At 69.9% G+C, this 55,684-nt stretch carries 55 protein-coding genes (1 of these 55 cut by a window edge); 35 read left to right on the top strand and 20 right to left on the bottom strand.

The window, feature by feature from the left end:
• The 4 genes from ACFVKT_RS36255 to ACFVKT_RS36240 form a co-directional block, all read left to right on the top strand.
• Nucleotides 1-298 carry the 3' portion of an HAD family hydrolase gene (locus tag ACFVKT_RS36255; protein WP_385739830.1) on the top strand. Its footprint begins 239 nt before the window's first position, so only the last 298 of its 537 coding nucleotides appear in the window; its start codon lies beyond the left edge, outside the window; its stop codon occupies nucleotides 296-298.
• A 114-nt stretch (nucleotides 299-412) separates the two neighbouring features.
• A complete protein-coding gene (locus tag ACFVKT_RS36250; protein WP_385739827.1) occupies nucleotides 413-799 on the top strand; it encodes a VOC family protein in 387 nt (128 codons plus the stop codon).
• Between the two features lie 86 nt (nucleotides 800-885).
• Nucleotides 886-1,395, top strand: coding sequence for a DinB family protein (locus ACFVKT_RS36245; protein WP_385739824.1), 510 nt, complete (start codon nucleotides 886-888; stop codon nucleotides 1,393-1,395).
• 3 nt (nucleotides 1,396-1,398) lie between these two features.
• Nucleotides 1,399-1,791, top strand: a complete 393-nt coding sequence (locus ACFVKT_RS36240; protein WP_385739821.1) for a VOC family protein — start codon at nucleotides 1,399-1,401, stop codon at nucleotides 1,789-1,791.
• A 145-nt stretch (nucleotides 1,792-1,936) separates the two neighbouring features.
• Here ACFVKT_RS36240 and ACFVKT_RS36235 read toward each other — a convergent pair whose 3' ends face one another.
• The 5 genes from ACFVKT_RS36235 to ACFVKT_RS36215 form a co-directional block, all read right to left on the bottom strand.
• A complete protein-coding gene (locus ACFVKT_RS36235) occupies nucleotides 1,937-2,983 on the bottom strand; it encodes an ABC transporter ATP-binding protein (protein ID WP_385739819.1) in 1,047 nt (348 codons plus the stop codon).
• Nucleotides 2,984-3,009: 26 nt separating this feature from the next.
• Nucleotides 3,010-4,047: an ABC transporter ATP-binding protein gene (locus ACFVKT_RS36230; protein WP_385739817.1), complete on the bottom strand. Its 1,038-nt coding sequence runs from the start codon at nucleotides 4,045-4,047 to the stop codon at nucleotides 3,010-3,012.
• A gap of 58 nt (nucleotides 4,048-4,105) precedes the next feature.
• Nucleotides 4,106-5,086 carry an ABC transporter permease gene (locus ACFVKT_RS36225; RefSeq protein ID WP_385739814.1) on the bottom strand — a complete coding sequence of 327 codons (981 nt, stop codon included), beginning with the start codon at nucleotides 5,084-5,086 and terminating at the stop codon, nucleotides 4,106-4,108.
• A gap of 101 nt (nucleotides 5,087-5,187) precedes the next feature.
• On the bottom strand, nucleotides 5,188-6,942 hold the full coding sequence (locus ACFVKT_RS36220) for an ABC transporter substrate-binding protein (protein ID WP_385739811.1): 1,755 nt from the start codon (nucleotides 6,940-6,942) through the stop codon (nucleotides 5,188-5,190).
• 75 nt (nucleotides 6,943-7,017) lie between these two features.
• Nucleotides 7,018-8,046, bottom strand: coding sequence for an ABC transporter permease (locus ACFVKT_RS36215; RefSeq protein WP_385739809.1), 1,029 nt, complete (start codon nucleotides 8,044-8,046; stop codon nucleotides 7,018-7,020).
• Between the two features lie 525 nt (nucleotides 8,047-8,571).
• Here ACFVKT_RS36215 and ACFVKT_RS36210 point away from each other — a divergent pair.
• From ACFVKT_RS36210 to ACFVKT_RS36190, 5 genes are read left to right on the top strand one after another with little or no spacing between them, the layout of a single operon-like run.
• Complete coding sequence (locus ACFVKT_RS36210) at nucleotides 8,572-10,203, top strand: ABC transporter substrate-binding protein (protein WP_385739806.1); 1,632 nt, start codon at nucleotides 8,572-8,574, stop codon at nucleotides 10,201-10,203.
• Between the two features lie 55 nt (nucleotides 10,204-10,258).
• Nucleotides 10,259-11,182, top strand: coding sequence for an ABC transporter permease (locus tag ACFVKT_RS36205; RefSeq protein ID WP_385739803.1), 924 nt, complete (start codon nucleotides 10,259-10,261; stop codon nucleotides 11,180-11,182).
• On the top strand, nucleotides 11,175-12,188 hold the full coding sequence (locus ACFVKT_RS36200) for an ABC transporter permease (protein ID WP_385739801.1): 1,014 nt from the start codon (nucleotides 11,175-11,177) through the stop codon (nucleotides 12,186-12,188). Before ACFVKT_RS36205 ends, ACFVKT_RS36200 begins: the two co-directional genes overlap by 8 nt.
• A gap of 5 nt (nucleotides 12,189-12,193) precedes the next feature.
• On the top strand, nucleotides 12,194-13,180 hold the full coding sequence (locus ACFVKT_RS36195) for an ABC transporter ATP-binding protein (protein ID WP_385739798.1): 987 nt from the start codon (nucleotides 12,194-12,196) through the stop codon (nucleotides 13,178-13,180).
• On the top strand, nucleotides 13,161-14,246 hold the full coding sequence (locus ACFVKT_RS36190; protein WP_385739796.1) for an ABC transporter ATP-binding protein: 1,086 nt from the start codon (nucleotides 13,161-13,163) through the stop codon (nucleotides 14,244-14,246). The genes ACFVKT_RS36195 and ACFVKT_RS36190 overlap by 20 nt, the downstream gene beginning before the upstream one ends.
• A gap of 150 nt (nucleotides 14,247-14,396) precedes the next feature.
• On the opposite strand, the gene ACFVKT_RS36185 is transcribed toward ACFVKT_RS36190, so the two are convergent.
• Nucleotides 14,397-16,529, bottom strand: coding sequence for a prolyl oligopeptidase family serine peptidase (locus ACFVKT_RS36185; RefSeq protein WP_385739793.1), 2,133 nt, complete (start codon nucleotides 16,527-16,529; stop codon nucleotides 14,397-14,399).
• Nucleotides 16,530-16,716: 187 nt separating this feature from the next.
• Between ACFVKT_RS36185 and ACFVKT_RS36180 the strand changes: the two genes are divergently transcribed.
• The 8 genes from ACFVKT_RS36180 (at nucleotide 16,717) to ACFVKT_RS36145 (ending at nucleotide 24,537) form a co-directional block, all read left to right on the top strand.
• Nucleotides 16,717-16,911 carry a hypothetical protein gene (locus ACFVKT_RS36180; protein WP_384388679.1) on the top strand — a complete coding sequence of 65 codons (195 nt, stop codon included), beginning with the start codon at nucleotides 16,717-16,719 and terminating at the stop codon, nucleotides 16,909-16,911.
• Nucleotides 16,912-17,040: 129 nt separating this feature from the next.
• Nucleotides 17,041-17,946 carry an N-acetyl-1-D-myo-inositol-2-amino-2-deoxy-alpha-D-glucopyranoside deacetylase gene (mshB, locus tag ACFVKT_RS36175; protein WP_385739775.1) on the top strand — a complete coding sequence of 302 codons (906 nt, stop codon included), beginning with the start codon at nucleotides 17,041-17,043 and terminating at the stop codon, nucleotides 17,944-17,946.
• Entirely contained in the window at nucleotides 17,946-18,365 is a 420-nt protein-coding gene (locus ACFVKT_RS36170; RefSeq protein WP_385739772.1) for a DUF6113 family protein, read from the top strand. Before mshB ends, ACFVKT_RS36170 begins: the two co-directional genes overlap by 1 nt.
• A 160-nt stretch (nucleotides 18,366-18,525) precedes the next feature.
• Nucleotides 18,526-20,874, top strand: coding sequence for a hypothetical protein (locus ACFVKT_RS36165; protein WP_385739769.1), 2,349 nt, complete (start codon nucleotides 18,526-18,528; stop codon nucleotides 20,872-20,874).
• Nucleotides 20,875-21,048: 174 nt separating this feature from the next.
• Entirely contained in the window at nucleotides 21,049-21,975 is a 927-nt protein-coding gene (locus ACFVKT_RS36160) for an ABC transporter ATP-binding protein (protein WP_385739766.1), read from the top strand.
• Entirely contained in the window at nucleotides 21,969-22,727 is a 759-nt protein-coding gene (locus ACFVKT_RS36155; protein ID WP_385739763.1) for an ABC transporter permease, read from the top strand. Before ACFVKT_RS36160 ends, ACFVKT_RS36155 begins: the two co-directional genes overlap by 7 nt.
• On the top strand, nucleotides 22,724-23,926 hold the full coding sequence (locus ACFVKT_RS36150) for a sensor histidine kinase (RefSeq protein WP_385739760.1): 1,203 nt from the start codon (nucleotides 22,724-22,726) through the stop codon (nucleotides 23,924-23,926). The genes ACFVKT_RS36155 and ACFVKT_RS36150 overlap by 4 nt, the downstream gene beginning before the upstream one ends.
• Nucleotides 23,923-24,537: a response regulator transcription factor gene (locus ACFVKT_RS36145; protein WP_385739757.1), complete on the top strand. Its 615-nt coding sequence runs from the start codon at nucleotides 23,923-23,925 to the stop codon at nucleotides 24,535-24,537. Before ACFVKT_RS36150 ends, ACFVKT_RS36145 begins: the two co-directional genes overlap by 4 nt.
• Nucleotides 24,538-24,644: 107 nt before the next feature.
• Here ACFVKT_RS36145 and ACFVKT_RS36140 read toward each other — a convergent pair whose 3' ends face one another.
• Both ACFVKT_RS36140 and ACFVKT_RS36135 read right to left on the bottom strand, forming a co-directional pair.
• Nucleotides 24,645-25,496: a tetratricopeptide repeat protein gene (locus tag ACFVKT_RS36140; protein WP_385739754.1), complete on the bottom strand. Its 852-nt coding sequence runs from the start codon at nucleotides 25,494-25,496 to the stop codon at nucleotides 24,645-24,647.
• A 17-nt stretch (nucleotides 25,497-25,513) separates the two neighbouring features.
• Complete coding sequence (locus tag ACFVKT_RS36135) at nucleotides 25,514-26,671, bottom strand: GNAT family N-acetyltransferase (RefSeq protein ID WP_385739751.1); 1,158 nt, start codon at nucleotides 26,669-26,671, stop codon at nucleotides 25,514-25,516.
• Nucleotides 26,672-26,811: 140 nt separating this feature from the next.
• Between ACFVKT_RS36135 and fdxA the strand changes: the two genes are divergently transcribed.
• Together fdxA and ACFVKT_RS36125 are read left to right on the top strand one after the other, a co-directional pair.
• Nucleotides 26,812-27,132: a ferredoxin gene (gene fdxA / locus ACFVKT_RS36130; protein ID WP_019058397.1), complete on the top strand. Its 321-nt coding sequence runs from the start codon at nucleotides 26,812-26,814 to the stop codon at nucleotides 27,130-27,132.
• A 175-nt stretch (nucleotides 27,133-27,307) separates the two neighbouring features.
• The gene (locus ACFVKT_RS36125; protein WP_385739746.1) at nucleotides 27,308-28,405 is read left to right on the top strand and encodes a bifunctional succinyldiaminopimelate transaminase/glutamate-prephenate aminotransferase; all 1,098 of its coding nucleotides are present in this window, start codon (nucleotides 27,308-27,310) and stop codon (nucleotides 28,403-28,405) included.
• A 125-nt stretch (nucleotides 28,406-28,530) separates the two neighbouring features.
• Here the strand turns inward: ACFVKT_RS36125 and ACFVKT_RS36120 are convergent, their stop codons facing one another.
• Together ACFVKT_RS36120 and ACFVKT_RS36115 are read right to left on the bottom strand one after the other, a co-directional pair.
• Nucleotides 28,531-29,001 (bottom strand): ATP-binding protein, encoded by a 471-nt coding sequence (locus tag ACFVKT_RS36120; RefSeq protein ID WP_385739743.1) that lies wholly within the window; start codon nucleotides 28,999-29,001, stop codon nucleotides 28,531-28,533.
• Between the two features lie 352 nt (nucleotides 29,002-29,353).
• Nucleotides 29,354-30,349, bottom strand: a complete 996-nt coding sequence (locus tag ACFVKT_RS36115) for a heavy metal transporter (protein WP_385739740.1) — start codon at nucleotides 30,347-30,349, stop codon at nucleotides 29,354-29,356.
• Between the two features lie 94 nt (nucleotides 30,350-30,443).
• Between ACFVKT_RS36115 and dapE the strand changes: the two genes are divergently transcribed.
• Together dapE and ACFVKT_RS36105 are read left to right on the top strand one after the other, a co-directional pair.
• Complete coding sequence (gene dapE / locus ACFVKT_RS36110) at nucleotides 30,444-31,523, top strand: succinyl-diaminopimelate desuccinylase (protein WP_385739737.1); 1,080 nt, start codon at nucleotides 30,444-30,446, stop codon at nucleotides 31,521-31,523.
• A gap of 119 nt (nucleotides 31,524-31,642) precedes the next feature.
• Nucleotides 31,643-32,401, top strand: coding sequence for a TIGR00730 family Rossman fold protein (locus ACFVKT_RS36105; RefSeq protein WP_385739734.1), 759 nt, complete (start codon nucleotides 31,643-31,645; stop codon nucleotides 32,399-32,401).
• Nucleotides 32,402-32,517: 116 nt separating this feature from the next.
• On the opposite strand, the gene folP is transcribed toward ACFVKT_RS36105, so the two are convergent.
• Entirely contained in the window at nucleotides 32,518-33,378 is an 861-nt protein-coding gene (gene folP / locus ACFVKT_RS36100) for a dihydropteroate synthase (RefSeq protein ID WP_385739731.1), read from the bottom strand.
• A gap of 183 nt (nucleotides 33,379-33,561) precedes the next feature.
• Between folP and ACFVKT_RS36095 the strand changes: the two genes are divergently transcribed.
• Both ACFVKT_RS36095 and ACFVKT_RS36090 read left to right on the top strand, forming a co-directional pair.
• A complete protein-coding gene (locus tag ACFVKT_RS36095) occupies nucleotides 33,562-33,918 on the top strand; it encodes a DivIVA domain-containing protein (protein ID WP_385739728.1) in 357 nt (118 codons plus the stop codon).
• Complete coding sequence (locus tag ACFVKT_RS36090; protein ID WP_385739725.1) at nucleotides 33,915-34,493, top strand: DNA-3-methyladenine glycosylase I; 579 nt, start codon at nucleotides 33,915-33,917, stop codon at nucleotides 34,491-34,493. The genes ACFVKT_RS36095 and ACFVKT_RS36090 overlap by 4 nt, the downstream gene beginning before the upstream one ends.
• Nucleotides 34,494-34,548: 55 nt before the next feature.
• Here the strand turns inward: ACFVKT_RS36090 and ACFVKT_RS36085 are convergent, their stop codons facing one another.
• Nucleotides 34,549-35,355, bottom strand: a complete 807-nt coding sequence (locus ACFVKT_RS36085) for an enoyl-CoA hydratase/isomerase family protein (RefSeq protein WP_385739722.1) — start codon at nucleotides 35,353-35,355, stop codon at nucleotides 34,549-34,551.
• A 373-nt stretch (nucleotides 35,356-35,728) separates the two neighbouring features.
• On the opposite strand from ACFVKT_RS36085, the gene ACFVKT_RS36080 reads away from it, so the two are divergent.
• Nucleotides 35,729-35,896, top strand: a complete 168-nt coding sequence (locus ACFVKT_RS36080; RefSeq protein ID WP_003966491.1) for a DUF3117 domain-containing protein — start codon at nucleotides 35,729-35,731, stop codon at nucleotides 35,894-35,896.
• Between the two features lie 120 nt (nucleotides 35,897-36,016).
• On the opposite strand, the gene ACFVKT_RS36075 is transcribed toward ACFVKT_RS36080, so the two are convergent.
• Complete coding sequence (locus tag ACFVKT_RS36075; RefSeq protein ID WP_385740180.1) at nucleotides 36,017-36,718, bottom strand: O-methyltransferase; 702 nt, start codon at nucleotides 36,716-36,718, stop codon at nucleotides 36,017-36,019.
• Between the two features lie 214 nt (nucleotides 36,719-36,932).
• Between ACFVKT_RS36075 and sigE the strand changes: the two genes are divergently transcribed.
• The 5 genes from sigE to ACFVKT_RS36050 all read left to right on the top strand — a co-directional run bounded on the left by sigE (nucleotide 36,933) and on the right by ACFVKT_RS36050 (nucleotide 42,187).
• Nucleotides 36,933-37,634: an RNA polymerase sigma factor SigE gene (sigE, locus tag ACFVKT_RS36070; RefSeq protein ID WP_385739720.1), complete on the top strand. Its 702-nt coding sequence runs from the start codon at nucleotides 36,933-36,935 to the stop codon at nucleotides 37,632-37,634.
• The gene (locus tag ACFVKT_RS36065) at nucleotides 37,631-38,608 is read left to right on the top strand and encodes a zf-HC2 domain-containing protein (protein ID WP_385739718.1); all 978 of its coding nucleotides are present in this window, start codon (nucleotides 37,631-37,633) and stop codon (nucleotides 38,606-38,608) included. Before sigE ends, ACFVKT_RS36065 begins: the two co-directional genes overlap by 4 nt.
• Nucleotides 38,609-38,746: 138 nt before the next feature.
• Nucleotides 38,747-40,651, top strand: coding sequence for a trypsin-like peptidase domain-containing protein (locus tag ACFVKT_RS36060; protein ID WP_385739716.1), 1,905 nt, complete (start codon nucleotides 38,747-38,749; stop codon nucleotides 40,649-40,651).
• A gap of 192 nt (nucleotides 40,652-40,843) precedes the next feature.
• Complete coding sequence (locus tag ACFVKT_RS36055; RefSeq protein ID WP_385739714.1) at nucleotides 40,844-41,287, top strand: sec-independent translocase; 444 nt, start codon at nucleotides 40,844-40,846, stop codon at nucleotides 41,285-41,287.
• A 243-nt stretch (nucleotides 41,288-41,530) separates the two neighbouring features.
• Nucleotides 41,531-42,187, top strand: a complete 657-nt coding sequence (locus tag ACFVKT_RS36050; RefSeq protein WP_385739711.1) for a hypothetical protein — start codon at nucleotides 41,531-41,533, stop codon at nucleotides 42,185-42,187.
• A gap of 140 nt (nucleotides 42,188-42,327) precedes the next feature.
• Here the strand turns inward: ACFVKT_RS36050 and ACFVKT_RS36045 are convergent, their stop codons facing one another.
• The 3 genes from ACFVKT_RS36045 to ACFVKT_RS36035 are packed head-to-tail and all read right to left on the bottom strand — an operon-like array spanning nucleotide 42,328 to nucleotide 45,378.
• Nucleotides 42,328-43,461, bottom strand: a complete 1,134-nt coding sequence (locus tag ACFVKT_RS36045; RefSeq protein WP_385740177.1) for an Mrp/NBP35 family ATP-binding protein — start codon at nucleotides 43,459-43,461, stop codon at nucleotides 42,328-42,330.
• Between the two features lie 47 nt (nucleotides 43,462-43,508).
• The gene (locus tag ACFVKT_RS36040) at nucleotides 43,509-44,093 is read right to left on the bottom strand and encodes a DUF1003 domain-containing protein (protein WP_385739709.1); all 585 of its coding nucleotides are present in this window, start codon (nucleotides 44,091-44,093) and stop codon (nucleotides 43,509-43,511) included.
• Nucleotides 44,083-45,378 carry a magnesium transporter MgtE N-terminal domain-containing protein gene (locus ACFVKT_RS36035; protein WP_385739706.1) on the bottom strand — a complete coding sequence of 432 codons (1,296 nt, stop codon included), beginning with the start codon at nucleotides 45,376-45,378 and terminating at the stop codon, nucleotides 44,083-44,085. The genes ACFVKT_RS36040 and ACFVKT_RS36035 overlap by 11 nt, the downstream gene beginning before the upstream one ends.
• 173 nt (nucleotides 45,379-45,551) lie before the next feature.
• Between ACFVKT_RS36035 and ACFVKT_RS36030 the strand changes: the two genes are divergently transcribed.
• Nucleotides 45,552-46,310 carry a hypothetical protein gene (locus ACFVKT_RS36030; protein WP_385739703.1) on the top strand — a complete coding sequence of 253 codons (759 nt, stop codon included), beginning with the start codon at nucleotides 45,552-45,554 and terminating at the stop codon, nucleotides 46,308-46,310.
• 2 nt (nucleotides 46,311-46,312) lie between these two features.
• Here the strand turns inward: ACFVKT_RS36030 and ACFVKT_RS36025 are convergent, their stop codons facing one another.
• Nucleotides 46,313-46,855, bottom strand: a complete 543-nt coding sequence (locus ACFVKT_RS36025) for a hypothetical protein (RefSeq protein WP_385739700.1) — start codon at nucleotides 46,853-46,855, stop codon at nucleotides 46,313-46,315.
• A gap of 25 nt (nucleotides 46,856-46,880) precedes the next feature.
• Nucleotides 46,881-47,993, bottom strand: a complete 1,113-nt coding sequence (locus tag ACFVKT_RS36020; RefSeq protein WP_385739697.1) for a magnesium and cobalt transport protein CorA — start codon at nucleotides 47,991-47,993, stop codon at nucleotides 46,881-46,883.
• Between the two features lie 582 nt (nucleotides 47,994-48,575).
• Between ACFVKT_RS36020 and ACFVKT_RS36015 the strand changes: the two genes are divergently transcribed.
• Complete coding sequence (locus ACFVKT_RS36015; RefSeq protein WP_385739694.1) at nucleotides 48,576-49,160, top strand: suppressor of fused domain protein; 585 nt, start codon at nucleotides 48,576-48,578, stop codon at nucleotides 49,158-49,160.
• A gap of 51 nt (nucleotides 49,161-49,211) precedes the next feature.
• On the opposite strand, the gene ACFVKT_RS36010 is transcribed toward ACFVKT_RS36015, so the two are convergent.
• On the bottom strand, nucleotides 49,212-50,465 hold the full coding sequence (locus tag ACFVKT_RS36010) for an MFS transporter (protein WP_385739691.1): 1,254 nt from the start codon (nucleotides 50,463-50,465) through the stop codon (nucleotides 49,212-49,214).
• Between the two features lie 172 nt (nucleotides 50,466-50,637).
• Here ACFVKT_RS36010 and ACFVKT_RS36005 point away from each other — a divergent pair, with 172 nt between their 5' ends.
• From ACFVKT_RS36005 to ACFVKT_RS35990, 4 genes are all read left to right on the top strand, one after another.
• Complete coding sequence (locus ACFVKT_RS36005; RefSeq protein ID WP_266832247.1) at nucleotides 50,638-51,279, top strand: DUF6758 family protein; 642 nt, start codon at nucleotides 50,638-50,640, stop codon at nucleotides 51,277-51,279.
• A 173-nt stretch (nucleotides 51,280-51,452) separates the two neighbouring features.
• Complete coding sequence (locus ACFVKT_RS36000; RefSeq protein ID WP_385739688.1) at nucleotides 51,453-52,319, top strand: PHP domain-containing protein; 867 nt, start codon at nucleotides 51,453-51,455, stop codon at nucleotides 52,317-52,319.
• A gap of 249 nt (nucleotides 52,320-52,568) precedes the next feature.
• Nucleotides 52,569-53,174, top strand: coding sequence for a MarC family protein (locus tag ACFVKT_RS35995; RefSeq protein WP_385739685.1), 606 nt, complete (start codon nucleotides 52,569-52,571; stop codon nucleotides 53,172-53,174).
• Nucleotides 53,175-53,617: 443 nt separating this feature from the next.
• Entirely contained in the window at nucleotides 53,618-54,514 is an 897-nt protein-coding gene (locus ACFVKT_RS35990) for an NYN domain-containing protein (protein ID WP_385739682.1), read from the top strand.
• Nucleotides 54,515-54,601: 87 nt separating this feature from the next.
• On the opposite strand, the gene ACFVKT_RS35985 is transcribed toward ACFVKT_RS35990, so the two are convergent.
• Nucleotides 54,602-55,489: an alpha/beta fold hydrolase gene (locus ACFVKT_RS35985; protein ID WP_385739679.1), complete on the bottom strand. Its 888-nt coding sequence runs from the start codon at nucleotides 55,487-55,489 to the stop codon at nucleotides 54,602-54,604.
• Nucleotides 55,490-55,684: the final 195 nt, after the last annotated feature.

Here is a 55,684-nt window from a genome sequence, read left to right as displayed (position 1 = left end):
CGGCTTCCGGGCCTTCGACGGTGCCGCGGCGCTGTTACGGTCCCTGCCGCCGCACCGCTGGGCGGTCGTCACCTCCAGCCGCGCGCAGCCCACCGCGGCGCGCCTCGCCCGAACCGGGCTGCCCGTGCCCGACGTACGGATCTGCGCCGAGGACGTCCGTGCGGGCAAGCCATCGCCGGAGGGCTACCTGACCGCCGCCGCCGTCTTGCCGTCGCCCCGGCCCGCTGCGTGGTCGTTGAGGACTCACCCGCGGGCGTCGAGGCGGGCCTCGCCGCCGGCTGCACGGTGTACGCGGTGACGACCACCCACCGGCCGGCGGAACTCGCCCGCGCGGACGCCTGCTTCCCCTCGCCGCGCGCCGCCTCCCGCGAACTGATCCCCGCGCACCAGCCGGAAGGGTGAGGAGCCCGACATGCTGCATCACGTCGAACTGTGGGTGCCGGACCTCCGACGAGCCGTGCGGCCGTGGGGATGGCTGCTGGAACGACTCGGATACGCCGCCTACCAGGACTGGACGGACGGTCGGAGCTGGTGCTTTGGCGAGACCTACCTGGTGGTCGAGCAGTCACCCGCGCTGACCGCCGACCACCATGACCGCCTCCGCCCCGGCCTCAATCACCTCGCCTTCCACGTCTCGAACCGTGCCGCCCTCGACGCGCTGGTCGCCGAGGCACCGGAGTACGGCTGGTCGCTGCTGTTCCCGGACCGGCACCCCTATGCGGGCGGGGTGGATCACTGTGCCGCCTATCTGGAGAACGTGGACGGGTTCGAAGTGGAGCTCGTGGCACGGGAGGTGTGAGGCGGTCAGGGGACGACACGAACCTCGGCGAAGGACGCTTGTTAATCGCTCGACAGCGAGCGGGCGGACGGGGATGCTTCACCCCGATGACGACGACGCGAACAGACACGCCTCCCGCCTGGGACGAGCGCACGCAGCTGGACACCTTCCTGGACTACGTCCGCGCGACGGCCCGCGCCAAGTGCGAGGACGTCTCCCCGGAGAACGCCCGCAGGGCGCCGCTGCCGGGATCCCCGCTGATGACGCTGTGCGGGCTGATCAGCCACCTGCACTGGGTCGAGTACTACTGGTTCCAGGTGGTGTTCCTCGGCGAGGAGGACGAAGGTCCCTGGACGGAGGAGGACCCCGACCGTGAGATGCGCATCGCCGTCGACGTTCCGCTGACGGAGCTGCTGGCCGGCTACGAGGAACAGTGCGCGCGCTACCGCCTGTTGGTGGCCGAGCACGACCTCGACGCCACTGCCAAGCGCCCCATCCGCGACGGTCTCCAGGTCAACCTCCGCTGGATCATCCTCCACCTGGTCGAGGAGACGGCCCGCCACAACGGCCACATCGACATCCTGCGCGAACTGGCCGACGGCCGGACCGGTGACTAGACCATGGGAGCGACAGCCTTGCTGAACCCCACCATCCGTACGCTCACCTTCGACTGCACCGGCGACCCGTACGACCTCGGCCTCTTCTGGAGCGAGTTGCTCGGCCGCCCGCTGGCCGACGACGACAAGCCCGGCGACCCCGAGGCACTGATCCGCGACCCGTCCGGCGGCCCGGCCCTCCTCTTCGTCCACGTCCCGGAGGACAAGGCGGCCAAGAACCGCGTCCACCTCGACCTGCAGCCACAGGGCCGCACACGCGCCGAGGAGGTCGAGAGGGCCCTCTCCCTCGGCGCCCACCGGATCGCGGACCACACCCGCCCTGACGGCGGCGGGTGGGTGGTCCTGGCGGACCCCGAGGGGAACGAATTCTGCGTGGAGCGAGGGGAGTTGGGCTGAGGACTCCCTGCCCGGCCAGGACGAAGGCCCGCACCCGGGGCGGGGTGCGGGCCTTCATTCCCCCGGAACCGGAAGTTCGTCCGCTCGGGTCAATGGGCCGGCGAACCTCGGTCCCGCGGGTCGCGGGCTGACGGAATGGGGTGTGTCAGGCCGCGACCTCGGGGTCCTTGGAGAGGCGGGGAGCCGGGACGGACTCCTTCACCTCGGGGTAGTGGCACGCCGTCAGGTGGCCGTCACTGCTGCCGCCGATCTGGACCAGCGGCGGAGCTTCCGACGCGCACTTGTCCGTGGCCTTCCAGCAGCGGGTGCGGAAGCGGCAGCCGGACGGCGGGTTGAGCGGCGAGGGCACGTCACCGGTGAGGAGGATGCGCTCGCGGGACGGCACGTCGTCCGCCGTGGCCTCGGGAACGGCGGACAGCAGCGCGCGTGTGTACGGGTGGCGCGGATTGTCGTACAGGTCCTCGCGGTTGGCGATCTCGACAATCTTGCCCAGGTACATCACCGCGACGCGCTGGGAGAAGTGCCGGACGACGGCGAGGTCGTGGGCGATGAAGAGGAACGCGATACCCAGGTCCTTCTGAAGATCCTGAAGGAGGTTCACGACCTGCGCCTGGATCGACACGTCGAGGGCCGAGACCGGTTCGTCCGCCACGATCAGCTTGGGCGAGAGTGCCAACGCCCTTGCCACGCCGATACGTTGCCGCTGTCCGCCGGAGAACTCGTGCGGGAAGCGGTTGTAGTGCTCGGGGTTGAGGCCGACGGTCTCGAGGAGCTCGCGGACGCGGTTCTCGCGTCCGCCCGCCGGGTTGATGTCGTTGATCTCCATCGGACCCGAGATGATCTTTCCGACCGTCTGCCGCGGGTTCAGCGAGGCGTACGGATCCTGGAAGATCATCTGGATCTCGGAGCGGACCGGGGCGAGCTGCCGACGGTTCGCGTGCGTGATGTCCTGGCCGCGGTAGTTGATCTTTCCGCCGGTGGGCTCCAGGAGCCGGGTGATCAGCCGGCCCGTCGTCGACTTGCCGCAGCCGGACTCACCGACGAGGCCCAGGCTCTCGCCCTCGGCGATCTGGAAGTCGAGGCCGTCCACGGCCTGGACCGCGCCGACCTTCCGTTTGATGGGGAAGCCTCCCATCACCGGGAAGTGCTTGGTCAGACCGGTGACGTCCAGGAGGGGGTTCGTGTTGCTCATGATCGTGAAGTCCCGTCTCAGTTACGTCAGTGCGACCGGGTCGCGGCGTAGTCGGCGAAGAAGTCGAGGCGCTGGTCCGCTGTGAGGTGGCAGGCGGCACCGCGCCCGTCCGTGATCTTCAGTGGCGGCTGCTCGGTGGAGCAGAGGCCGGCCGCGACCTTCTCCGTGAAGGTGCACCGCGGGTGGAAGCGGCAGCCTGTCGGCGGGTTGAGGAGGGAGGGCGGGGTACCGGGGATCGGCGACAGCGGTACGTCGACCGGTCCGTCGAGGCTCGGCATCGAGCCCAGCAGACCCCAGGTGTACGGGTGCTGCGGCTGCCGCAGCACCTCCTTCTTGGTACCGCGCTCCACGCACCGGCCGCCGTACATCACCAGCACGTCGTCCGCGATGTCGGCGATGACACCGAGGTCGTGGGTGATGAAGATGATCGCCGTGCCGAACTCCTGCTGGAGGTCCTTGAGGAGGTCCATGATCTGGGCCTGGACCGTCACGTCGAGTGCCGTCGTCGGCTCGTCGGCGATCAGCAGCTCCGGGTCGCAGACCAGCGCCATCGCGATCATCGCGCGCTGGCGCATACCGCCGGAGAACTGGTGCGGGTAGTCGTCGACCCGCATGTCCGGCTGCGGGATGCCGACCCGCTTGAGCATCTCGATCGACCGGGCGCGGGCCTCCTTCTTGGAGGCGCCGGTGTGCTTGCGGTACGTCTCGCCGATCTGCCTGCCGATGGTGTGGTACGGCGACAGCGAGGCCAGCGCGTCCTGGAAGATCATGGACATCTTGTTGCCGCGCAGCCGCTCCATCTCCCGCTCGGAGGCGGTCAGCAACTCCTTGTCGTCGAGCAGGATCTCGCCCTCGATGGCGGTTCGGTCGCGGTCGTGCAGGCCCAGGATCGTCAGGTTCGTGACGGACTTGCCCGAGCCCGACTCGCCCACGATGCCGAGGGTCTTGCCCTTGGCCAGGTCGAAGGAGAGACCGTCGACGGCCTTGACGGTGCCGTCTTCGGTGGAGAAGTGGACCTTCAGATCCCTGACGGACAGGAAGGGCTGCTGATCGGTGCTCGTCACGGGGACGCTCCTGAGGGGGGTGATGCCGGGGTAGCTGTCGGGGGCGGGTTGCCCGGGGTCAGGCGAGCCGGATCCGCGGGTCGATGAGGGCGTAGACGGCGTCGACGATGATGTTGAAGAACACGATCGCGCCGGCTGACAGGACGGTGACGCCGAGCAGCATGGGCAGGTCGCTCTTGTTCACGGAGTCCACCGCGAGGCGGCCGATGCCCTGCATGCTGAAGACCGACTCCGTGATGATCGCGCCGCCGATCAGGGTGCCGAGGTCGATGCCGAAGACCGTCACGATGGGACCCATCGCACCGCGCCAGGCGAACCGGAAGAAGACGTTCGCACGGGACAGGCCCTTGGCGCGGGCGGTGCGGACGTAGTCCTCGCTGAGCTGTTCGACGAGCTGGGAGCGGGTCATACGGGTGTAGTTGGCGGTGAAGATGATCGCCAGGGTCAGCCAGGGCAGCAGGAGCCCGGAGAACCAGGCGACCGGGTCCTCGGTGATGGGTGTGTACGAAGGCTGCGAGAACAGGCCCAGCTTCGAGACCAGGAAGAACATCGCGATGTAGCCGACGAAGTAGATCTGCAGCGAGGAGCCGAACAGCGAGGCCGAGCTGGCGAACTTGTCCAGGAACTTGCCCTGCTTGAGGGCGGCGACCATGCCCGCACCGACACCGAAGACCAGGAACACGACGGCCGCACCGAAGGCGAGTGAGAGGGTCGTCGGCAGCCGGTCGAGGATCGTGCCGAGGACGGGCTCGCGGTTGGCGAAGGAGTAGCCGAGGCAGGGGGCGTTGCAGTTTCCGAAGCCGGCGTAGTCACGTCCGACGAAGACGCCCTTGAGCCAGTCCCAGTACTGCACCGGGATCGGGTGGTCGATGCCCAGGTTGTGCCGGATCTGCGCGAGCATGTCGGGCGTGCAGTTCTTGCCGCAGGACATCATCGCCGGGTCACGCGGGATGGCGTAGAAGAGGCCGAAGGTGATGGCACTGATGATCAGCAGGATGACCAGTGCGCCGAGGACTCGGCGGACGAGGAAGCGGGGCATGGGGGCGTGACTTTCCGGACGGGGCGCCGTCGCCGGGGGCGTGGAGGGGAGAGGGCCGGAGGGGGCGGCCGGGCGAACGGCCGCCCCCCAGGTCGTACGGCTTACTTCTTGGCGTAGAGCTTGGTGAGCGCGACGCAGGTGTTGCCGCTGTCGTACACGACGTTGCCGACCTTGGAGCCGTGCATCCAGTTGCGGATGGAGTGGTAGTCCGGGACCACCGCGGCCAGCTCCATGATCTGGCGGTCGATGTTGCCCCAGGCCTTGTTCGCCTCCGCGGTGTCCGTGATCGTGGAGGCCGCGTCGATCGCCTTGTTGACGCTCGCGTCGTTCAGCTGGGCGTAGTTGCTGCGGCCGTCGCCGATGTTCTCGCCGCTCCAGCAGGGGTAGAAGACCGAGTAACCGTTCGGCCAGTCCGGGCTCCAGCCGGCGGCGAACAGGTCGTAGTCGTTGTCGATCTTGCCGATCTGGGTGTAGAAGGTCGACTTGTCGACCTGCTTGTTGACGACCGTGAAGCCGGCTTCCTCCAGGGCGTTCTTGATCGCCACGGCCGACTTCACCGCGGTGTCCGAGGACTGGTAGGCGATGACCAGCTTCTGGCCCTCCTTGCCGGCCTCCTTCAGCAGTGCCTTGGCCTTGGCCGGGTCGCCGCCGGGCTTCGTGGTCACGCCGTACAGGTCGAACTTCGTGTAACCCGGGGTGACCGGCGAGAGGATCGTGGTGGCCAGCTCGCTGGTGGAGGCGCCGCCGCGGATCGTCTGCAGCTGCTGGTGCGGCCAGGCCCAGTTGATGGCCTGACGGACCTTGAGGTCCTTGATGCGGGTCATATTGATCGGCCAGTAGTAGGTGACCGTGTCGACCTCGGTGAGCACGCGCTTCTTGAGCGTGGCGTTGGTGAGGACCTGGGCGATCCGCTCCGGGGCGACCTCGTTGAAGATCGACATCGCGTACTGGTCGTTTCCGGAGTCCGCTATGTAGCGGTCGGTGGAGGCCAGCAGCTCGAAGCCGAACTGGAAGACGAACTTGTCCGGGTAGTTGTTGCGGATCGAGTCGGTCGCCGGGTCCCAGTGCTCGTTGCGCACGTAGGTCAGCGACTTGCCGACGCTGCGGCTGCCGATCTTGTACGGGCCGGAGGAGAACGGACGCTTGTCGTAGTCCTCCTTGGTGTCGTTCTTCTTGTTCACCAGTCCGTAGCCCGGCATGGCGAGCGTGAAGTTGAAGTCGGCGCGCGCCTCGGTCAGGCGGAAGGTGACGGTCCTGCCGTCGGTCTCCACGGAGTCGAGGGACTTGCCGTCGTAGGGCCCGGTGTACTTGTCGCCGCCGACCAGCCACTGCTGAACGTAGCGGGGGCCCTCGGTGATGAAGGTGGCGAAGAGGCGCTCGAAGGTGTGGCGGACGTCGTCCGGGGAGATGTCCGAGCCGTCCTCCCACTTGACGCCGTCCTTCAGGGTGAAGGACCAGGTCTTGCCGCCGTCCTTCATGGTGCCGGCGTCGGTGGCGAGGTCGCCGACCAGGGTCGCGCCGCCCTTTTCGTCGATCTTGTAGCCGGTGAGGCCGCGGAGGATCGGGCGGGTGATGGCGCCCTCGGTGGAGACGTAGATCTGCGCCGGGTCCAGGTGGTCCATGTCGAACTGGTCGAGCGAGTAGATCGTCCCGCCCTTGACCGCTCCCGTGACCTCCGGCGCCGGGCCGGTCGAGTCGGCCTTGGTGCCGACCGGGATCTCCTGGGTCTTCGAGCCGCTGACCGAGGGGACCTTGCTGGCCGACTTGGTGTCGCTGCCGCCGCACGCGGTCAGCACCGACGCCGAGGCCGCGACCACACCGGTGGCTATCAGGAAGTTTCTACGGGAGAAAGACATGGGTGAACCTGCCTTACGAGGACGTTCGGAACGGATGGGCCGGCCGCCTGAAACGGACCGGGTGGAACGGGGTGGCTACCGCTTGGACTTCGGGTCGAGCGCATCGCGCACCGAGTCGCCGAGCAGGTTGAAGGCGAGGACGAAGATCACCATGGACACGCCCGGGAAGAGCATGAAGGTGAGGTCCTCGGTGTAGAACTGGGCGCCGCGCTGGATCATGACGCCCCAGTCCGGGGTCGGGTCGATGATGCCGACGCCGAGGAAGGACAGCCCGGCCTCCGCGGTCACGTAGGCGGGGAGCATCAACGTGGACTGGATGATGATCGGCGTCCACAGGTTGGGCAGCAGCTCCTTGAACACGATGCGCCGTGGCGACGCACCGGTGACCTTGGCCGCCTCGATGTACTCCCGCTCGCGCAGACCCAGTACCTGGCCGCGCAGCAGTCGGGCGATGGAGGCCCAGCCGAACGAGGAGAGGACCAGGATCAGGGCGGCGGCCCGCAAAGAGGTGGGGATGTTGTCGTCGGGGGCGACGAACAGCCCGTACACCACCGGCATGAAGGCGATGAAGAACAGCGTCGACGGGAACGACAGCACGATGTCGATGATCCGGCCGACGAGATAGTCGGTCTTGCCGCCCAGGTAGCCCGCGGTGGTGCCGATGACCACGCCGACGACGGTGGTCAGCAGGGTGGCAGCAACGGCGATGCCCAGCGACGTCCGGATTCCGTAAAGCAGGTAGGTGAAGACGTCCCGGCCGAGCTGCGGCTCGATGCCGAACCAGAACTCCGAGCTCATCCCGCCGTTCGCTCCGGCCGGGTAGGAGAAGGCGTCCAGGAGCTCCGGGCGCTGGCTGGCGTACGTCGTGTACGGGTTCTTGCCGTACAGCTTCGCTATCAGCGGGGCGCAGATCGCGATCGTGAAGAAGAAGATCACGATGTAGGCCGATATGACGCCCGTGCGGTCGCGTTTGAACCGCTTCCAGGCGAGTCGTCCCGGGGAGCGACTCTCGGAGCCCTTGGGGGTGGAAGAGGGCGCCGACTTCTCGGCGCTCTCGTCGATCACCTCAAGCGGGGCGGCCGCGGAAGGAGTAGGGAGGGTCATGGTGCTCCGTGCCCGAAGGGGTCAAGGGCTCCGCAGGGCGCTCCCTACGGGCTACGCCGGACTTTTTCAACGCAATTCATGCAAGGTCAATAAAATCTGGCCCCCCTTGGGTTTGTCTTTACTGTCTTTGCCTCGACTTGACCTAAGCATAACTACGCGTGTAGCGCGCCGTGGCCGATCCGTGTCCAGAAACGGACCAACTGCCTTAATCGGGCAAGGCGTTCGATATGCGGACGCTGAAGTCTCGGAATGCGTACATCTGGAGGACGTAATCCAACGGTTCGGCATCGAACCGTGAAGATCCGTTGCGCCGCTCGCGCGGAGCGTCGGCGTCCGGTTCGCCGGCAACTGGAGTATCAGATTCCGGCGTGCCTGCATATGGCTGGCACTTCCACCCGAAAGGGTGGGCTGAATATGCGATATGCCATTTATGGGCCGATATTGAGCGCTAAAGGCACACCGCACCGGAGCCCCCAGCCAACGCCCCGGCGCCGGCGGCACAGCGCACTCTTGAGGAGGCACTCCATGCGTGGAGCCACGCACGCCAAATGGGCCGCATGTGCGGCCGCGGTAGCCCTCGCGGCGACCGCCTGCGGGGGTGGAGGGAGTGACAGCGGCGGCGACGGCACCGGAGTCGTGAGTTCCTCGTGGGGAGACCCGCAGAACCCGCTGGAACCGGCCAACACCAACGAGGTGCAGGGCGGCAAGGTCCTCGACATGGTCTTCCGCGGGCTCAAGCGGTACAACGCCAAGACCGGCGCCGCCGAGGACATGCTCGCCGACAAGATCGACACCTCGGACTCGCAGAACTTCACGGTCACGATCAAGGACGGCTGGAAGTTCAGCAACGGCGAGGCCGTCACCGCGCAGTCCTTCGTCGACGCCTGGAACTACGGCGCCAGCCTCAAGAACAACCAGAAGAACGCGTACTTCTTCGGGTACATCGACGGGTACGACAAGACCCACCCGGAGGACGGCAGCAAGCAGAGCGCCGACACCCTGTCCGGGCTGAAGGTCACCGGGACCGACACCTTCACCGTCAGGCTCAACCAGAAGTTCTCGACGTTCCCCGACACCCTCGGCTACGCCGCCTTCTCGCCGCTGCCCAAGGCGTTCTTCGACGACCACGCGAACTGGCTGAAGAAGCCCGTCGGCAACGGGCCGTACACCATCGACGCGTACACCAAGGGCTCGCAGATGTCCCTGCGGAAGTGGGACGGCTACTCCGGCCCGGACAAGGCGCAGAACGGCGGCGTCGACCTCAAGGTCTACACCGACAACAACACCGCCTACACCGACCTCATGGCCGGCAACCTCGATCTCGTCGATGACGTGCCCGCCTCCCAGCTCAAGAACGTGAAGAGCGACCTCGGTGACCGGTACATCAATACGCCCGCCGGCATCATCCAGACGCTCGCTTTCCCGTTCTATGACAAGAATTGGGGCAAAGCAGGGGTGGAGAAGGTCCGCCAGGGACTGTCCATGGCGATCGACCGTGCGCAGATCACCGACACGATCTTCCAGAAGACCCGCACTCCGGCCTCCGACTGGACCTCACCGGTGCTCGGCACGGACGGCGGCTTCAAGGAGGGGCTGTGCGGTGACGCCTGCGACTACAACCCGACCGAGGCCAAGAAGCTGATCGAGGAGGGCGGTGGCCTTCCCGGCGGGCAGATCAAGATCTCGTACAACGCGGACACCGGCTCGCACAAGGAGTGGGTCGACGCCGTCTGCAACTCCGTCAACAACGCGATGGGCAACGACAAGGCCTGCGTCGGCAACCCCGTCGGCACCTTCGCCGACTTCCGCAGCCAGATCACGTCGGACAAGATGTCGGGCCCCTTCCGGGCCGGCTGGCAGATGGACTACCCGCTGATCCAGAACTTCCTGCAGCCGCTGTACTACACCAACGCCTCGTCCAACGACGGCAAGTGGACCAACCCGGACTTCGACAAGCTGGTCAACCAGGCGAACGCCGAGACCGACCGGGCCAAGGCCGTGTCCCTCTTCCAGCAGGCCGAGGAGGTCCTGCGGGACGACATGGGAGCCATCCCGCTCTGGTACCAGAACGGCAGCGCCGGCTACTCGGACCAGATCTCCAACGTGGCGCTCAACCAGTTCAGCGTCCCCGTCTACAACGAGATCAAGGTCAACTGAGCCGCGCCGGGCGGCCCCCACGACGGGGCCGCCCTCTCCTACCCCCGGAGTCCTCATGGGACGGTACGTAATCCGGCGCCTGCTGCAGATGATCCCGGTCTTCATCGGCGCCACCCTGCTGATCTTCCTGATGGTCAACGTGATGGGCGACCCCATCGCCGGCCTGTGCGGAGACCGGGCCTGCGACCCCGCCACCGCCGCCCAGCTGCGGAAGGAGTTCGGTCTCGACAAGCCCGTGTGGCAGCAATACCTGACCTACATGGGCAACGTCTTCACCGGCGACTTCGGCACCGCCTTCAACGGGCAGCCGGTCACCGAACTGATGTCGACCGCCTTCCCCGTCACCATCCGGCTCACCATCGTCGCGATCGTCATCGAGATCGTCATCGGCATCGCGCTCGGCGTCATCACCGGCCTGCGCCGCGGGCGGCCCGTCGACACCGGCGTCCTGCTGCTCACCCTCGTCGTCATCTCGGTGCCCACCTTCGTCACCGGCCTGCTGCTCCAACTCCTGCTGGGCGTCGAGTGGGGCTGGATCAAACCGTCGGTCTCCTCGGACGCCGAATTCGGCGAACTGATCGTGCCCGGCCTGGTCCTGGCCTCCGTCTCCCTCGCCTACGTGACCCGGCTGACCCGGACCTCCATTGCGGAGAACAAGCGGTCCGACTACGTCCGTACGGCGATCGCCAAGGGCCTGCCCCGGCGCCGGGTGATCACCAAGCACCTGCTGCGGAACTCACTCATCCCGGTAGTCACCTTCATCGGCACGGACATCGGCGCGCTCATGGGCGGCGCGATCGTCACCGAGCGGATCTTCAACATCCACGGCGTCGGCTTCCAGCTCTACCAGGGGATTCTCCGCCAGAACACGCAGACCGTCGTCGGCTTCGTGACCGTCCTGGTCCTGGTGTTCCTGGTCGCCAACCTGCTCGTGGACCTGCTGTACGCCGTACTCGACCCGAGGATCCGCTATGCCTGAACCCCAGCCGCCGGAGCCGTGGATGTCGGGCGGTGGCCGCGCCCCGGAGGACGGCGCGATCGCCGCCACGGGCATGGGCGGCGCCATGGACCTCGCCATGAGCGAGGGGGAGACCCTGGAGAGGACTCCGGGCGGCCCGGAGGGCACCGGGCCGCAGGAGAAGCCCCGTTCGCTGTGGTCCGACGCCTGGCGCGACCTGCGCCGCAACCCCGTCTTCATCCTTTCCGGGCTCGTCATCCTCTTCCTGGTGGTCATCTCGCTCTGGCCCTCGCTGATCGCCTCCGGGAACCCGCTCAACTGCGACCTCGCCAAGGCCCAGGAGGGCTCGCAGCCCGGCCACCCCTTCGGGTACGACGGACAGGGCTGCGACGTCTACACGCGGACGGTGTACGGCACGCGCGTCTCGATCGCCGTCGGTGTCTGCGCCACGCTCGGGGTCGCGATCCTCGGGTCGGTGCTCGGCGGGCTCGCCGGGTTCTTCGGCGGGGTGTGGGACTCGGTGCTGTCCAGGATCACGGACATCTTCTTCGCGATCCCCGTGGTGCTCGGCGGCCTGGTCCTCCTCTCCGTGGTGACGAGCAACACGATCTGGCCCGTCATCGGGTTCATGGTGCTGCTCGGCTGGCCCCAGCTGTCCCGCATCGCGCGCGGCGCGGTCATCACCACCAAGCAGAACGACTACGTCCAGGCCGCCCGCGCCCTCGGTGCCTCCAACTCGCGGCTCCTGTTGCGGCACATCACGCCGAACGCCGTCGCGCCGGTGATCGTCGTGGCGACCATCGCGCTCGGCACGTACATCTCGCTGGAGGCGACACTCTCCTACCTCGGAGTCGGCCTGAAGCCCCCGACGGTCTCCTGGGGCATCGACATCTCCGCGGCGTCCGCGTACATCCGCAACGCCCCGCACATGCTCCTGTGGCCCGCCGGAGCCCTCGCGATCACCGTCCTGGCGTTCATCATGCTCGGCGACGCGGTGCGCGACGCCCTCGACCCGAAGCTGAGGTGACGGCCGTGCTGCTCGAAGTGCGCGATCTGCACGTGGAGTTCAGGACCAGGGACGGGGTCGCCAAGGCTGTCAACGGGGTCAGCTACAGCGTGGACGAGGGCGAGACCCTCGCCGTGCTCGGCGAGTCCGGCTCCGGCAAGTCGGTGACCGCGCAGGCCATCATGGGCATCCTCGACATGCCGCCGGGAAAGATCACCGGCGGTGAAGTCCTCTTCCAGGGCCGGGACCTGCTGAAGCTCAAGGAGGAGGACCGGCGCAAGGTCCGCGGCGCCGAGATGGCGATGATCTTCCAGGACGCGCTGTCCTCCCTCAACCCGGTGCTCTCCGTGGGCGACCAGCTCGGCGAGATGTTCACCGTGCACCGCGGGATGTCCAGGAAGGCCGCCCGCGCCAAGGCCATCGAGCTGATGGAACGGGTACGGATCCCGGCCGCCGCGGAGCGCGTGCGCGACTACCCCCACCAGTTCTCCGGCGGTATGCGCCAGCGCATCATGATCGCCATGGCGCTGGCCCTGGAACCCGCCCTGATCATCGCCGACGAACCGACCACCGCCCTCGACGTCACCGTCCAGGCCCAAGTCATGGACCTGCTCGCCGAGTTGCAGCGCGAACTGCACATGGGGCTCATCCTCATCACCCACGACCTCGGCGTGGTCGCGGACGTCGCCGACCGGATCGCCGTGATGTACGCGGGCCGCATCGTCGAGTCGGCGCCGGTCCACGACATCTACAAGGCCCCCGCACACCCGTACACCAAGGGCCTGTTGGAGTCGATCCCGCGGCTGGACCAGAAGGGCCAGGAGCTCTACGCCATCAAGGGCCTGCCGCCGAACCTGATGCACATCCCCCCGGGCTGCGCCTTCAACCCCCGCTGCCCGATGGCCCAGGACATCTGCCGGACCGACGTTCCGCCGCTCGCGGAGGTCGACGAGAACCGCAGGAGCGCCTGCTTCTTCTGGAGGGAGTGCCTCGATGACACAAGCAGCCACTGAGGCGACACCAGCAGTCACCACGGAAGCGCTTCTGGAGGTCAGCGGCCTGGTCAAGCATTACCCCCTGACCCAGGGCATCGTCTTCCGAAAGCAGGTCGGCGCCGTCAAGGCCGTCGACGGCGTCGACTTCCACCTCGACCGGGGCGAGACCCTCGGCATCGTCGGCGAGTCCGGCTGCGGCAAGTCGACGGTCGCCAAGATGCTGGTCAACCTGGAGAAGCCGACCGCCGGAGTGATCAAGTACAAGGGCGAGGACATCACCAAGATGTCCGGCAAAGCCCTCAAAGCCGTACGCCGCAACATCCAGATGGTCTTCCAGGACCCGTACACCTCGCTCAACCCGCGCATGACCGTCGGCGACATCATCGGGGAGCCCTACGAGATCCACCCCGAGGTCGCGCCCAAGGGCGACCGGCGGCAGAAGGTCCAGGACCTGCTCGACGTGGTCGGACTCAACCCCGAGTACATCAACCGCTATCCGCACCAGTTCTCCGGCGGACAGCGCCAACGCATCGGAATCGCGCGGGGGTTGGCGCTGCGCCCCGAGATCATCGTCGCGGACGAACCGGTGTCCGCGCTCGACGTCTCGGTCCAGGCGCAGGTGATCAACCTGCTCGACCGGCTCCAGGACGAGTTCAACCTCTCGTACGTCTTCATCGCGCACGACCTCTCCATCGTGCGGCATATCTCCGACCGGGTCGGCGTGATGTACCTCGGGCGGATCGTGGAGACCGGCCGGGACGCCGAGATCTACGACCACCCGACGCATCCCTACACCCAGGCCCTGCTCTCCGCCGTGCCCGTGCCCGACCCCGAGGCCCGCGAACACCGCGAGCGGATCATCCTCACCGGTGACGTGCCCTCCCCGGCGAACATCCCGTCCGGGTGCCGCTTCCGCACCCGCTGCTGGAAGGCGCAGGAGCGCTGCGCGCTGGAGGTGCCGCTGCTCGCGGTGCCCGCGGAGTTCCGGCTCACCGAGGGTCCGGCCGCGCACGACTCGGCCTGTCACTTCGCCGAGGAGAAACAGGTGGTGCCCCCGGAGGACCCCACAGATGGGGCGGCATAGCCGCACAAATGTGCACCAATCGCGTTTACACGCAGGCAACTTCACGGACGCGGACCCGATATACGGACCCGTCAGTCTGAACAACGTACGGCCGTGCGGGTGCCGTAAGCGGGCCGGAGCGCGCCATGTCGCTCTGGCCCGCTGCCGTACCTAGGCCAACCCCAGTGACCGCTTCAGGAAGTCCACCTGGAGCAGCAATAGATTCTCCGCGACCTGTTCCTGTGGAGTCATGTGGGTGACGCCCGACAGGGGGAGCACCTCGTGTGGGCGGCCGGCGGAGAGCAGGGCCGAGGACAGGCGGAGGGTGTGGGCGACGACCACGTTGTCGTCGGCGAGGCCGTGCACGATCATCATGGGGCGGGCGGGCTCCGCGGCGGCCACCAGGCCGTTGTCGTCGATCAACGAGTTCGCGGCGTACACCTCGGGCCGGGTGTTCGGGTCGCCCAGATAGCGCTCCGTGTAGTGCGTGTCGTACAGCCGCTGGTCGGTGACCGGGGCGCCGACGATGCCCGCGTGGAAGACGTCCGGGCGGCGCAGCACGGCGAGTCCCGCCAGAAACCCGCCGAACGACCAGCCCCTGATGGCGACCCGGGTCAGATCCAGCGGGAAGGTCTCGGCGAGGGCCTGGAGGGCGTCGATCTGGTCCTGGAGCACGACCGCGGCCACATCGTCCTTGATCGCCTTCTCCCAGGCGGGGGAGCGGCCCGGGGTGCCCCGCCCGTCCGCGACGACCACCGCGAAGCCCTGGTCCGCGAACCACTGCGAGGTGAGGTGCGCGTTGTGTGCGGCCAGCACCCGGGAGCCGTGCGGACCGCCGTAGGGGTCCATGAGGACGGGCAGGGGAGTGTCGCCGCGGTAGTCCGTAGGCATAAGCACGGCGCATGGGATTTTCCGTGCGCCCCCCTGTGTGAGAGTCACGCGCGGGGACAGACCCGGACTTTCGGCGTACGAGGTGATCGTCGCCGTTCGCTTTCCGTCGCGCAGCACCTGCACTCGGGCGCCCGGCTGGTCCAGTACCGCCGAGACGAGCACGGTCACGCCCCCGGCGCGCACCGCCGAGTGCACGCCGGGCTCCTGCGAGAGGCGCTCCAGGCCGAGCTCGTTGACCCGGTACACGTGGACCTCGCCGGTCTCGGGCGCGGCCGCCGACTCGCCTGCCGACGCCGAGATCAGCACCTCGTCGTCCGTCACGTCGAGCACCGCGCGCACATGCAACTGGGGTCCGGTGAGCGGGCGTTCACCGAACGCGAGGACTCGCGCACCGCCCTCGTCGGCGATGCGGACGAGCTGCCCGGCGGGGCTCCAGCACGGCACACCGGGGAAAAGATCAAGCCATTGTGGATCTTCGTCCGCGTGCACCATCCGGGTCGCCCCGGTGTCCGGATCCACCGCCAGGAACAGCCGACTGAGCTGGTCCCGCGCCTGCACCAGAATCAGCGGCGCACCAGCCTCTGACCAGTGCACATGCGCCAGATACGGGTACCGCGCCCGGTCCCACACGACCTCCGTGCGCACCCCGTCGAGATCGATGACGTAGAGCCGTACGTCCGCGTTGGAGGTTCCGGCCGCCGGATACGCGACCTGTTGCGGATCGCGCCCGGGCTGTGCGGGATCGGAGATCCACCAGCGGCTTACGGGCGCGTCGTCGACCCGCGCGACCAGCAGCCGGTCCCCCTCCGGCGACCACCAGAAGCCGCGCGAACGCTGCATCTCCTCGGCCGCGATGAACTCGGCCAATCCATAGGAAACCGTCCCTGGTTCCGCCGAGGGCTCCGGCTCGGCGAGCGCCCGGTCGCCCTCGCCCTCGGCGCCGACGACACGCAGGGCGCTCCCGGAGACGTACGCCACGAGCCGTCCGTCGGGCGATGGGCGCGGGTCGATCACCGGTCCGGGGACGCGGAGTTCGCGTGCCGTGCCGGCCCGCAGCTCGGCCGTGAAAAGCCGCCCTGACAAGGCGAAAGAGGCCAACTCCACTGCCGTGTCGGTGGCGTAGCCGACGATCCCGCCACTGCCCTCGCGGCTGCGCTCGCGGCGCGCCCGTTCCGCTGCCGACAGGTGCTCCGTGACGCCCCCGAGCAGCGCCTGTGGATCGGCCGCGACGCGCTCCGTGCCGTCCGCCACGTCGAGTACCCACAGCAGATTCGCCCGGTCCGTACCGGAGCGGGAACGCAGGAACACGACTCGGGAACCGTCCGGGGCCACGGCGAAGGCGCGTGGCGCGCCCAGCGTGAACCGCTGGGTAAGGGCGTGCTGTCGGGGGAAGGAGAGGGGCTCGGTCGTCATGCCCCGACCATATTGGCCATGCGCCCCCTTGTGCGGCCGTGCGCCGATCGATGCGCGCGTACGGATAGTTATGATCACTAGCGCTGTGTGGGTATGAACCCGCTGGCTGTTGTATGGATTTACCGACCCCTCATGTCCGACCCCCGTACCGGACCCGTGTCCCTGGGATCTTTGGAGGTGAACCGCCGTGGCACTCTCGATTTCGGCGGTGGTGCTGCTGGCGATCATCGTCTTCATCCTGGTGAAGAAGTCAGGACTGAAGGCGCCGCACGCCATCGTGTGTGTCCTGCTCGGGTTCTATCTCGCCTCCTCGACGGTCGCTCCCACGATCAGCGAGGTGACCACGAACATCGCGGGCATGATCGGCAGCATCAACTTCTGACCGGCCCCCTTCCGGGCGCCCGCGTTTTCCGGCCGGCGCCCTTCTGAGCGCCGGTTCCTTCCGACCGGCCACCGACCCCGACCCGCGCCCGCCTCAGCGGCGGGGCGGGCGCCTCGTAGGGTGGGTTCCATGACGGAACTGCCCGACCGGCGTCTGCTTCTGGTGCACGCGCACCCGGACGACGAGTCGATCAACAATGGCGCGACCATGGCCAGGTACACGGCCGAGGGCGCCCATGTGACGCTGGTGACCTGCACCCTCGGCGAAGAGGGTGAGGTCATCCCGCCGGGGCTCGCGCACCTCGCCCCGGACCGCGACGGCGGGCTCGGCCCGTACCGGACCGGTGAGCTGGCCGCCGCCATGAAGGAACTCGGCGTCACCGATCACCGCTTCCTCGGCGGCCCCGGGCGCTACCACGACTCCGGGATGATGGGCGTCGAGCAGAACCGCCGCCCCGGCGCCTTCTGGTCCGCCGACGTGGACGAAGCCGCCGGACACCTCGTCGAGGTGATCCGGGAGGTACGCCCCCAGGTGCTCGTCACCTACGACCCCCACGGGGGCTACGGGCACCCGGACCACATCCAGGCCCACCGCGTGGCCATGCGCGCCGCCGAGCTGGCCGCACAGCCCTCCTTCCGCCCCGGTCCCGGCGAGCCCTGGGAGATCGCCAAGATCTACTGGAACCGGGTCCCGCGCTCGGTGGCCGAGGCCGAGTTCGCGCGGCTTCGGGAAGCCCTGCCGGAACTGCCGTACGCGAAGTCCGCCGTCATCGACGACGTACCGGGTGTGGTCGACGACCCGGTGATCACCACCGAGATCGACGGAACGGCCCACGCCGCCGCCAAGGCCGCCGCGATGCGCGCGCACGCCACCCAGGTCGAGGTGGCCGAGCCCTGGTTCGTCCTGTCCAATGAGCTCGCCCAGCCGCTGTTCACCACGGAGTACTACGAGTTGGTGCGTGGAGAGCGGCCGAAGGCGCGTGAGACGGATCTGTTCGCGGGGACCGACCGGCACGAGCGAGAGGCGGGCGTGTGATGAGTACGACGGGACAGCGGGGGAGTGGGATCGCCCAGCCGCTGACACTGCCCTCGGGCGGACGCATCGCCGTCTACGTGGGGCTTTTCGTGCTCGGCGCCGTCGTCGGGGCCGCCGGAGCGCTGGTGCAACCCGCCTGGTTCCCTGGTGGGTTGCTGCTCGCGATCGCCGGCGCTGCCGGGCTCTTCCTGGGCGGGGCGCGCGGTGTCGGCACCAGAGCCGGGGCGGTCGCGCCCGCGGCCGGCTGGATGGTCGCCGTCGTCCTGCTCACCGCCAGCCGCCCGGAAGGCGACTTCCTCTTCGGCGCGGGATTCGGCTCCTACCTTTTCCTGCTCGGTGGGATGGCTGTGGCTGTGATGTGCGCCACGCTTGGACAGGGGCCGCAACCTGATGACTCCGCCGTCCGACTTGGCAAGTGACGTACCACTTCGCCGTATCCGGCAGGTGCGGGTCCCGTGGGGGTTTCCTTTGCGGTCGAGGTTTGCGGGCCGGACATGGCCAGTATGGTGGTGCGCGCCGCCGAGCTGCCCGAGATGAGGTCGAGGAAACGGGCGGCGGAGCCAACCGGGAGAACTTGCCTTGAGTCGTGAAACTGACAGTTCGTCCTCCGGGCCCAACGGGCGCGGTGGAGCCGCGTACCCGTCGGGGACGCCGCCGTACGGGACCCCACAGGCCACCGACAGCGGTGCTGACGCGGGCCGTTCGGCCGCCGGCACCCCGCCGGAGGAGCGCAAGACAGAGACCACGCTGACGACGCGGATCCGGATCAACATCCCCGGATCGCGGCCCATCCCGCCCGTCGTGGTGCGTACACCGGTCGCCGACGCGGACGCGTCCGCCGCGAGTGCCGACAACTCGGGCGGTGGCGCGGAGTCGCCGCGTGCTCTGAGTTCCGCCGGTGGCGCGCCCACGTACATGGACGCCCCGGGGGGCGCGGCTCCGGCTCCCCCGGCTGCCGCCGCCGAAGAGAAGGCGAGCGACTGGTTCGCGCCGCGCAAGTCAGGTGCGCCCAAGGGCGGGCAGGGGAGCGGGTCCACCAACGGGGCCGGTCTGCCCGGCGGTTCGGGTGCAGGGGGCCCTGCTGGTCCTGCCGGGCCGCAGGTTTCGGGTGGTCCGGGTGCCGGTGGCGGGCGTCACGGTGCTCCCGGCGGTGCGCGTCCTGCCGGTGCGAACGGCGCCGGTGCGCCTGGTGGCCCCGGTGGCGCCCGGCCCGGCGGCGCCAACGGACCTCGCCCCGGCGGTACGAACGGTGCCGGGCTGCCCGGTGCCACCGGTGCCGGACCTGTGGCGCCCGGCCACGGCGGCGGCACCGGTTCCTTCGACGTCTCCGGAGCGCTCGGCAACACCGCCTCCTTCCCGGCGATCGGATCCGGCGCCGGTGACCAGCGGCGCGACGACCTCCCGTACTTCTCGGACCTCCCGGACGACGGCCGGCGCGGCCCCGGTCCCTCGGGGCCGACCGGTGGTCCGGTCACCGGGGACGGTCCGCTGGCGCCGCCGATGGGGGCTGGCGTGGCGCCCGGCAGCCTGGCCGCGGGGCCCGGCGGGCAGGGGACGAGGCCCGGTGGGCCTGGAGCAGGGCAGCGCGGGCCCGGCGCGGGCCCGGGATATCCCGGTGGCCCCGGAGGCCAGGCAGGTCCCCAGACGGGCCCTGGAGGCCAGGCGGGTCCCGGGGGCCAGGCAGGTCCGGCAGCCTCGGGCTACCCCGGTGGCCAGGAATACAACTTCGCGAGCGGTCTCAGCGACGACACCGCGATCCTCACGCCGCAGAAGCCGGCCCCCGAGCCTGGCCTCGGCGGCTACGGCGGCGGCGCCGGGGACAACGTCTCCGGGCACACCCTGACCAGCGGCATCCCCGTCGTACCCGCCACCCAGAACTCACCGTTCGGGCCCGGCGCGCACCCCGACGGACCGCTGCCGCACACCCCGCCGAAGCTGCCCGAGCCGGTCCAGGAGCCCGCACCCGCGGCGAAGCGGACCAAGAAGAAGGGCCGCAGCAAACTGGTCCTCCTCGGCGCCGGCGTCTTCGTCATCGGCGGTGGTGCCTACGGCGCCGGGCTGCTCATGAACCACTCGGACGTGCCCAAGGGCACCACCGTGCTCGGCGTCGACATCGGCGGCGGCACCCGGGACGACGCCGTCAAGAAGCTCGACGACGCCTTCGGTGACCGTACGAACAAGGCGCTGCAGCTCTCGGTCGACGGCGACACGGTCTCGCTCAAGCCGGACCAGGCGGGGCTGCAGCTCGACACCCAGGCGACGGTCCGCGCGGCCGCGGGCAGCGACTACAACCCCGTCTCGGTGATCGGCTCCCTGTTCGGCCAGGAGCGGGTCGTCGAGCCCGCGATGCCCGTCGACGAGGAGAAGCTCAAGGCGGCGCTGCAGAGCACCGCGGGCGGCTCCGGTTCGGCGAGCGACGGCACGATCAAGTTCGAGTCCGGCAAGGCCGTCGCCGTGTACGGCAAGGCGGGCAAGGGCATCGACGTCGCGTCCTCCACGCAGGCCGTCGAGGACGCGTACCGCACGCAGGTGGAGACCGGCACGGCCCCGCCGGTGGAGGTCGCCACGTCCACCCAGCAGCCGACGGTCACTGACGCCGAGGTCGACCGGATGATGAAGGAGTTCGCGCAGCCGGCGATGTCGGCCATCGTGACCGTGCAGACGGACGCGGCGCACTCGATCCAGATGAGTCCGCAGAACTCGCTGTGGAAGTTCCTCGGGGTGGCGGCCGTTGACGGCAAGCTCGTCGACAAGCCGAACCTGACCGCCCTGGAGGAGCTCTACGGCCAGACGTTCGACGGGGTGCTCATCACCCGGGCCAACGGCGAGAAGACCGCCGTGACACCGCAGGACGTCTACGGCGCCCTGCGCCAGGCACTGCTGAGCACGACCGACCGGGTCGCGGTCATCGAGACCGACCCCAGCTAGCGGGATCGCCTCCGAGAGGGCGCCCGGCCATGAACTCCCATGGCCGGGCGCCCTCTTGTCGTCCGCCGAGATCCGATCCCGAACGCCTGTGCCGGGCCGCATGACATCTGTCATCCCGGATGCGCGACGGGCGGCACTGCCGGTGGTGCCCCGCGCGCCGCCACGATGGATCACATGACAATGACTGCGACGGCCACTACCTCGGTGGTCGGGTTCGAATCGGTGACCAAGAGCTACGGCGGAGTCCCGGCCGTGGACGGGCTGACGCTCGACCTGCACCCGGGCGAGACCGTCGCCCTCCTCGGCCCCAACGGCGCGGGCAAGTCGACCACCCTCGACCTGCTGCTCGGCCTCAAGCGGCCCGACAGCGGTGTGGTCCGGGTGTTCGGGGCGGGCCCCCGCGAGGCCATCGTCGGCGGCCGGGTCGGCGCCATGCTGCAGAGCGGCGGCCTGATGGACGAGGTCACCGTCGGGGAACTGGTGAAGCTCGCCTGCGATCTGCACCCGAAGCCGTTCCGGGTCACCGACGTACTGGCCCGCGCGGGCATCTCGCAGCTCGCCGACCGCAAGGTCGACAAGCTCTCCGGCGGCCAGGAACAGCGCGTGCGCTTCGCCCTCGCCACCGCCGGAGACAGCGACCTGATCGTGCTCGACGAGCCCACCACCGGCATGGACGTCTCCGCCCGCCAGGCCTTCTGGGCCACCATGCGCGAGCAGGCCGACCAGGGCCGTACGGTCCTCTTCGCCACGCACTACCTGGAGGAGGCCGACGCGATCGCCGACCGGGTGCTGGTCCTGCACCGGGGCCGCCTGCTGGCCGACGGCACCGCCGCCGAGATCAAGGCGAAGGCGGGCGCGCGGCGGATCGCCTTCGACCTGGAGGGCCCGATCGACGAGCCTGCCCTGCGCGCCCTCCCCTTCCTGACCTCGGCCGACGTATCGGGCCACACGGTCCGCATCCAGTCGACCGACGCCGACGCGACCGTCCACGCGCTGTACGGCCTCGGCCTCTACCCCCGCAACCTCGAAGTCGCCGGGCTCGGTCTCGAGCAGGCCTTCGTCGCCATCACGGCCGCCGAGGAGGCGAAGCAGAAGTGCTGAATACATTTGCTTCGAGGGGCCTCATCAAGCTGGAGATCACCCGCGCCCTGCGCAACCGCAAGTTCCTGTTCTTCTCGGTGATCTACCCCTCGGCCCTGTTCCTGCTGATCGCGGGCAGCGCCGACAGCACGACCCAGGTGGACGGCACCGGCCTCACCCTCCCGACCTTCTACATGGTCTCCATGGCCTCCTTCGGCGCCCTGACCGCCGTACTGCTGGGCAACAGCGAGCGCATCGCGAAGGAGCGGGAGAGCGGCTGGGTACGGCAGTTGCGGCTGACCACACTGCCGGGCCGCGGCTATGTGCTAGCGAAGACGGCGAGCGCGGCCGTCATCAGCCTGCCCTCCATCGTGATCGTCTTCGTCGTCGCGGCGGCCGTGAAGGACGTGCGCCTCGACGCCTGGCAGTGGGTCGTCCTCACCCTCGCGATCTGGGCCGGCAGCCTGGTCTTCGCCGCACTCGGCGTGGCCATCGGCTACCTCGCCACCGGGGACGCGGTCCGCCCGATCACGATGATCGTCTACTTCGGCCTCTCGATGCTCGGGGGTCTGTGGCTGCCGAGCACGACCTTCCCCGACTGGCTGCAGAGCATCGCGAACTGGCTGCCCACGCACGCGTACGCTGCCCTGGGGCAGTCCATCGAACTGGGCAACGCCCCGCACGCGAAGGACCTCGCCATCCTCGCCGTCTCCTTCGTCCTGTTCGCGGGCGGCGCGGCCTGGCTGTACCGGAAGGACACGCTGAAGGCGTGAGCGGCGTCGGCATCGGGCAGCGCCCGCAGAACCGCAAGCAGAAGCTGGTCAAGTCCCTGTGGACCGGCATCTGGCTGGTCTACCTCAGCGCGCCCGTCAGCGACCTGCTGCACGGTGGTCACAGCACCGGCGTCCGGATCCTCGGCTCGGTCGGCCTGGCCGCCTTCGTCTGCTGGTACATGGTCCTGGTGTTCCGCACGGGCCGCGGCGAGACCAACTCCCTGGTGCTCGGCTCCCTCGCGGTCCTCGCCGCCCAGTCCGCGGTCCTGTCCCTCACCCTGGGCCGGGAGTGGCTCGTCCTCTTCGTGTACGTCGCGATCGCGTCCGGCGCGGCGCTCCCGCTGCGGTGGGCGCGCTGGAGCATCCCGTGTTCCGCCGCCCTGCTGACGGCGATCGCCCTGGCCGTCCCGGACGGCACGGCGTATCTGGGCGCGCTCCTCATCCCGGCGGTCCTCGGCGGGTTCGCGATGACCGGCGTACGTGAACTCGTGCGGACGACCATCGCGCTGCGCGAGGCCCGCGCCACCGTCGCGCAGCTCGCCGCGAACGAGGAACGGCTGCGGCTCGCCCGTGACCTGCACGACCTGCTGGGGCACTCCCTTTCGCTGATCACGCTCAAGAGCGAGCTGGCCGGGCGCATGCTCCCTGACCACCCGGACAAGGCGGCCCAGCAGGTCGCCGACATCGAGAACGTCAGCCGCCAGGCCCTCGTCGACGTACGCGAGGCGGTCACCGGCTACCGGCGGCCCCGGCTGGCGGGTGAACTCGCGGGCACGAGCGTCGCGTTGACGGCGGCGGGCGTCATCGCGGACCTGCCGGCCGAGCCGGACCTCGCCGGGGTCCCCGAGGAGAGCGAGTCCGCGCTGGCCTGGGCGCTGCGCGAGGCGGTCACCAATGTCGTACGGCACAGCGGGGCCCGGCGCTGCGTGGTGGGGCTCGTACGCCGTCAGACGCTGGACGGGCCGGAACTCGAACTGTCCGTGGAGGACGACGGGGCGGGGCGCTCGGGCGGCTCCGTCGACGGCCCGGGCAACGGCCTCACCGGACTGGCCGAACGCCTGGAGAAGGCGGGCGGATCCCTGGAGGCCGGGCGGGCACGAAAGGGGTTCCGGCTGGTCGCGCGGGTGCCCACGGGCGATACGGGCGCCGCGGCCGGCCGGCTCGCAGGACCCGCGGGACCCGTAGGATCCGGGGCATGAGCCGCACGATCAAGGTCCTGCTCGCCGAGGACCAGTCGATGGTCCGCGAGGCACTCGCCGCCCTGCTGGGGCTCGAGCCGGACATCGAGGTCGTCGCCCAAGTGGCCCGCGGGGACCAGGTGTTGGCGGCGGCGCGAGAGCACGACGTGGACGTGGCGCTGCTCGACATCGAGATGCCGGGCATGACGGGCATCGAGGCGGCGGCCGAGCTCCACCGGGCCCTCCCCGGCCTCAAGCTGGTCATCCTCACGACCTTCGGCCGCCCCGGCTATCTGCGCAGCGCGATGGAGGCCGGCGCCGACGCGTTCCTGGTCAAGGACGCCCCGGCCGCCCAACTCGCCGAAGCGGTACGGAAGGTACTCGCCGGCGAGCGCGTCATCGACCCCACCCTGGCCGCCGCCGCCCTCGCCGAGGGCGCCAACCCGCTGACCGACCGCGAACGCGAGGTCCTCCGCGCGGCAGCGGACGGCTCCACCAACGCCGAACTCGCCCTCACCCTCCACCTCTCCCAGGGCACCGTCCGCAACTACCTCTCCACAGCCATCCAGAAACTGGCGGCGAGGAACAGAGCGGAGGCGGTACGGATCGCGAGGGAGAAGGGCTGGCTGTAGAACGCCGGTCAAGGGGAGCGCCCCATAGGGTCGCGGGGAACTGCGCGCTCAGCCACAGCGAACCGGCGGTCACGCGACGGCGAAAGCCACTACGGCGCTCGGCCGACTCAGTTGAGCATGGCCCGCGCAGCATGCGCCTGCTGCCGCACACGATCCGCCGCCGCTTCATCAACGGCACCCACCACATCCGCATAGGCGTCGAGCTCAACCGCCCCACCGAGGAAGTCCCCACGCTGGACGAGAAGTTGAGCCCGCTCGTACCGCAACCGAGCGGGATGCGACGGCAGTGCCAAGGACAACTCGACGGCCCACAGGGCCACATCGGACCGCTCGGGCCGGGCGGCAGCCCACGCCCGGATGTTGTTCAGGATCCGCAGCACGACATCGAGCGGGTCGGCGGGCGAGAGCATCGACGCGTCGAGCGGCGCCCCCGTCGCCCCCGCGACGAGCAGCTCCGCGTCGGAGCCGGTGAGCACGCGGCCGCCGTCGAAGGGGTCGGCGAGGACCTGCTGATCCGGGGGCCCGAAGCCGACGACGAAGTGCCCGGGCAGGGCGACCCCGTACACGGGCGCCCCGGCCCGCCGTGCGACCTCCATCCACACCACGGAGAGCAGGATGGGCAGCCCGCGCCGCCGCCGCAGCACCTCGTGGAGCAGCGAGGAACCGAGCCGCTGGTAGTCCCCGGGTGACCCCCGGAACTCACAGCGCCCGCCGAGGAGTTCACCGAGCGCGGCCGCCCAGGACCGAGGCCCGCCGGGCCGGAACGGCAACAGCCCCGCCAGCCGGTCGAGCTCGATCTGCGCCGCGTCGATCCCGGCTTCGTCGAGACCACCGTCCGCCGCGGCCCCCACCAGCAGACACAGCACCGCCAGATCGGGCCGCTCGGCCCGTGCCTCCGCCCCGAACCGCCGCCGCACCTCGGCGGCCCGCTCCGGCTCCGGGGGATGAGGGGGACGCATAGCAGCCTCGTGCCCGTTCACGACGATCGATACCGGTCGCTGCCGGGCGTTTGCGGCGTTTTCCGGGACGGATCACCGCCGGACGCTGGTGGCGTCTGTGGCGTCTGTGGCGTCTGTGGCGTCTGTGGTGCCTGCGGTGCCTGCGGTGTCCCTGGCGTCTGCGGCGTCTGCGGGTTCCATGGCGCCTGCGGCTCCCGGTAGTGGTGATACGCGTGGTGCGCCCCGAACCCCATGCCCCCGTACAGCGCACGCGCCCCCGCGTTGTCCGCCTCCACCTGGAGCCAGGCCGCCGAGGCGCCCTCGTCCAGGGCGCGGCGGGCCAGCGCGGCCATCACGGTCGTGGCGAGCCCCTGGCGCCGGTACGCCGGGTCGACCTCGACGGCGGCGAAACCGGCCCACCGCCCGTCCACCACGCACCGCCCGATCGCGGCCGGAGCTGCACCAACCGCCCCCGGCACCGTCGCGAACCACACCGAGGGCCCGCTCCCCAGCACCTTCAGTGCCACCTCGTTCAGCCCCTTGCGCTGGTAGCGGTCCAGCCAGGCCGCGTCCGCCTCGCGGGAGACCACGACCCCGGGAGCCTCCCGGTCCCCGACCGGCGCGAGCGCCCCGATCCACAGCTCGGCCGTCACCTCACGCACCCACCCGCGCGCCTCCAGCCCGGCGCACAGCAGCTCCTGCGTGCCCTCGGCCCCGGTGGCGGTCTGGACGTACGCGGGCAGGCCACGGGCGGCGTACCAGCCCCGTACGTACGTCAGCGCCTCGTCCAGCGGCAACCCGGGCTCGCCGAGCGGCAGCACGGAGTTGGCGCGCCGGGTGAACCCGGAGGCAGCCCGCAGCTCCCACTCACCGAGCCGCTCGCTCTCCACCGGCCGCCACGCTCGCGCGGCGACCCGGGCCAGCTCCTCGTACGACGCCGCCGGCCCCCGCCGCCGCGCCGGAGCGGCCGGCACGACCTTGCCCGCGACCAGCGAGGATTCCGAAATACGGACGCCTTCGCCGGTCCGCCGTGTGATCGTCAGCACACCGTCGTCCCATGATGTGAGAACACCCACCGTGTCAGTGAATTTCTCCCCGTCCGCGGCATCCGTGTATCGCTGCCGAACTGAGACGCGTTTGCCCACGTCAGCAGCGGTGATGCGGACCTCAAGTCGGCCAAACGCAGAGATTTCCACAGGTCAGTTCACCCCTCCTGTTCGGATCAGGACCAAGAACGGAGATACTAGGTGCGGGCATCGACGACGCCGCGCTTCCGCGCGCCAGGCGGCGGAGCCTACGGAGGCCCGCCAGCGCCCTATCGAGGAGGAACGACAGCGTGACCTACGTCATCGCGCAGCCTTGTGTCGACGTCAAGGACAAGGCGTGCATCGAGGAGTGCCCGGTCGACTGCATCTACGAGGGCTCCCGGTCCTTGTACATCCACCCGGACGAATGCGTCGACTGTGGAGCCTGTGAGCCGGTGTGCCCGGTCGAGGCGATCTTCTACGAGGACGACACTCCCGAGGAGTGGAAGGACTATTACAAGGCGAACGTCGAGTTCTTCGACGAGCTCGGCTCGCCCGGCGGCGCCAGCAAGCTCGGCCTGATCGAGCGCGACCACCCCTTCGTCGCAGCGCTCCCGCCGCAGAACCAGTAAGCGGCCCGCACCCACGCGCCGCCTCGGTCCCGTACGGCCTGATCGCCTTGATCGCCGTACGGGACCGAGGCGTTTGCCGTACCGGTGAGCACAGCGACTGCACGTGAGTGCAGCGAGTATCAGCGATGCGTACGGGCCCCAGGTCGCCGTACGTATCAGAAAGTGAGCCCATCCCGTGTCCGCAGTCACCGACCGGCTTCCCGACTTCCCCTGGGACAAGCTGGAGCCCTACAAGGCCACGGCCGCCGCTCACCCGGGCGGCATCGTCGACCTGTCCGTCGGCACCCCGGTCGACCCGGTGCCCGAGCTGATCCAGAAAGCTCTGGTCGCGGCCGCGGACTCGCCGGGCTATCCCACGGTGTGGGGCACCCCCGAGCTGCGCGACGCGCTCACAGGCTGGGTGGAACGACGGCTCGGCGCGCGCGACATCACCCACCACCACGTACTCCCGGTCGTCGGCTCCAAGGAACTGGTCGCCTGGCTTCCGACCCAGCTGGGCCTGGGCCCCGGGGACAAGGTGGCGTACCCGCGCCTTGCGTACCCGACGTACGAGGTCGGCGCCCGTCTGGCCCAGGCGGACCACGTGGCGTACGACGACCCGACGGACCTGGACCCGACGGGCCTGAACCTGCTCTGGCTGAACTCCCCGTCGAACCCGACGGGCCGCGTCCTGTCGAAGGCCGAGCTGACCGGGATCGTCGCCTGGGCCCGGGAGCACGGCATCCTCGTCTTCTCCGACGAGTGCTACATCGAACTGGGCTGGGAGGCGGACCCGGTCTCGGTCCTCCACCCCGACGTGTGCGGCGGCTCGTACGAGGGGATCGTCTCGGTCCACTCGCTCTCGAAGCGGTCGAACCTGGCCGGCTACCGCGCGGCGTTCCTCGCGGGCGACCCCGCCGTCCTCGGTGACCTCCTCCAGATCCGTAAGCACGGCGGCCTGATGACCTCCGCGCCGACCCAGGCCGCAGTGGTCGCCGCCCTGTCCGACGACACCCACGTCCGCGAACAGCGCGAGCGCTACGCGGCCCGCCGCAGGGCCCTGCGGGACGCCCTGCTGCGGCACGGCTTCCGCATCGAACACAGCGAGGCCAGCCTCTACCTCTGGGCCACCCGCGACGAGTCCTGCTGGACCACCGTCGCCCACCTCGCCGACCTCGGCATCCTCGTCGCCCCGGGCGACTTCTACGGGCCGGCGGGCGACAACTTCGTACGAGTGGCCCTCACGGCGACGGACGAGCGGGTGGCGGCAGCGGTGGAACGACTGGCGGGATAGTCCGTTGCGGCAGCCGACAGCGCAGGGTGCCCTGTAGGCAGCGTCCAGCCCCCACGGGGGCAAGCGAAACGGGGGTCCAGGGAAGCAGCTTCCCCGGACCCCCGCTGTCGTACGGCCGGCGGCGCCTAGCCGAGCGGCAGACCCTTCAGCGGCAGCTGCTCCGTGGGCAGTCCGCCCTTGGTGACCGCGTCGGTCGGCAGCCCCTTGGTAACCGCGTCCGTCGGAAGGCCACCGCCCGCCGTCTTGGCGGTGTCACCGACCAGGCCGCCGGCCTGCCCCGCGGTGTCCCCGGCCACCTGCTGCGCGGCCGGCGTCGCCGTCTTGGCGACCTTCCCGCTGGTTTTGCCCGCGGCCGGCACTGTCTTCTTGACCGCGTCGCCGCCGGACTTGCCCGCGAGCCCGGTCACGTTCTGAGCCGCACCGTCGACCGTGTTGCCGACGCTCGCCCCGTCCAGGGCGGTCAGCCCGCCGAGGTTGGGAGTGGCCGGCAGTTCGGGCGCCGCGCTGGCGGAGCCGGCCGCACCGACCCCGGCAGCCGCTCCCGCTGCGACGAGCAGCGCGGCACGGGCGATCCGGCGGGTCAGGGGGAGGGACATGATGCTCCTTAGACGGAAGAGAACGGTGAAATGTCCATCCAGGCCCGGCAGTTGACCGACTGGTTGTCGGCCTACCGTCGACCGACCCAAGGTGATCGTTCCGGACTCGGACGCAGTGACTACCGCTCGAAGCCCACGAAGGTTGCGGTGGCCCGACGTAAAGAGTTGGTAATGCGTCGCATAATCATCTGCGGACAAAGCCGGGTGAAAGGTACCCGGTCAGAAAGTCTGTCGAATCCTTACGGCCCTTTGTTTTCAAGGGATTCGGCAGAAACGACAGCGACCACGCGAAAACCTGCGTCCATCGCCATCGGCGCTCGCTCCGGGTCCCCCCAAAGGGTGAGGACCCGTACTACTGCCCGGTGACGATCCGGACCTCGGCGGTGGACGTCTCCGCGGCCGAGCCCCCGTTCGCGTCGGACGTACGCCAACTGCTGTCGGTGCTCTCGGCCGTCCACTCCCGTCCCGCGTACGAGACGCGGTCGATGTGCAGCACCGAGGAGTTGGCCACGGCCCAGTGCGCGAGCTCCCAGCCACGCTGCCGGACGGTGGCCGCGCCGGCGCTCCCGGAGGCCTCCGCGGACACGGGCAGGGTCACGGTCCGGCTCGCGGCGGACGCCTCGGGGGAGGCCGGGGCGGAGGCCGTCGGCGCGGCGGACGTCTCCGTCGCGCTCACCTCCGCTCCCGCCTCCTGGAGCACATCGCGCCCGAAGTCCCGTACGAGCGCGGACCGTACCGCGTCCGGGCCGCCCGCCGGGGTCGACCCGGCGGGGCCCTGGCAGGTCAGGGTGGCCGCCGAGTGGCCGGTCAGGGCCGCGGCCAGCAGCGTGGCGTCCGGCTCATGCTTCGCGTACGCGTCCGGATAGGCGCTGCGCTGCACGCGCTGCGCGGCAACGGTGAGCGGCAACTCCGCATAGTCGTCGACCTTGGCCAGGTGCTCGTAGAAGATGTCCGCCGCGTACGTCGGATCCATGATCTCCGCCGTCGTCCCCCAGCCCTGCGAGGGCCGCTGCTGGAAGAGGCCGAGGGAATCCCGGTCGCCGTGCTTGATGTTGCGCAGTCCCGACTCCTGGAGCGCGGTCGCCAGGGCGATGGTCACGGCCCGCTCGGGCATGTCGCGGTTGGTGCCGACCGCCGAGATCGTCGCCGCGTTCACCGCCTGCTCCGGCGTGAACTCGTACGACTTGCCGTCGCTTCTGCCCGAGACGACCGTGCAGCGGGGAACGCCCGGCCCCCCGGTGAGGTACTGCACCGTGAGATAGGCGGCGAGCGCGAGCAGGACCACGACGGCCCCTCCGAATCGGAGGAGGCGGCCGCGCCGGACGGGGGTGGGGGACGGCTCTGACACGTCGTACAAGGTACTGGAGGTCACTGTCGGACACGTCTGGGGCTGTGGATAACCGGTTCGAGCCGGTATGGCCGCGAGCGCTAGGGTCGGCGGCATGGCCGATACCCCCCTTGACCTCACGCTGGACGCTGCCGAACTGACCGCGCAGCTTGTCGACTTCCCCTCGGAGAGCGGCAGCGAGAAGCCCCTCGCGGACGCCATCGAGACCGCGCTGCGCGCCCTGCCGCACCTGACGGTCGACCGGTACGGCAACAACGTCGTCGCGCGGACGAACCTGGGCCGCGCCGAACGCGTCGTCCTCGCCGGCCACATCGACACGGTCCCCATCGCGGACAACGTCCCGTCCCGTCTCGACGAGGACGGCGTGCTGTGGGGCTGCGGCACCTGCGACATGAAGTCGGGGGTGGCGGTCCAACTGCGCATCGCGGCCACGGTGCCCGCCCCCAACCGTGACCTCACCTTCGTCTTCTACGACAACGAAGAGGTCGCCGCACCCCTGAACGGTCTGAAGCATGTGTCCGAAGCCCACCCCGACTGGCTGAAGGGCGACTTCGCGATCCTCCTGGAGCCGACGGACGGCCAGGTGGAGGGCGGCTGCCAGGGCACTCTCAGGGTGTTCCTGAAGTTCAAGGGGGAGCGGGCGCACTCCGCGCGCGCGTGGATGGGCTCCAACGCGATCCACGCGGCGGCCCCGGCCCTGGCCAAGCTGGCCGCGTACGAGCCGCGCACGCCGGTCGTGGACGGCCTGAGGTTCCACGAGGGCCTCAACGCCGTCCGCGTCGAAGGCGGCGTCGCCACCAACGTCATCCCCGACGCCTGCACCCTGGTCGTCAACTTCCGCTACGCGCCCGACCGCAGCGAGGCCGAGGCGGAGGCGTTCGTCCGCGACTACTTCGCGGACTGCGGCGTGGACGAGTTCGTCGTCGACGATCACACCGGGGGAGCCCGTCCCGGCCTCACCCACCCGGCAGCGGCGGCCTTCATGGCGGCCGTCGGCGGTGAGGCCCGCCCCAAGTTCGGCTGGACCGACGTCGCCCGCTTCAGCGCGCTCGGGGTTCCCGCGGTGAACTACGGCCCCGGCGCCCAGCTCCTGGCCCACAAGGCGGACGAGCGCGTCAGGGCCTCCGCGATCCCGGAGGCCGAGGAGCGGCTGCGGGCCTGGCTGACGGCCTGAGAGGTGGCCGAGACGCGAGCTCAGCCCTGCCGGTGCCCGGCGGACATGCTCGCGTCCCCCCTCCGTAACCCGCGTAGATCTACGCTGGGGTGGAACTACCGCAAGCGGAGGGAGCGCACATGGCTACTGGCAACCCCGAGGGCAAGAAGCGGCCACCGGAGGAGCAGCGGCTGGGACCGGTGCTGCGCAGGCGGGGTCAGGTGCAGGCGAGCACCACGGACCAGCGTCTCCTGGACGCGGGCGGGCCGTCCGACTGGGTGCACACCGACCCCTGGCGGGTGCTCCGCATCCAGTCGGAGTTCATCGAGGGCTTCGGCACCTTGGCAGAACTCCCGCCCGCGATCAGCGTGTTCGGATCCGCCCGTACGAAGGCGGACTCGCCCGAGTACGAGGCGGGCGTGGCGCTCGGCCGCGGTCTCGTCGAGGCCGGCTTCGCCGTGATCACCGGCGGTGGCCCGGGCGCCATGGAAGCCGCCAACAAGGGCGCCTGCGAGGCCAACGGCATCTCCGTCGGACTCGGCATCGAGCTGCCCTTCGAACAGGGCCTCAACCAGTACGTCGACATCGGTCTCAACTTCCGGTACTTCTTCGTCCGCAAGATGATGTTCGTCAAGTACGCGCAGGGTTTCGTGGTCCTCCCCGGCGGACTCGGCACCCTGGACGAGCTCTTCGAGGCGCTGACCCTCGTGCAGACCCAGAAGGTCACCCGCTTCCCCATCGTCCTCTTCGGCACGGCGTACTGGGGCGGCCTGGTCGACTGGCTCAAGAACACCCTCATCGCCCAGGGCAAGGCCTCGGAGAAGGACCTGCTGCTGTTCCACCTGACGGACGACGTGGACGAGGCGGTGTCGTTGGTGTCGAAGGAGGCGGGGCGGTAGAGCTTTTCAGCCCGTCCGGCGTTTGAGGACGAGGCCGTTCAGGCCGATGGCGGGGGTCTGGGGGCGGCAGCCCCCAGGTACGGGACGGGCAGGGGCGGAGGGGGCGAAGAAACCCCCTACGCCAGCCCCCGCCGAGCCACAGCCGGCGGCCGATGCCCCGCGATGGACGCGACCATGTCCAGCACCTGCCGCGTCTCCGCGACCTCGTGGACGCGGTACACCTGCGCCCCCAGCCACGCCGAGACGGCGGTCGTCGCCAGCGTCCCCACCACCCGCTCCTTCACCGGCTTGTCCAAGGTCTCGCCCACGAAGTCCTTGTTGGAGAGGGAGACGAGAACGGGCCACCCGGTGGACACCATCTCGCCGAGCCGCCGCGTGGCCTCCAGGCTGTGCCGCGTGTTCTTCCCGAAGTCGTGCCCGGGGTCGATCATCACGGACTCCCGGGCCACGCCCAGCGAGACCGCCCGCTCGGCAAGACCGAGGGTGACCCGGAGAATGTCGGCCATGACGTCGTCGTACGCGATCCGATGCGGACGCGTACGCGGCTCGGCGCCCCCGGCGTGGGTGCACACCAGCCCCACCCGGTACCGCGCCGCCACCTCGGCCAGCCGCGGATCCACCCCGCCCCACGCGTCGTTGAGCAGATCCGCCCCGACCTCGCAGACCGCCTCGGCGACCTCGTGCCGCCAGGTGTCGACGCTGATGATCACGTCGGGGAAACGCCGCCGCACCTCGGCGACGAACCCGACCGTGCGACGTGCCTCCTCCTCGGCGGTCACCTCTTCCCCCGGCCCCGCCTTGACCCCGCCGATGTCGATGATCGCAGCGCCCTCGGACACCGCCTGTTCCACCCGGGCGAGCGCGGGCTCGTCGCGGAACGTGGACCCCTGGTCGTAGAAGGAGTCGGGGGTCCGGTTGACGATGGCCATGATCACCGGCTCGTGCGGGTCGAATTCATACCTGCCCAGCCTGAGCATCCCCTGTGACCTCTCCCAGTAAGTCCCGCTGATAAGCCGCCTGCGACCTTAACTGTCAGACTCGCATGGCACGATCGGACCCGACACTGTCAGCATCAGCACCAACCGCTTCAGCACAGTCCGCTGCAGCGCTATCCACGCCGGCGCGCCCCGCGTCGGCACCAGAGCGTGGGGACCTCAGCGATGTTCATGTTCTTGTTCCTGGTCGTCGCGCTCGCCGTCGTGGTCGCCGCGGTGACGGTGGCCGTGGTGGGCGGCGGCGAGAGCGCGCCCCTCCCCGAGGCTGTGCCTGACCGGCTGGTGGACCCGTTTCCGCCGGACCGCCCGGTGAACCGGGAGGATGTCGAGATCCTGCGCTTCCCCGTCGCCGTACGCGGCTACCGCATGGCGGACGTCGACGACGCCCTCGGCCGCCTCGGTGCCGAGATCGGCGAGCGGGACGCCCGGATCGCCGACCTGGAGGCGGCACTCGAAGGCGCCAGGTCGGCTTCGGTCACCTCCACCTCGCTGCGGAAGCCCGCCGAGGAGGACCATCAGTGACCGACGCACTCGCGGGCCAGGACGGCGCGCTGCGCTGCCCCTGGGCGCTGTCGACCGAGGACTACGTGGCGTACCACGACGAGGAGTGGGGCCGCCCGGTCCACGGCGACGACGCGCTGTACGAGCGGCTCTGCCTGGAGGCCTTCCAGTCGGGCCTGTCCTGGATCACGATCCTGCGGCGCCGCGAGGGGTTCCGCGCCGCCTTCGCAGGCTTCGAGGTCGCCAAGGTGGCGACCTTCACCGACGCGGACAAGGAGCGCCTGCTCGCCGACCCGGGCATCATCCGCAACCGCGCCAAGATCGAGGCGACGGTCGCCAACGCGCGCGTGCTGACCGACTGGGCGCCGGGTGAGCTTGACGAGCTGATCTGGTCCTTCGCCCCCGACCCGGCCACCCGCCCGGCCCCGAAGAGGCTGGCCGACGTCCCGGCCGTCACCGACGAGTCGACCGCCCTCTCCAAGGCACTCAAGAAGCGCGGCATCCGCTTCGTCGGCCCGACCACGGCGTACGCCCTGATGCAGGCATGCGGCCTGGTCGACGACCACTTGGCGGACTGCGCGTTCAGGAGCGCTTAGCAGGACGGGGAACCGCGCGACCAGCCACACCCGGCCCGCGGTTCTCCATCGGCCGTCACCGCCCCAGGTACTTCGGCTTCTCCTTGTTCACGAACGCCTGCACAGCGATCATGTGGTCCTCCGACTCGCCCGCCCGGGTCTGGAGTTCGTCCTCTTTCTCCAAGGATTCCTCCAGCGAGTGGGACAGGGCGTAGGCGAGGGACTCCTTCAGCGCGGCGTACGAGAGGGTCGGCCCCTCGGCCAGCGCGCGGGCCACCTTCTCCGCCTCGGCGCCCAACTCGCCCGAGGGCACAAGCCGGTTTGCGATCCCCAGGTCGAAGGCTTCCTGAGCCGTGATGCTGCGCGGAAAGAGCAGCAGATCGGCGGCGCGGCTCGGGCCGATGACCCGAGGCAGCGTCCAGGAGATGCCGGAGTCGGCGGTCAGTGCGACCCCGGCGAAGGAGGTGTTGAAGGACGCGGAATCGGCCACGATGCGGTAGTCCGCGGCGAGCGCGAAACCGAAACCCGCCCCGGCCGCGACGCCGTTCACAGCGGCCACCACCGGCTTCGCCGCGCCGGTCAGCGCGCGCACGATCGGGTTGTAGTGGTCGTGCACGGTGCTCATGACGCCCTTGCCCGCGCCCGACTCGCGCGGCGCGAGCAGCCCGCCGATGTGCTCCTTGAGGTCCTGGCCCACGCAGAATGCCCGGTCACCGGCGGCCGTGAGCAGCACGGCCCGTACGGAGTCGTCGGCCGCGGCGGCCTGTGCCGCGTCCCGGAGGGCGACCTTGAGCTCGGTGTTCAGCGCGTTCATCGCCTCGGGGCGGTTCAGCGTGATCGTCGCGAGTCCGTCGCTCACCTCGTAGAGCACGGTGTCGGCCATGGTGGGTTCCCCTCCGGTGTCGCGGCTCCGTCATACCCGCCTACCCGCCGGTACGTCCTGCTTCCGAGGACAGCATGACGGAGATCACCGACAGCGGAGCCGTTCGGACATGTGACCTGCGTCAAAGAATTCGTGGCCCTGGAAGGTCATGCGGCGGCGCAGTATCGCAGTCACATCGCCGAATTGAGTGGTTTTGCTCAAGCGCGTTGCGCAAGCGATGCCGACTGATGTTGGTCATCGGGTCCTGAGATGCGGGATAATGGCCTGGAAGCAATGTGTTCGATGCCGGTGACGCGTGTCCTATGAGGGGACGGGCGTGCCCTTCTAAGGGGCCGTCGGCGACGATGAGCTGGTTTCAGGAAGGGGAACGAGCATGGCGGCCATGAAGCCGCGGACGGGCGATGGCCCGCTCGAGGTGACCAAGGAGGGGCGGGGCATCGTCATGCGCGTTCCGCTCGAAGGCGGCGGTCGGCTCGTCGTCGAGCTGACCCCTGACGAGGCCGACGCTCTTGGCGACGCCCTCAAGAAGGTCGTCGGCTGACGCGGGACGCGACCGTACCCTTTCGGCTGCCCCGGCATCGCACGCGGTGCCGGGGCAGCCGTTTTTCAGCCGTACGACATCGATGAAACCCCTGGTCAGGGGGCTGGCCGAGGCCCATGGTCAGCGCTTGACCGCGCACAGCAGGCCATCGCCCACCGGCAGCAGCGAGGGAATCAGTTCCTGGCTCTCGCGCACCGCGCGCAGCAGTTCCCGCAGCCGTCCGACCTCCGCGGGCTGCGGCCCCGAGTCCACCGTGCGGCCGTCCGCGAAGACGCCCTCGAAGACGACGAGCCCGCCCGGACGCAACAGGCGCAACGATTCAGCGAAGTACTCCAGGCACTCCAGACGGTCGCCGTCGCAGAACACGAGGTCGTATCCGGCGTCCGCGAGCCGGGGCAGGACGTCGAGGGCGCGGCCCGGGATGAAGCGGGCGCGATTGCTCGCGAAGCCGGCGGCTCGGAAGGCCTGGCGGGCGAACTGCTGGCGCTCCGGCTCGGGATCCACCGTGGTCAGTACCCCGTCCGGCCGCATGCCGTTGAGCAGATGAATTCCGGATACGCCGGTCCCGGTCCCGATCTCCGCCACCGCTTTCGCGTCCACGGTGGCGGCGAGCAACCGCAGCGCGGCGCCGGTGCCGGGCGACACCGAGCGCAGCCCTGCGTCCTGAGCCCGGTCCCGGGCCCAGAGCAGTGCTTCGTCCTCGGCGGCAAAGGCGTCGGCGAACGCCGCCCAGCTTGGCTGCCGGTTGCCGGTAATGACGCTCTCCTGTCCCCGTAGATGCCTGGCCGTGACTGTATCCGTTGGCGCCGGGAACCCGCAGATGGGACCAGGCGTTTAGAGGGGTGGGGAAACGCACTGGGGGAAGCACATGGATCAGGACACCGAGCAAGTGCTGACGCAGCGATATGAGCGCGTATCAAATTCTCGTAAAACCGCTTATCCGGAGCTAACGGGCGAGGTGGCTATGGTAGGGGCTCCACTGGACACCACCAGAGCCGACAGGGGAGGTGCGGCTGCGCCTGTGGATCGGGGAGGAGTGCTGCGGCGCTTTCTCAGGTCGGCGGGTGAGCCGAAATCCGTGACCAACACCGCTGACCGTTTCCACAGTGCCGACTCCGGGCAGACCGCGACGTTCTCCACCGACGCGGAGTCGCAGGCGTGGACTCCGCCCACCTGGGAGGAGATCGTCAGCACGCACAGCGGCCGGGTGTACCGGCTCGCCTACCGCCTGACGGGCAACCAGCACGACGCCGAGGACCTGACCCAAGAGGTCTTCGTCCGTGTCTTCCGCTCCCTGTCGACCTACACGCCCGGCACCTTCGAGGGCTGGCTGCACCGCATCACCACGAATCTCTTCCTGGACATGGTGCGCCGCAAGCAGCGCATCCGCTTCGACGCCCTCGGCGACGACGCGGCCGAGCGTCTGCCCAGCCGTGAGCCGTCCCCGCAGCAGGTCTTCAACGACGCGCACTTCGACGCCGACGTCCAGCAGGCGCTGGACACCCTCGCGCCCGAGTTCCGCGCCGCGGTCGTCCTCTGTGACATCGAGGGACTGTCGTACGAGGAGATCGCCGCGACCCTGGGCGTCAAGCTCGGCACGGTCCGCAGCCGGATTCACCGTGGCCGCTCGCAGCTGCGCAAGGCCCTCGCGCACCGGTCTCCCGAGGCCCGTGCCGAGCGCCGCGGCTTCGCGGTCACCGGTGTGCCCGCGCTGGGAGGAGGGGGCGCGTCCGCGTGAGTGGATCACGTCCTACACCTGCTGAGCAGCATCTGGGAGACCGACTGTCCGCCCTCGTGGACGGAGAGCTCGGTCATGAGTCGCGCGAGCGCGTCCTGGCCCACCTCGCCACCTGTGCGAAGTGCAAGGCCGAGGCGGCAGCCCAGCGCCGACTGAAGAACGTATTCGCGGAGATGGCCCCGCCACCGCCCTCCGAAAGCTTCCTGGCCCGTCTCCAGGGGCTCCCCGGCGGAGGTGACTCCGGCGGGGGCGCCGGCTCACCGCTGGGCGGGGGAGCCTTCGGCGGAAGAATCCCCGGTGGCTCCGACGGGACCGGAGTCTTCGGAGTGAGGGGCGAGTCCTTCGGCTACGTCCCTTCCGAGCGCCACGCGGACGTGCTGCCTCCCTCCCAGGGACGCGGCTTCCGTATCCATGACGTCAGCCGTCATGAGGCCGAGCGGTCGGCCTCGCGCGGGCTGCGCTTCGCCTTCGCCGCGGCGGGTGCCGTGTCGCTGGCCGCGGTCGCGCTCGGCGGGGTGTCGACCGGGACCCCCGGTGACACCACCGCGGCACGGGGCGAGGCCGGTACCGGCAGCAATGTGACGCCGACGCGCACACAGGGCACGGGAGCCTCGACGGGCCCTGAGTCGCAGCGGCGCCGGTCAGTGGGGCCGCTGCTCGCGCAGGGCGACCGGACGCTCGGCCAGAACACGGTGGCGCCCACCGAGGTGTCCGCGCCGCTGCTGCCCGGAGTCCCCGCCCCGGCCGGCCGTGCCCAGGAGGTCATGCACACGCTGACGGCCCCCGTGGTCGCCGGTGCCGCAGTGATGTCCCCGCTCATACGTCCGTTCACCGACGTCGACCCGGTAGCGCTGACTTCATGGTCCACGGCGCCGGACCTCGCGACTCCGGGCCTGCTCGCGGCCCCCGGATTCCTTCCGTCCCCCTCTTCCTCCCCATTCCCTTCCTCCCCCTCCTCGGGCACCGTCCGCTGACCCGCCCTCTGCGCGGCGGCCCGTGAACCTGGTTGAATCCAGGGTGGGCCGCGTTCGCAGGAGGGATCCCGGGCGCGGAGTCGACAATCTGCGGCAACCGTCGGCGAGTTGTGCCCGGGGGCCAGGTGTGGGGAGAGCATGAACGACGGGAAGCCCACGAAGGCGAAGTGGTGGAACCGACCCCGGCCGCCGGTCGCCCCGGGGGATGCCGGGGCGGGCCCGTCCGAGGGCGCACGGATACCCGAGGCCGAGGGCGACTTCGAGCTCCAGCGACCTCGCGGGAGCGGTGCCTCGGCTGCGCCCGGCGTGGACGCCGACGGCGACTTCGAGTTGGCGGGGCCCACAGAGGCCCACCACGGGGGCGAGCGGGACGGTATCTCCGCCGGCCTTCTCGGGGACGGCGTTGTCGGTTCTCCCGCAGAGCAGCCTGCTGGCCTTCTCGGGGATAGTGCTGTCGGTTCTCCGGCCGCCCAGCCCGCCAGGCCTTCCATGGGTGGCCCCGTTGCGCCTCCCGCCGAACTTTCCGCAGCTTTTTCCCCCGACCCCGCTCCGGAGCATCCTTCCGACCCTCCTCCCAACCGCCCGTCCGACCCCCCTCCCCCCGCCCTGCCCGCCGACCAGGCCCCGGCAGACCGACCCAAGCCCCTGCACGACCCCGACCCCTACAGCACCCCGCCCTACGGCGAACCGGGCCCATGGGCGTCCGCCCCGCCCGTCCAGCATCCGGCGGCCACGCCCGCGCATGGCACCCACGTCCCGGCGGCGCCCCTGGCGGCCCCAGTGCCCGCGCCGCCGACGACAACGGCCCACGGCGCATACGAACCTCCCGCCTCGGCGCCCGCCCCCACGCCCTGGCAGAACTACGACCCCTGGGCCGCCCCCGGCCCCCTCCAGCAGAACGGCGCGGTCGTCGTCTCCAAGGCGCAGCAGATCAGGCGGGCGAAGAAGGCGCTGGTCGCCGGGGCCGTGCTGATCGCGCTCGTCTCCGGGGGCGTCGGAGGCATCGTCGGGGTGTATCTGGAGCGGAACGGCGGGGTGAGTGACGTAGAGCTGCCGCAGGCCGGGAAGGAGGCGCCAGGGCGTGCTCCGGACAGCGTGGCCGGGATCGCCGCGCAGGCGCTGCCCAGCGTCGTCACGCTGCATGTGAGCGGGTCCGACCAGGAGGGCACCGGCACCGGGTTCGTGCTCGACGGCCGGGGACACATCCTCACCAACAACCACGTGGTCGAACCGGCCGCCGACGGCGGCGACATATCCGTGACCTTCAGCAGCGGCGACACCGCCAAGGCAAAGGTGGTCGGGCGCGACAGCGGGTACGACCTCGCCGTCGTCCGGGTGTCCGGCGTCAGCGGCCTGGACCCCATGCCGCTCGGCAACTCCGACAACGTCCAGGTCGGCGACCCCGTCGTCGCCATCGGCGCGCCCTTCGACCTCGCCAACACCGTCACCTCCGGCATCATCAGCGCCAAGGAGCGGCCCATCACGGCGGGCGGGGAGAGCGGCGACGGCAGCGACGTCAGTTACGTGGACGCGTTGCAGACCGACGCTCCGATCAACCCCGGTAACTCCGGTGGCCCCCTCCTCGACTCCAGTGCCCGCGTCATCGGCATCAACAGCGCCATCCGCTCCGCGGACGACGGCTCCGGCCTGGAGACCGGTCAGTCCGGTTCGATCGGGCTCGGTTTCGCCATCCCCATCAACCAGGCCAAGCGCGTCGCCGAGGAGATCATCAACACCGGCAAGGCGACCCACCCCGTGATCGGTGTCACGCTCGACATGGAGTACGCGGGCGACGGCGCCAAGGTCGGGACGCAGGGCGGCGACGGCGGGCCGGCGGTCACAGCGGGCGGCCCGGGGGCCAGGGCGGGCATCAAGGCGGGCGACATCATCACCGAGGTCGACGGCCGGCGCGTGCACTCCGGCGAGGAGCTCATCGTGCGGATCCGCGCGCACCGACCGGGCGACACGCTGCGGCTGACCCTCCTGCGCGGCGGTACGGAAGAACAGCTCACGCTGGTCCTCGGTTCGGCCGACAGTGACTGACGGGAATCTCACGGAAAGACGGCCGAGGTCCGCCCTGAACGGCAAACATCGCGGAAAACCCGGCGTGTACATGAACCCGGAAGCCCCGGGACAGTTCCGGACGGACGGGATGGCCGGGTACCGTGGACACGGCCCGGACCACGGAAGAACCGCCGAGGGCCCGAGGACCGAGGACATCGCAAGGAGCTTCAGGTGTTCAATGACATAGGACCGCTCGAGCTGGTGGCGCTCGTTGTGCTCGCCGTGCTCGTCTTCGGTCCGGACAAGCTCCCGAAGATGATCCAGGATGTCACGCGCACCATCCGCAAGATCCGCGAGTTCTCCGAGAGCGCGAAGGCGGACATCCGCGAGGAACTGGGCCCGGAGTTCAAGGACTTCGAGTTCGAGGACCTCAACCCCAAGACGTTCATCCGCAAGCAGCTCGACAACGACGAGCTGGGGCTCAAGGAAATCCGCAACGGCTTCGACCTGAAGAAGGAGATGGCCGACGTCACGGACGCGGTGCACGGCCGTGAGTCCGAAGCGTCCGCCGGCTCCTCAAGCCCTTCCGGTGGCTCCGTCGACATGACGAAGAAGCGCGAGAAGCTCGACCTCGCCAAGGACGACCGCCCGCCCTTCGACGCGGACGCCACCTGAGTCGTACGGACGCCATCTGCGTCGTATGGACGCCTGAGTCGTACGGACGCATTCCGAGCCGTGGACACGCCTCACCGCAGGTGATCTGAGTCTCACACGGCCCCAAAACGTACCCACGCGCCGGGCGCTTTCCCGGCTGCTCGGAGTGGTGTGGCTATGCTGCCCAGTTGTTGTGCGGACCGATAAGGACGCCCGCGGGGGGTGGGCCCACCGGTCCGACGAGAGCTAGGAGGCGTCCGGCAGATGGAGACGACAAGTCGGGTAGGCGCGCAGGCGCCGGCTGCGGAGGGCGGACAGCACGTCCCCTCCGCCCGGCGTACGGTCGACGGTTACCTGCTGGCGCCCTTCCCGTGGTACGGCCTCGACGAGGCCTTCACGGGACCGCGCTGGCTGATGCAGGTCGGTACCTCGGCGGACGGTGCCGTCGAGCACGGTTCGATCGGGCACGGAGAAGAGCCCAGCGTGCGCGGCGAGACGACGGAGGACAAGGAGCGCTTCGCGGTCGTGGTGACCGTCGCGGCCAGCCCCGTGCGCCGTAGCGCGGACGGTACGGGCCTGCTGGAGGCCACCTCGGTCTCCTCCGCGGCCTGGCTCGCGGGAGTGGGGCTGCTGTCCTTCACCTGGCCCGGCCAGATGGACCACACCCTGCGGGACGACTGGCTGGACCAGCAGACGGAAACGGCGTGGGTCCTGGCCGACGACCTCGGTGGCTCCGAGTGGTCCTCCCTGTCCCTCCCCGTGGACGGCGTCCCCACGCCCTTCCACTACCGCGAGTCCGAGTTCGGCTGGGTCCTCGCGGGTTCCACCCAGGAGGGCGTCCACGTGGGCGCGTACGGGCGGGGGATGAGCGCGTACGGGCTGGGCTTCTCGATGATCAAGGACATCGGCGCGTACGCCTAGGCGGCGGGCATACGGGGATGGGGGCGCCGTCTTGAGTGACGGCGCCCCCATCTTCGTATGAGAGTGGGGGCTGCGGACCGTTTGGACCTGCCGGTGCGTCGTGGTTGCTCGCGCCGTTCCCCGCGCCCCTTACGAGGCCCCTAGAACTTGTTCCTCGGCGTGATGCCCAGGGACATGCCCGAAAGGCCCCTCGCCCGGCCGCCCAGCTTGCCGGCGATGGCCCGTAGGGCGGAGCCCGCCGGGGAGTCCGGGTCGGTCAGGACGACGGGCTTGCCGTCGTCGCCGCCCTCGCGGAGGCGGACGTCGATCGGGATGCTGCCGAGGACCGGGACGGTGGCGCCCGTGGTGCGGGTCAGGCCGTCGGCGACGGACTGGCCGCCGCCCGTGCCGAAGATGTCGACCATCTCGCCGCAGTGCGGGCAGGGCAGGCCCGACATGTTCTCGATGACGCCGACGATCTTCTGGTGGGTCTGCACGGCGATGGAGCCCGCGCGCTCGGCGACCTCGGCGGCGGCCTGCTGAGGCGTCGTCACGACGAGGATCTCGGCGTTCGGGACGAGCTGCGCGACCGAGATGGCGATGTCGCCCGTGCCCGGCGGGAGGTCGAGGAGCAGCACGTCCAGGTCGCCCCAGAAGACGTCCGCCAGGAACTGCTGGAGGGCGCGGTGGAGCATCGGGCCGCGCCATACGACGGGCGTGTTGCCCGGCGTGAACATCCCGATCGAGATCACCTTCACGCCGTGCGCGGACGGCGGCATGATCATGTTCTCGACCTGGGTGGGCTTGCCGTCGGCGCCGAGCATGCGTGGCACCGAGTGGCCGTAGATGTCGGCGTCGACGACACCGACCTTGAGGCCGTCGGCCGCCATCGCCGCCGCGAGGTTCACCGTCACGGAGGACTTGCCGACGCCGCCCTTGCCGGAGGCGACCGCGTACACGCGCGTGAGGGAGCCGGGCTGGGCGAAGGGGACCTCGCGCTCGGCCGTCCCGCCGCGCAGCGCGGCCGCGAGTTCACGGCGCTGTTCGTCGCCCATCACGTCCAGGGTCACGTCGACGTGCGTGACGCCCTCGACCGCCGCGACCGCCGCCGTCACGGTGTCCGTGATGGTCTGGCGCATCGGGCAGCCGGAGACGGTCAGATAGACAGTGACCGCGACCGCGCCATCCGCACCGATCTCAACCGATTTGACCATCCCCAGCTCGGTGATGGGTCGTTGGATCTCGGGGTCGTTCACCGTCGACAGTGCTTCGCGCACCGCGTCTTCCGTAGCCACCATGCTGTCGATGGTACGGGGCTCCCCATGGCCCCCGGAAAGCCCCGTCACAGGTCGTCTGTGTCACGTCCCCGGGGGCGCTCTGACGGGAATACGACGCGACTGTCCGGACGCCGCTCTTCCAGTTCCCTGATGAGGTCCTGCAGCTCGGAGCGGATCCAGTCGCGGGTGGCGACCTCGCCGAGGCCCACGCGCAGCGAGGCGATCTCCCGGGTGAGGTACTCGGTGTCCGCGATCGACCGCTCGTTCTGCTTGCGGTCCTGCTCGAGGTTGACCCGGTCGCGGTCGTCCTGCCGGTTCTGCGCGAGCAGGATCAGCGGGGCGGCGTAGGAGGCCTGGAGCGACAGCATCAGGGTCAGGAAGATGAACGGGTAGTTGTCGAAGCGCAGGTCGCTGGGCGCGAAGACGTTCCAGAGCACCCACACCACGACGACGATGGTCATCCAGACGATGAACCGCCCGGTGCCCAGGAACCGCGCGATCCGCTCCGAGAACCGCCCGAACGCCTCCGGGTCCCACTCCGGCAGCAGTCTGCGGCCCGGCGTCTTGGGCTGGTCGAGCCGGTTGCGCGGCCGGGGGGCCGCGGTCGCCCCGGAGACGGTGCGTTCCCGCGCCTCGCGTTCAGGGGCCATCGGCCACCTCTTCATCCTCCACATCGTCCTCGTCGAGGTGGAACTCCGTCTCCCGCCAGTCCTCGGGCAGCATGTGGTCCAGTACGTCGTCCACGGTCACCGCGCCCAGCAGCGAGCCGCTCTCGTCGACGACGGGCGCCGCGACCATGTCGTACGTCGCGAAGAACCCGGCGACGACGGGCAGCGCGTCGTCCGGGGCGAGGGGCTGCAGATCGTCGTCGAGGATCGAGCTGACCAGGGTGTACGGCGGGTCGCGCAGGAGCCGCTGGAAGTGGGCGGTGCCCAGGTACTTGCCCGTGGGTGTCTCGTCCGGCGCGCGGCACACGTACACCTGGGCGGCGAGCGAGGGGGAGAGGTCGGGGCTGCGGACCCGGGCGAGCGCCTCGGCGATGGTCGCGTCGGGCCGCAGGATGATGGGCTCGGTCGTCATGAGACCGCCGGCGGTCCGCTCCTCGTACGCCATCAGCCGTCGTACGTCGGCCGCGTCGCCGGGCCGCATCAGCTTCAGCAGCCGCTCCACGTCGTCCTCGGGGAGTTCGGCGAGCAGGTCTGCGGCGTCGTCCGGGGCCATCGCCTCCAGGACGTCCGCCGCGCGTTCCTCCTTGAGCTTGCCCAGGATCTCGATCTGGTCGTCCTCGGGGAGCTGTTCGAGTACGTCGGCGAGGCGGTCGTCGTCCAGCGCGGCGGCCACCTCGCCGCGCCGCTTCGGCGACAGGTGGTGCATCACGTTCGCGAGGTCGGCCGGGCGCAGTTGCTCGAAGGTGGCGAGGAGGCTCTCGGCGCCCTGTCCCTCCTCGTCCAGCGAGAAACCGGTGAGGGCGGACCACTCGACGGTCAGGGTCACCCCCTTGGTGCGCCTGAACGCCCCGCTGCGGCCCTTGCGGACGAAGACCCGGTCGATCTCCCAGTCCCGTCGCGCCGGGAGCTGCTGGACGGACACGTCGAGCACGGTCACCTCCTCGCCCGTCTCGACGAGGGTGAGGCGCCGGTCGAGGAGTTCGCCGAACACGAGCCGCTCCGTGGGCCGCTGTTCGAAGCGGCGCACATTGAGGACTCCGGTGGTGATGACCTGGCCGCTCTCGATGCCGGTCACCCGGGTCATGGGCAGGAAGATGCGGCGGCGCGTGGACAGTTCGACGACCAGGCCGAGGATCCGGGGCGGCCGACGCGCGACACGCAGTATGGCGACCAGGTCGCGCACGCGGCCCACCTGGTCGCCGTTCGGGTCGAAGACGGCGACACCGGCGAGGTGCGAGACGAAGATCCGCGGGGTGCCTGCGGCCATGCCCGCGCCTCCTGTTCCTGCCGTTTTGTCCGCTCGGGTGGGCTTCAGGCTAGCCCGTCCCGGTCGGATACGCCCTGGTGGGCGGTCCGGACGGACCCCTTCCGTCGGGCATGGGAGGCACCGGTACGCTGCCGTACGCCGCCGCCGGACCCCGCTCGAAAGGCGCCCCACCTGTGACTGCAATTCTCCAGGGCCGTACCCCCAGGGCCGCACTGGTGAGCGCGATCTGCGCACTGGTCGTGACGGGGACAGGACTGACGGGGTGCAGCAGTGAGGACCCGGACGCCGGCACGAACGGGGTGGGCAAACTGACCGCCGCCCAGATCCAGACGAAGACGAAGCAGGCGGCCGAGGCGGCGAAGACGGTACGGCTCTCCGGAACCGTCGTGACCAACGGGACCACGTACACCCTCGACATGAGCCTCAAGGACGACGGCGGCTCCGGCTCTGTCACCTCGAAGGAGTCGACCTTCCGGCTGCTGAGGGTCGGCGAGCACCTCTACCTGAAGGCCGACGCGGACTTCTGGAGCGACCAGGACGGCTCGGGCGACACCGGCTCGACGGACACGGAAGTCGCCGACAAGCTCAGCGGCATGTACGTGAAGGTCCCCACGGACGACCCCACCTACAAGCGCTTCAGCGGCTTCACCGACAAGGACGTCCTCCTCGACGGCCTGCTCACCCTGGAGGGCACCCTCGCCACCGACGGCTACCACGAGCAGTCGGGCATCCGCACCTTCCGTATCACCGGCGGCGACGGCTCCGGCGGCTCCCTGGACGTCTCCCTGGAGGGCACCGCGTACCCCCTCCTCCTGGTCCGCGCGGGCAACGCCGGCACCCTCCGCCTCACGGACTGGGGCAAGGACTTCGCACTGACGGAGCCCAGCAAGAAGGAGACGGTGGACTACGGACAGGAGCTGCCGTCCTCATAGGACTAGCGGCGCCTGCGCTTCTTGAAGAGGAGGCGGGGGAGGCCCGCGGGGGCCGGCTGCCGGGTGGTGGCGGGGGTGGGCAGCGGCGGCGCGGAGAGCGAGCCGTCGGGGAGTTCGGAGGTGCCGCCCGTCGGCTCAAGTCGGACCACCCGGCACTCCCGGGCCCAGCGCCCGGTCATGGCCTCGCCGTCGGGGGCGTTCAGACGCTTGCCCTTCAGCTCGCCGACCGCCGCCTCCCACTCCGGGGATCCGGGCGTCAGCTCCACGACCTTTGCGGTCCAGGCCACCAGGCGGCCACCCTTGTCCTTGCTGCGTACGGTGACCACGGCGTCGCCCCCGTCGACCAGACCCGGCAGCGGCTGCTCGCCGGGTCCGTCGCCGATCAGAAAGGCCGCGCCGTCGTGCCACACATGCCACAGGGCCCGGGTGGGCACACCACCGGCCTGCCCTTGAAGTACCGGCACCTCGCTGCCCCGGACCCAGATCAGCCCGGACTTCTTGGTGGCCTCCTCGACGAGGGCCTGGTCGAGCAGCTCTTGCGTCATGGGGCCAAGACTAACCAGCCGGGGTTCACAGCCAGCCGTTGCGCTTGAGCGTGCGGTGGATCCCCACGCAGAGGGTCACCATGAGGCCCATGACCACCGGGTAGCCGTACCGCCAGTGCAGCTCCGGCATGTGCTCGAAGTTCATGCCGTACACCCCGCACACCATCGTCGGTACGGCGATGATCGCGGCCCAGGACGTGATCTTGCGCATGTCCTCGTTCTGCGCGACGGACGCCTGCGCGAGGTTGGCCTGGAGGATCGAGTTGAGCAGCTCGTCGAAGGCGAGGACCTGCTCCTGGACCCGGGCGAGGTGGTCGGCGACATCGCGGAAGTACTTCTGGATGTCGGGGTCGACCAGTCGCATCGGCCGCTCGCTCAGCAGCTGCATGGGGCGCAGCAGCGGCGACACCGCCCGCTTGAACTCCAGCACCTCACGCTTTAGCTGGTAGATCTGCCCGGCGTCCGTGCCGCGCGGGGAGCCTTTGCGGCCGGGGGAGAAGACCTGGGTCTCGACCTCGTCGATGTCGTCCTGCACGGCGTCCGCGACCGCGATGTACCCGTCGACGACATGGTCGGCGATGGCGTGCAGGACCGCGGACGGACCCTTGGCGAGCAGCTCCGGGTCGTCCTGGAGCCGGTGCCGCAGCGCCCGCAGCGAACCCTGCCCGCCGTGCCGGACGGTGATGAAGAAGTCCCGCCCGGTGAAGCACATGACCTCGCCGGTCTCGACGATCTCGCTGGTGGCGGTGAGCTGGTCGTGCTCGACGTAGTGGATGGTCTTGAAGACGGTGAAGAGCGAGTCGTCGTACCGCTCCAGCTTGGGCCGCTGGTGGGCCTGCACGGCGTCCTCGACGGCGAGCGGGTGCAGCCCGAACTCGCTTGCGATACCGGAGAATTCGGCCTCGGTCGGCTCGTGCAGGCCGATCCACACGAAACCGCCGTCACGGTGCACCTGACGCATCGCCTGGTGCGGCGTCAGCGGCTCGCGGGTCTCGACCCGGGCGCCGTCGCGGTAGATGGCGCAGTCGACCACGGCGGAGGGGGTCCCGGGGTCACGGGTGGTGTCGTACGAGCCACTGTCCTTGCGGAGCGAGGGACGGGGGCGGACCGCGGCACGGAGGTCACGAATCATCGACATGGCAGGCTCCTTCGCAACGGAGGCGGCCGGCGACGGTTGGAACTGCCCGGAATGGGGACGTCCTGACTGCGGATGTCTGGCACGTCCACAAAGCGGGGAGCACCGCACCGTCGCGGTGGCAGCTTCGCTACTGATTCAGATCAGGCAGATCACGTCTGGACCAGACGGATCGCGTTCGGATCGAACGGATCAGGTGGGAACGAAGCGCTCTTCCGTGGTGCACCGGGCAACGCTGACACGTATGCACATGTTCGCAGGAGGCGACAGCCAGCAGGATTACAGAGCCAGCTAAAGAACTCAGCGACCGGAAGAGCGGGTAGTACTGCACGGGTGACTTCGGTCCATTGCAGCCCCACCTCCTCCGGTCGGTCCCCCGTGAGGGACGATCCATCCCCCGTAGGGGGTCCTACTCCCTCCACAGGGGAGTCGGACGGTTCCCCCAATGGGGGAAATCAGCCTCAGAGAGCCGGGACTTGAGAGCGACGCTTCTGCGTGCTGCCCCGGCCGAGGGCCCAGAGTATCAGCGCGCCGAAGCGCCAAGGCGCCGCTTTACCCCGACCTAACGAGTTCTATGCTCGGTTCATGGCTGATGTTCTCCCTCTGGTCGAGGCCCGGATGCGTTCCGCGCTCGGCGAGCCCGACGCGCGGGCCGCGGTGACCTTCCTCGGGACCGACCGCGTCGAGGTGCTCCGTTTCACCGAGGGCGACATCGTCCGCTACGCGACGCTCGGCATGTCCGCCCAGCCGATGGCGGACCCCACCTCGGCCGTCGCCGACCCCGTGAGAGGCCCGCGCGCCGAGCTGGTCCTCTCGGTGCGCGCCGGCGCCGCCGACACCGACAAGGTGCTCCGCCCGCTCGCCGTACTCGCCGCGTCCCCGCAGGTCGAGGGCCTGATCGTGGCCCCCGGCGCCTCGCTCGACGTGGGCGAACCCCTGTGGCCGGGAGCGCCGTTCACCTCCGTACTGGTCGCCGAGCCGGGCGGCCTGGTGGAGGACCTGGACCTGGACGAGCCCGCCGACCCCGTACGTTTCCTGCCGCTGCTCCCCATGACGCCGAACGAGGCCGCGTGGAAGCGGGTGCACGGCGCGGGCGCCCTCCAGGAACGCTGGCTCAGCGGCGGAACGGACCTGCGCGATCCGCTGCGCAGGTCCGTTCCGCTGGACTGAGGTCTCCTGTCCAATCCGGCTGATCCCAGGTCAGAGCCTGGCCGAAATCAGTCAGTTGGCAAAGACGGTGACACTGTCCTCCGTGGCGTGCCGCGGCTCCAGCTCCTCGGCGTCGTGCGTGAGCGCGTCCCGTCGTACGAGGACCACCGCGGCGCCGATCACCGCCGTGAGGGCCGCGACCGCGAACGGGATGTGGATGTTGCTCCACCCCTCGATCCTCGGCGCGAAGAACGGCGCCGCCGCGGCCGCGAACCACCGCACGAAGTTGTACCCGGCGCTCGCCACCGGGCGCGGCGCGTCCGAGACGCCCAGGGCCAGTTCCGTGTAGACGGTGTTGTTCACGCCGATGAAGGCGCCGGACAGGATCGTGCAGACCACGGCGGTGGTGTGGCTGCCGTACCCGAGCACGAGTACGTCGGCTGCTAGCAGCACCAGTGAGCCGCCGAGCACCTTCAGCGAGCCGAAGCGGGCCTGCATGCGCGGGGCGACGATCACCGAGAAGAGGGCGAGCAGCAGGCCCCAGCAGAAGAAGACGGCACCCGACTTGTACGGGGTCATGTTCAGTACGAACGGGGTGAAGGCCAGCACGGTGAAGAACGTGTAGTTGTAGAAGAACGCCGAGACGGCCGCCGAGGCGAGGCCGCCGTGGCCCAGTGCCCGGATCGGGTCGAGCAGTGAGGTCTTCTTCGTGGGCTTCGGCTGCTCCTTCAGGAACACCGTGATGCAGAGGAAGCCGACCGCCATCAGGAACGCGGTGCCGAAGAACGGGTAGCGCCAGCTCGCGTTGCCGAGCAGTGCGCCCAGCAGGGGGCCGCAGGCCATGCCCAGGCCCAGGGCCGACTCGTACAGCAGGATCGCCGCGGCGCTGCCGCCGGCCGCCGCGCCGACGATGACGGCGAGGGCCGTGGACACGAACAGCGCGTTGCCGAGGCCCCAGCCCGCCCGGAACCCGACGAGTTCGCCGACCGATCCGGACGTGCCCGCCAGGCCCGCGAAGACGACCACGAGGGCGAGGCCGAGGAGCAGGGTCTTCTTGCCGCCGATGCGACTGGAGACGAAGCCCGTCACCAGCATCGCGACGGCGGTGATCAGGAAGTACGAGGTGAAGAGCAGCGAGACCTGGCTGGTGGTGGCGTCGAGGCCCTTGGCGATGGACGGCAGGATCGGGTCGACGAGTCCGATGCCCATGAAGGCGACGACGGACGCCCCGGCCGTCGCCCAGACGGCCTTCGGCTGGCGCAGGATGCTGCCGGCTCCCGCGTCGAAGGGGTCCGCCTCTGCTGCTTCTCCTGTGGTGGTGCGCATACGTGGTCCTCGCAGTCCTCGACCAGATCGTTGACGTATACACATATTAAGTTAGTTCGGCTAAAGAATGCAAGCTACATCTATATTTCCCGGGTGGGCGCGGGCGAGGTGCGGGCGCCGGACGGGTGATCGTCCTTGACGCGGCGAAGGACGGGGAGGACCGTTGGGCCCTATGAGGGGCGAACCCAGTTGCCCGAAGTGTGGTGGCCGGGTCAGGGCTCCCGGCCTCTTTGCCGACTCCTGGCAGTGCGATGTGCACGGGACCGTGCACCCGCTGCAGCCCGTGATCCCGCCCAGCGTCGAGGCCCTCGGTGTGGTGGTGCACCGCGCCCGGGTGCCGGTGTGGATGCCGTGGCCGCTGCCGGTCGGCTGGCTGTTCACCGGCGCCGCCTTCGCCGGTGACGACCGCAGCGGCGGGCGCGCGACCGCGGTCGCCTGCTCCGGACCCGGACCGCTCGGCGGCATAGGGGAGTTGATCCTCATCGCCGAGGAGCTCGGCGTCGGACTCGGCGCGCGGTACGCGGGAGTCGACGGGCCCGACCCCGGCCCCTACATGAGCGTCGAGAAACCGCCCCAGGCCAAGGTCCTCGCGGCCGGCCGCCCCACCCCCCTCTGGCATGTGGCCGGCGCCCCCGACGACCGCGCCGTCTTCGCGGGCGAGGCGCTCGGGCTGTGGCTGTGGGCGGTCGTGTGGCCCGAGCAGTCGGGGCTGCTGATGTACGACGAACTGGTGCTGACGGACCTGCGGGACGCGGGCGCCGAGGTGGACCTGCTGCCGTGCGGGGCGCTGTCGCCGCGGATCCTGGAGCCGTAGGGCTCGCAGGCGGTTCGTAGGGGGCGCAGGGTGTGTACGGGTGTGACAGGGGAGGGTCGGATTCCCGTTACCCTTGAGTGTTGCCTTCCGCGCGCCCTTGGGTGTTCTCGACCCTTCGGTGCCGTCGGGCGTCCTCTTTCCGTCCCGTCCCGTCAGCGTCTGGAGTCCGCGTAGTGCGCATCGATCTGCACGCCCACTCCACCGCCTCCGACGGCATGGACACCCCGGCCCAACTGGTCCGCAACGCTGCCGCCGCCGGTCTGGACGTCGTCGCGCTGACCGACCACGACACGACCCGCGGGTACGCCGAGGCGATCGACGCGCTGCCCGCCGGGCTCACGCTGGTCACCGGGGCCGAGCTCTCCTGCCGCCTGGACGGCATCAGCATGCACATGCTGGCCTACCTCTTCGACCCCGAGGAGCCCGCGCTGCTCGCCGAGCGTGAGCTCGTACGGGACGACCGGGTGCCGCGCGCCAAGGGCATGGTCGCCCGGCTCCAGGAGCTCGGTGTGCCGATCACCTGGACGCAGGTCGCGCGCATCGCGGGTGAGGGTTCGGTGGGGCGGCCGCATGTCGCCTCCGCCCTGGTCGAGCTCGGTGTCGTACCGACCGTGAACGACGCCTTCACCGAGCAGTGGCTGTCCGACGGCGGCCGGGCCTTCGTCGAGAAGCACGAGACCGACCCCTTCGAGGCGATCCGGCTGGTCAAGGGGGCGGGCGGCGTCACCGTCTTCGCGCACCCGGCCGCCGGCAAGCGGGGCCGGACCGTGCCGGACTCCGCCATCGCGGAGCTCGCGGCCGCGGGTCTCGACGGCATCGAGGTCGACCACATGGACCACGAACCGGCCACCCGGGCGCGGTTGCGCGGGCTGGCGGCCGAGCTGGGGCTGCTGCCCACCGGGTCCAGCGACTACCACGGCAGCCGGAAGACGTGCGTGCTCGGGGAGTACACGACCGATCCCGAGGTGTACGGGGAGATCACCCGGCGGGCGACTGGGGCGTTTCCGGTGCCGGGGGCGGGTGGGGGCCGGGGCGTTTAGGTCCCTGGTCGCCCAGTTGTCTCTTCCGGGCTTCTGCCTCTTCCGGGCTTTTCCGGGTTCCGGGCTTCTGTCTCTTCCGGGTTCCGGGCTTCGGGCTTCTGTCTCTTCGGGGCTTCGGGGCTTCGGGGCTTCGGGGCTTCGGGGTTCCGGGCTTCTGGTCCGGGCTTCGGGTTTCTGGTTCCGGCTGCTTTTCCGGTTGCTCACTTCCTGTTTTCGGTCCCACCCCTCCATATCTGCAAGGCCTTCGCTGTGTTCGACGTCGCCGTCTTCGGCTCCCTCTTCCTCACCCTCTTCGTGATCATGGATCCCCCCGGGATCACTCCGATCTTTCTCGCGCTCACCGCGGGGCGCCCCGCCAAGGTTCAGCGGCGGATGGCCTTCCAGGCCGTCTGCGTGGCCGGCGGAGTGATCGCCGTGTTCGGGCTGCTCGGGCACCAGATCCTGGACTACCTGCATGTGTCCGTGCCCGCGCTGATGATCGCGGGCGGCCTGCTGCTCCTGCTGATCGCCCTCGACCTGCTCACCGGCAAGACCGACGAGCCCAAACAGACCAAGGACGTCAACGTCGCCCTCGTACCGCTGGGCATGCCGCTGCTCGCCGGACCGGGCGCGATCGTGTCGGTGATCCTGGCCGTGCAGAAGGCCGACAGTGTCGCCACCCAGGTGTCCGTGTGGGCCGCGATCCTCGCCATCCACGTCGTGCTGTGGATCGTGATGCGGTACTCGCTGCTGATCATCCGCGTCATCAAGGACGGCGGCGTGGTGCTGGTGACGCGGCTCGCGGGCATGATGCTGTCGGCGATCGCGGTCCAGCAGATCATCAACGGCGTGACGCAGGTGGTTCAGGGGAGCTGAGCTGCCCTGCTCCGGCCATGAGCAGAGCCCCGTACGGCATGGTTGCCGTACGGGGCTCTGAAGTCTGTCCGCGTGTTATGAAGCGGATGAGTCGGCCGGGCGGATCCAGAGTCGCTGTCCTATGGCGGCAGCCTGCTGAACGATCCGGTTGACGGAGGCGGCGTCTACGACAGTGCTGTCCACGGCTGTTCCGTCGACATCGTCGAGTCGCATGATTTCGAAGCGCATTGGCTTCTCCCTTCGTCTGGTCATCCTCCTGAGGAGAACTACTTGTGACTGGTGCGTGGGGCTTCTGCGTCCCTCGCTCCATACGGATTCAACGGCATGCGTGTTACAAACATTCCCTACGCTAAGGAAATTTTTCGAGTCGCTAACTACTTGCCGGTAGCGGACTGATTGGGACCGGTTGTGTTCGAAGCGTGACCACCGGGACAATGGAAGCGATGAACGACGACCTTGACGCGCTCGGCGCCCGCATCGACCGCACGAACGAGCTGCTCCAGCGCATGCTCGCCGAGGTGGCCAAGACGCCCTCGACCCATGCGATCTTCGTCGACGCGGGGTATCTGTACGCGGCCGCCGGACGGCTGGTCGCCGGTACCGAAGACCGTCGCTCCTTCGACCTGGACACCGAGGGTCTCATCGAGGCGCTCATCGACCGGGCCCGCACGATCTTCGCGGACAGCAGGCTGCTGCGGGTGTACTGGTACGACGGGGCGCGGCGCCGCATCCACACCGCGGAGCAGCAGTCCATCGCCGAACTGCCGGACGTGAAGGTGCGGTTGGGCAACCTCAACGCCAACAACCAGCAGAAGGGCGTCGACTCACTCATCAGGTCCGACCTGGAGTCCCTCGCCCGGCACCGCGCAATCAGCGACGCCGCACTGCTCGGCGGCGACGAGGATCTGGTGTCGGCGGTCGAGGCGGCGCAGGGGTACGGCGCGCGCGTCCACCTGTGGGGCATCGAGGCGCCCGAAGGCCGCAACCAGGCCGAGCCGCTGCTCTGGGAGGTCGACAGCCAGCGCACCTTCGACCTCGACTTCTTCAAGCCGTACGTCGCGCGGCGGACCGCCGCGACCTACGACGCCACGGCGGCGGCTCGGCCCTCCCGCGAGGACGTGCGGTTCGTGGGCGCGCAGGTCGCAGCGAAGTGGCTGGCCGCGCGGGGGCGTGAGGCGCTGGTGGAGCTGCTGCCGGGGCATCCGTATCTGCCCGGGTCGGTCGACCAGGATCTGCTGGTCGAGGCTGAGGGGCTGTTGCAGTACTCGCTGCGGGGGCAGGCGGATCTGCGGCGGGCGCTGCGGGATGGGTTTTGGGAGCATCTTCGGGCGCAGTACTAGGTCATGGGGGGGGGCAGGCAGTACCAGGTCCTTGTCCTGGTCCTAGTGCCTCTGGTCCTAGTGCTGGTCCTTGTGCTGGTCCTGGTCCTAGTCCTTGTGCTGGTCCTTGTGCTGGATCGCGTTCCAGAAGTCTGCGAGGGCGCGGGCTGTTTCCTCGGGGCGGTCGGTGTTCGGGGAGTGCTCCGAGCCGTGGATGACCGTGCGGCGCGCGTCGAGGCGTACCGCCATGTCGTCAAGGAGCGGGAGCGGCCAGGTGTTGTCCTCGTCGCCGGACAGGACATGCTTCGGAAGGGGGAGCGCTGCCAGTTCGGCTACGCGGTCGGGTTCGGTGCACAGTTGGCGGCCGGTCGCGATGAGCTGCGCGGGGCTGTTGCCGAGCCAGCGGCGGCGTAGGTCGGCACGGTCGTCGAGACCCTTGTCGAGGCCGCCGGTGTCGGTGTCCTCCGGCGGTTCCATCGCCTGCATGGCTTCCCATACCTCGGCCATGTCCGTGACGGCGAGTGCGTCCCGGAGCAGTTTGACGCGCTGCTGCTGCGAGACGGAGATCTGGGCGGGCCCGGAGGCGATGAGCGTGAGGGAGATGAAGGGGGACGGGTTCAGCAGTACGGCGGCGCGGGCGATCTGACCGCCGAGGGAGTGGCCGACGAGGTGTACGGGGGTGCCGATGGCGTCCGCCTGTGCGAGTACGTCTCTTGCCAACTCGCCCTGCGCGTACGCCGTTTCGTCGTCCCGTGGGCCGGGGGACTCGTGCTGGCCCCGGCCGTCCACGGCCACGGTGCGGTAGCCGTCCGCCGCCAGTGGCTCGTGCAGCGAGACGAAGTCCTCCTTGCTGCCGGTGAACCCCGGCAGGAACAGCACGGTGCCCTTGCGCTGCCCCTGCGCCGCCGCTTCGAGCGCGGCGAAGTCGCCGCGTGCGGTGTGGAGGCGGTGGGCGTGGACGCCGGGGGGAGGGGTGAAGGTGGCGGGCCTGCTCATGGTCCGAGGCTAACCGGCGGTGGTGGTGATGCGGCGGGTGGGTGCGCCGGGTGGGTGCGCCGGGTGGCGGGTGCCGGGTGCCGGGTGCGCCCGGTGGGTGGGTCGGGGCCGGGGGCCGGTACATCCGCCCGTCGCCGCCGGATCCGGCGTCGGTCAGTGGGGTGGGGGTCCGGTGAGGCGGGCGTACGCGACGGG

The sequence above is a fragment of the Streptomyces sp. NPDC127595 genome, assembly GCF_042671685.1.
Classification (GTDB): domain Bacteria; phylum Actinomycetota; class Actinomycetes; order Streptomycetales; family Streptomycetaceae; genus Streptomyces.
The sequence above is the reverse complement of the archived record's forward strand: the minus strand, read 5'-3'. Positions and strand labels throughout refer to the sequence as shown.

Coding starts and splice junctions, on each gene's coding strand:
- ACFVKT_RS36250 (WP_385739827.1), top strand. CDS start 413: ATGCTGCATCACGTCGAACTGTGGGTGCCGGACCTCCGACGAGCCGTG.
- ACFVKT_RS36245 (WP_385739824.1), top strand. CDS start 886: ATGACGACGACGCGAACAGACACGCCTCCCGCCTGGGACGAGCGCACG.
- ACFVKT_RS36240 (WP_385739821.1), top strand. CDS start 1,399: ATGGGAGCGACAGCCTTGCTGAACCCCACCATCCGTACGCTCACCTTC.
- ACFVKT_RS36235 (WP_385739819.1), bottom strand. CDS start 2,983: ATGAGCAACACGAACCCCCTCCTGGACGTCACCGGTCTGACCAAGCAC.
- ACFVKT_RS36225 (WP_385739814.1), bottom strand. CDS start 5,086: ATGCCCCGCTTCCTCGTCCGCCGAGTCCTCGGCGCACTGGTCATCCTG.
- ACFVKT_RS36220 (WP_385739811.1), bottom strand. CDS start 6,942: ATGTCTTTCTCCCGTAGAAACTTCCTGATAGCCACCGGTGTGGTCGCG.
- ACFVKT_RS36215 (WP_385739809.1), bottom strand. CDS start 8,046: ATGACCCTCCCTACTCCTTCCGCGGCCGCCCCGCTTGAGGTGATCGAC.
- ACFVKT_RS36210 (WP_385739806.1), top strand. CDS start 8,572: ATGCGTGGAGCCACGCACGCCAAATGGGCCGCATGTGCGGCCGCGGTA.
- ACFVKT_RS36205 (WP_385739803.1), top strand. CDS start 10,259: ATGGGACGGTACGTAATCCGGCGCCTGCTGCAGATGATCCCGGTCTTC.
- ACFVKT_RS36200 (WP_385739801.1), top strand. CDS start 11,175: ATGCCTGAACCCCAGCCGCCGGAGCCGTGGATGTCGGGCGGTGGCCGC.
- ACFVKT_RS36190 (WP_385739796.1), top strand. CDS start 13,161: ATGACACAAGCAGCCACTGAGGCGACACCAGCAGTCACCACGGAAGCG.
- ACFVKT_RS36185 (WP_385739793.1), bottom strand. CDS start 16,529: ATGACGACCGAGCCCCTCTCCTTCCCCCGACAGCACGCCCTTACCCAG.
- mshB (WP_385739775.1), top strand. CDS start 17,041: ATGACGGAACTGCCCGACCGGCGTCTGCTTCTGGTGCACGCGCACCCG.
- ACFVKT_RS36170 (WP_385739772.1), top strand. CDS start 17,946: ATGAGTACGACGGGACAGCGGGGGAGTGGGATCGCCCAGCCGCTGACA.
- ACFVKT_RS36160 (WP_385739766.1), top strand. CDS start 21,049: ATGACAATGACTGCGACGGCCACTACCTCGGTGGTCGGGTTCGAATCG.
- ACFVKT_RS36145 (WP_385739757.1), top strand. CDS start 23,923: ATGAGCCGCACGATCAAGGTCCTGCTCGCCGAGGACCAGTCGATGGTC.
- ACFVKT_RS36140 (WP_385739754.1), bottom strand. CDS start 25,496: ATGCGTCCCCCTCATCCCCCGGAGCCGGAGCGGGCCGCCGAGGTGCGG.
- ACFVKT_RS36120 (WP_385739743.1), bottom strand. CDS start 29,001: ATGTCCCTCCCCCTGACCCGCCGGATCGCCCGTGCCGCGCTGCTCGTC.
- dapE (WP_385739737.1), top strand. CDS start 30,444: ATGGCCGATACCCCCCTTGACCTCACGCTGGACGCTGCCGAACTGACC.
- ACFVKT_RS36105 (WP_385739734.1), top strand. CDS start 31,643: ATGGCTACTGGCAACCCCGAGGGCAAGAAGCGGCCACCGGAGGAGCAG.
- folP (WP_385739731.1), bottom strand. CDS start 33,378: ATGCTCAGGCTGGGCAGGTATGAATTCGACCCGCACGAGCCGGTGATC.
- ACFVKT_RS36095 (WP_385739728.1), top strand. CDS start 33,562: ATGTTCATGTTCTTGTTCCTGGTCGTCGCGCTCGCCGTCGTGGTCGCC.
- ACFVKT_RS36085 (WP_385739722.1), bottom strand. CDS start 35,355: ATGGCCGACACCGTGCTCTACGAGGTGAGCGACGGACTCGCGACGATC.
- ACFVKT_RS36080 (WP_003966491.1), top strand. CDS start 35,729: ATGGCGGCCATGAAGCCGCGGACGGGCGATGGCCCGCTCGAGGTGACC.
- ACFVKT_RS36060 (WP_385739716.1), top strand. CDS start 38,747: ATGAACGACGGGAAGCCCACGAAGGCGAAGTGGTGGAACCGACCCCGG.
- ACFVKT_RS36050 (WP_385739711.1), top strand. CDS start 41,531: ATGGAGACGACAAGTCGGGTAGGCGCGCAGGCGCCGGCTGCGGAGGGC.
- ACFVKT_RS36040 (WP_385739709.1), bottom strand. CDS start 44,093: ATGGCCCCTGAACGCGAGGCGCGGGAACGCACCGTCTCCGGGGCGACC.
- ACFVKT_RS36035 (WP_385739706.1), bottom strand. CDS start 45,378: ATGGCCGCAGGCACCCCGCGGATCTTCGTCTCGCACCTCGCCGGTGTC.
- ACFVKT_RS36025 (WP_385739700.1), bottom strand. CDS start 46,855: ATGACGCAAGAGCTGCTCGACCAGGCCCTCGTCGAGGAGGCCACCAAG.
- ACFVKT_RS36020 (WP_385739697.1), bottom strand. CDS start 47,993: ATGTCGATGATTCGTGACCTCCGTGCCGCGGTCCGCCCCCGTCCCTCG.
- ACFVKT_RS36015 (WP_385739694.1), top strand. CDS start 48,576: ATGGCTGATGTTCTCCCTCTGGTCGAGGCCCGGATGCGTTCCGCGCTC.
- ACFVKT_RS36010 (WP_385739691.1), bottom strand. CDS start 50,465: ATGCGCACCACCACAGGAGAAGCAGCAGAGGCGGACCCCTTCGACGCG.
- ACFVKT_RS36005 (WP_266832247.1), top strand. CDS start 50,638: ATGAGGGGCGAACCCAGTTGCCCGAAGTGTGGTGGCCGGGTCAGGGCT.
- ACFVKT_RS35990 (WP_385739682.1), top strand. CDS start 53,618: ATGAACGACGACCTTGACGCGCTCGGCGCCCGCATCGACCGCACGAAC.
- ACFVKT_RS35985 (WP_385739679.1), bottom strand. CDS start 55,489: ATGAGCAGGCCCGCCACCTTCACCCCTCCCCCCGGCGTCCACGCCCAC.